Here is a 41,676-nt window from a genome sequence, read left to right as displayed (position 1 = left end):
CTGCGCCCCCCATGCCGCCGCCTGCGCCGCCCATTCCGCCGGCCGCGCCCGCGCCGCCGGTGCCGCCGGTGCCGCCGGTGCCGCCGGTGCCGCCGGTGCCGCCCTTGCCGTCGTCGCCGCAGCCGACGGCCGACAGCGTGCTGGTGGCCGCGCCGACGAAGAAGAGAAATGCCAACTTGGACCCGTTCGACTTCAAGAAATCCATGTCCACAACGTACGCGGATCGACGTGCGACGTCGATCCCCTCGCTGGAAATGGCCGACGGACGACCACGCGCGCAGCCATCCGAACGAAACATTGCGATGTGACGGTGGATGACTGCGTTTCGCCGCGGCCGTCTTCACGCGCACATCTTCATCGCTCGGCTGCGCATGCTCTCGTCGCGTTGCGAAGATTGACGCGGGGCAGGAGACGCGCGAAGCACCTCGGCGCCCGCGCCACTCCGCGGGCGACCAATCCCCGATGCGACACCGCGTTTTCACGGCCCTCTCCTTGATCGCCTGCCTTTCCCTCGTCGCTTGTAAAGAGAGCGGCAGTGAGGGAGGAGCGCCGCCCGCCCCATCCATCGCCCCCGCGCCCGTTCCGTCCGGAAAAACCGTCGAGGTCGCGCCGAGCGCCGCCGCGCCGAGCCCGAGCGCCTCCGCGGCTCTGCCCGCCGAGCCGCCGGGGCTCGTGGGGACGTGGGAAGGCCGCTACGACGCAAAGAAGGGCGAGGTGGAGATGCCGCCCAAAGTGAAGGACAAAGTCCGCACGAAGGACGATGGCAAGGCGGCGATCGGTCCGGGGACGCTCTCCCTCACCATCGGCCCGGACGGGGAGCTGAAAGGAAAAACCTCGGGCGCGCTCGGCGCCGCGGGGCTCAGCGGCAAAGTCGAGGGCGACGAGGTGCGCGCGTCGTTCTTCCCGGAGGACGCCCTTTCGAAAGAAGCGATGTTCGGCATCGTCCAGGGCAAGCGCAAAGACGACAAAATCGTCGGGCGCATCCGCGTGGCGAACGGAGATGCGTCGGTCGTGCGCGAGGCCGAAATCGAGCTGAAGAAGAAGGACTAGAGCATCGAACAGTTCGATGCTCTGGAAGATCGCGAAGCGATCTTTCCTCCGGGGGTGAAATCGGCCGGGCTTCGCCTGGCCGAGAGGGGGACGCGAGGCGTCCCCCTCGGGACGAAACGATTTCATCTCATCGCGACGACGCGGAGAGCGCCGAGTGCGGCGCGCCGGGCTGTTCGAGCACGGTCCACACCTTCGCTTCGATGAAGACGCGCACGAGGTCGGCGTCGACGTGCTGGTCTTTGACCTCGAGGCCGAGGATGTCGAGCGCGCGGTCGACGGGTACGGCCTTCTTGTACGGCCTGTCGCTCGCGGTGAGCGCGTCGAAGATGTCGCTCACGCTCATCATCTTGGATTGCAGCGGGATTTCCTCGGCGCGCAGGCGATGTGGATATCCCGTGCCGTTGAGGCGCTCGTGATGCGAGCCGGCGATGACGGCGACGCGGCGGAACTGTTTGCCCCAGGGGATCTGCGAAAGGAAGTGGTAGGTGTGCACCACGTGGCTGCGGATTTCTTCGATCTCCGCGGGCGTCAGTGATCCACGCGCCACCGACAAACACGCGACCTCTTCGGGGCGCAGGAGCGGCGCGACGTCGCCCGAGAAGTCGGTGAACGTCTCGCGGGCGATGGCTTCGATGCGCGCGAAATCGCCCCCTTTGAGAACCGAAGGTTCGTTCGCGGCGAGGATGGCCGCATACGCGGCTTCGAGCTCGGCCTTGCGCGCCGATAACTCCTGATCGAGCGCGGCGAGCTCGTCCCCGCGCGCGCCGCGCTGCACGAGCCGGAGCTTGCGTTCGAGGATCTCGACCTCGTGGGAGCGCGAGGCGATCTCGATGCGATGGCGGATGATGGCGAGCTCGTGCGGATAGAGCTTCTTCGCCTTCACGAGGACCTGCTCGCGGACGCCGATCTTGCCGAAATCGTGGAGCAGCGAGGCGTACTCGAGCTCGCGCAGATCGTCCTTCGTCCACGTGACGCCGCGATAGGGCCCGACGGGGGCGCGCTCGAGCGCACGCGCGAGCCCCACCGTGAGGAGCGCGACGCGGCGCGAGTGACCACTCGTCGTGGGATCACGCTGCTCGATGGCCTCGACGCTGGCGCGCACGAAGCCTTCGAGCATGTGGTGGATCTCGGTATAAAGGACCGCGTTTTCCAGCGCGATGCCGGCCTGCGATCCGAGCGTGCCGACGAGCTCTTCGCTGCGCGCGTCGAAGGGGACGACCTGGTCTTCGATGTCCTCGTCGGAAAGCAGCTTGCGGTCGCCCGCCCGCTTCTTGTTGATGAGCTGGATGACGCCGATGACCTCGCCTTTGCGCGAGAGCAGCGGCATGCACAGCATCGACTTCGTGCGATAGCCGATCTTCGCGTCGAACGATCGATCGAAGCCGTACGGCGATACCGCGGGCAGGTCGTAGACGTCCGCGATGTTGAGCGGGCGCTTGTGGAGCGCGACGTAGCCCGACATCGATCGGGGGCTCACGGGCAGCGTGAACTCGCGCGCGTCGAAGGGAACGGAGTCGTTTTGCGAGAGCTTGAAGCGCAGGGTGCGGCGGAGCGGATCGGGGTCGTCGCCTTCGACGACGTAGATGCTGCCGGCGTCGGCGCCCGTGATGAAGCGACTCTTCTCGAGGATGAGCGAGAGCAGCTTGTCGAGCTCGCGCTCGGTGGTGATGGCCTTGGCAATCTCGATGAGCTCGCCGAGCTCGTAACGATAGCGGTTCAGCCATTTGCCGCGCGCCTCGGCGCGGGCCTTCGACTCGAGCAGCTCGCAGACGTTGTGGATGGCGACGTAGAGCTCGTCGGCGCTCGGATCGGGGTTCACGAGCGCGCCGAGGCCGCGGTTCAAGGCGCCCGCGACGTCGCTGACGGCGGGGCTTCCGACGAGGACGAGCATGGCCTCGCCCGAGGCGAGCTTGTGCGCGAAGGGGCGCAGCACTTCGCGGCCGCGGTCCCACAAAGAGCCCGGGGCGAGCACCGCGAAAAGCCGGTCGCTGCGCACCGTGACGAGCAAAGGATGCGGCCGGACGACGGTGCGATCGGAGAGGCGCGCGTCCGAGAGGAGGCGCGCTTCGACGATGTTCATCGTGGCGAGCGCGTCACGACCGTATCGCGTCGAGCTCCGGGCGACGTCGCTCGCCCCGTCGATCAAAAGGCTCACGAGGCGGTCCCTTTTTCGCGCGGTTCGTCCGCGGGCTCGAGGTTCGTCGCGGGCGATTGCGCGGCGCTCGGGCCGTCACGGCGATCCCGATCGCGCTCGTTTTGCGCGCGCCGGGCCGCGACCTCCTGATCACGCTTCTCGTAGGCGACGATGATGCGCTGCACGAGCGGGTGGCGGACGACGTCGACCTCGGTGAAGTGACATATCGCGATGCCGTCGATCCCCGCGAGCAGCTCCCGCGCTTCGGCGAGGCCGCTGCGAGCGCCGTGCGGCAGATCGACCTGCGTGACGTCGCCCGTGACGACCGCGCGCGACGAGTAGCCGAGGCGGGTCAGGAACATGCGCATCTGATCGCTCGTCGCGTTCTGCGCTTCGTCGAGGATGACGAAGGAATCGTTCAGCGTGCGGCCACGCATGAACGCGAGCGGCGCGACTTCGATCTGCCCGCGCGAGACGAGCCCCGAGGCTTTGTCGGCGTCCATCATGTCGTGCAAAGCATCATAGAGCGGACGGAGGTACGGGTTTACTTTCTCGGCGAGGTCGCCTGGCAGAAACCCGAGCCGCTCGCCCGCTTCGACCGCCGGGCGCGTGAGGATGATGCGTTTGACCCGACGCTCGAGGAGCGCGTGCACGGCCATGGCCATGGCGAGGTACGTCTTGCCCGTGCCGGCCGGTCCGATGCCGAACGTCATGTCGTGCGTACGGATCGCCTGGATGTACCGTTTTTGCGCGATCGTCTTGGCGGTGACGGGCCTGCGGCGCGCGGTCACGAGCACGACGTCTTCGAAGAGCTCGCGCAGCGTGAGCGCGGGGTCGTCGCGGAGGGCTTGCACGGCGCGCACGTAATCTTGCGCGTCGAGGATGGCGCCGCCGCGAAGGAGCTGGGCCGCCTCGGCGAGGAATCGCTCGGCGAGCGCGACGGCGTCGGCGTCGCCGGCGAGGCGAATGATGTTGCCCCGCAGGCTCGCGTCGATGCCGAGCGTCCTCGCCACGGACTTCAGGTGTTCGCTCGCGGGACCGGCGAGCGAGACGAGCGTGGCGTTGTCGAGCACCTCGACGTCGGCCGTGATCCGAATGGGCGTGCTGCTGCTCATGGTTGGAACCGTCGCTTCCTCCGTGCGACCCCGACCGCGCGTGGCTTGACCGTCTGCGCGGCGCGTGCGAGCGTCGTGCCCGCCTGTCGGGCGCGAAGCTGGAAACATTCGCGAATGCTGCATACGAAAAGCGGGGACACAAGGCGCCTCCAAGGAGGCCTCCGCGGGAGCATAGCCAAGGCGGTGCTCTCCGGCGCGCTCGCGTGTGTTTTTTCTGTCCCGGCCGCGCTCGCACAAGTGCCGCCAGCCCCGCCTGGTCCCAACACAAAACCAGCCGCGGAAGGAAAAACCCAGGCGGAACCGCCTGCTCCCAAGCCCACGGTGATCGTGCCGCGGCCCGTCGTGCGGCCGAACGTGGTGATTTCACCGGCCGGCCCCCCGCCGCCGCCGCCCGCCGGCAAAACGCCGCCCGCGATCACGCCGCCGCCCGCGCCCGTGCAGCCGTTCCCGATCGAGGTCGATGTGCCTTCCCGCACCGAGCCGCGCATGGCGCTGGCCGGTTTTCAAGGCGGGATTTTTCTTCGGGATCCCTCGGACGACATCCGCGTGTATGTCCGGGGCCGTCTTCAGCTCGATTTCCATTCCTTCCTGGGTGGTGGCGCGTCCGCGTTGCCGGCCGAGGATGGCGGCGCGCTGCTCGCGCCCCGTTTTTTCGCCCGACGCGCCCGTATCGAGCTCGGCGCCGACCTCTTCCGTCGATGGTTTGCCCTGGTCGGCGTGGATTTCGGCGGGCAGCCCATAACGAACCCGATGGGCGAGGCGCAGCCGCCGACGTTGCCGCCCGGACAAGCGCCGCTCCAGACGTGGACGCGCTTCGCGCCGCCGCAGTCGGTGGGGCCGTCGGCGCAGCTCGCGAACGCGTACATCGACTACACGCTCCTGCGTCAGTTTCACGTGATGCTCGGGCAACACCAGGCGCCGTTTTCCCTGGAGAACCGCACGGGCAACGATGTGCACCCGTGGATGGAGCGCGTGCTGCCGATTCGAGCGTTCGTCCAGCCGAACGGCAAGGAAATCGGCATGACGATCTGGGGCGACCTCAACGAGGCGCAAACCTTGAGCTACGAGCTCGGCCTCTTCGTCGGTGACGGACCCAATCGTCCGCAGGTCGACAGCTACCCCGATTTCATCGGCCGTTTCGTGGTGCGCCCGTTCTCACGGGAACGACCCACGACCAAGGAGGAGCTCGCGGAGAGGCACAACAGCCTGGCGGGACAACTCCTCCAGCGTTTGCAGCTCGGCGTGAGCGTGCAGCGCGGCGCGCGTGACCCGGCGTTCGTCGCGTACGACTATCCCGCGATCACGACCGCGCAGGGGTTCGCATTGTGGGATCCGCGGTACGTCGACTCGCGCGGCAGGCTCGTGCGCGTCTTGCCGTCGGGCGCGCAAAATCGCATCGGCGGCGAGCTGCGCCTGCCGATCGATCGGTACGAGCTGCGCGCCGAGGCGTACTGGGTCGACAACGGGACGCGCGAGGCGATCGATGGACTCGCGCTTCAGTACACCGAGCGGCTCGGCAATGTCGAGGGCGTGGGCTGGTACGTGCATGCCTCGGCGTGGCCCGTGGGGGATCCGTTCGTGAACGGCGACCCGGGTTTTTCCCGGCCACCCAAGCTCGATCTGACGAACCCCGAGATACAAAAGAAACAGGACGAGCGGCGCGGGCTCGAGGTGATGGCGATCGCGGCGGGCGTGCAAGCGCGATACGACGGCGCCGCGCGGGGAGACGACTACGACGCGGCGACGCCGGGCGCGCCGGGGCGCACGTCGAAGATCTCGGTCGTGCAGCTCGGCCTCGGCGCGACGTACTGGCACACGCGGTTCGTCCGGGTGACGGTGAACTGGCTCGCCTACCACACGCCGGGCAGCGGCGCGGGGGAGAACCTCGCGCTCGTGCCGGGGAATTTGCTTGGAGACGCGGACAATCCCGCGCGATCCGCGGCGTGGATGCACGAGATCGGGGCGCGGGCGGCCGTGAGCTTCTGAGGCGCAAGGCGCGCACAACATTTTTGGCCCAGCCCCACGCCGCGCGTTAAGGCCCGAGGAGCCAATGCGTCAGTGGATCGCCATCGGTGCCGCCGTGGGGCTCGTGGCCGTCACGCTCCCCATGTTGCGCAAGCACGACGTGGAGCTCGCCGGTCTCCTCGCGAAAAGCAAAATCGAAACGAACGGAGGGCCCGTCGTCACGCGGGAGGTGACGCCACCCCCCCTGACCGACATCGACCTGACGCGGATCGACGATCGAGGAAACATCGCGATCGCCCCGGCCCACGGCAATCGCAGGGCCGAGCTTACGGTGGTGCCGAAGTACCAGCGCGCGGCCGTGTCGCTTTTGCGCAGCGGGCACGTGCCCGAGGGCGCCGTCGTGATGACCGACATCAAGACGGGCCGGGTGCTCGCGTGGGCGAGCTACGTGGATCAAGGCGCGATGCACGACGTCGCGTCGGAGGCGACGGCGCCTTCGGCGAGCGTGTTCAAGATCGTGACCGCGACGGCGCTCGTGGAGCACGCCGGGCTCGGGCCCAACACGAAGCAGTGTTACTCGGGCGGCGAGCACGCGATCACCGCGAAGGACATGGTCGACAACAAGAAGCGCGACAAGTGGTGCGCCACGCTCGCGCAGGCGATGGGCCGCAGCTTGAACACGGTGTTCGCGCGGCTCGCGGCCAAGAACCTCGATCGCGGCGAGCTCGAAGGGACGGCGCAGAAGCTCGGCTGGGGGCAGGACATCCCGTTCGACGTGAAGCTCGCGCAGAGCACGATCACGCTGCCCGAGGACGATCTCGGCTTCGCCCGCACGGCCGCCGGCTTCTGGAACACGACGCTCTCGCCGTTCCAGGGCGCGAACCTGGCGACGACGGTCGCGAATGGCGGCGAGATGGTGCGTTTGTCGATCGTGGCGAGCGTGAAGGACGAGGACGGCGAGATCTACAAGGGTCCCACGGCGCGCATGCCGCTGAAGCGCGTGATGAGCGAGCAGACGGCCCGCGCCATCACGTCGATGATGGAGGAGACCGTCGACTCGGGGACGAGCTACAAATCGTTCCACGACCGAGCGGGCAGGGCCTACCTGCCGGACATCCGCATCGCGGGCAAGACGGGCACGCTGACGAAGCCGACGGCCGAGGGCCCGTTCTACACGTGGTGGGTGGGCTTCGCGCCGAGCGACAAACCCGAGGTCGCGCTGTCGGTGCTCGTGGCGAACGGCGCGAAGTGGCGCGTGAAGGCGACGCACGTGGCCTCCGACATGCTGCGCGTCTACTTCGCGGACAAGAACGCGCCGGGCGTGCGGAGCCCGTTCGATTCCGGGTCGGTGGCGCGGCGGGATTAGAACTCGGTGCGGGGCACGTCGCGCGGCTCGAAGCAGCCGCGGCAGCGCGCCTCGTAGCTCTCGGCGCCGCCGACGAGGACCGTCGTGGCCTTGGGAATGAGGCGCTGCGAGCGGCTCGCGGGGCCGCCGCAGACGGCGCAGACGGCGTGCACCTTCGTGACCTCCTCGGCGATGGCCATGAGCTCGGGCATCGGCGGGAAGGGGCGGCCGAGGTAGTCTTGGTCGAGGCCGGCCGCGATGACGCGCAGGCCGCGACTGGCGAGTTTGTCGCAGACCTCGACGATGCCTCGATCGAAGAACTGCGCCTCGTCGATGGCGACGACGTCGGTCTCGTCGAGCACGCGCTCCTCGATGCTCGCGCTCGTGCCGACGGCGACGGCCTCGACGCTCACGGCCTCGTGGCTGACGATGCGGTGCGCGTCGTAGCGATCGTCGATGCGCGGCTTGAACGCCTGCACGCGCTGGCGAGCGAGGATGGCGCGCTTGATGCGCCGGATGAGTTCTTCGGTTTTTCCACTGAACATCGAGCCCGTGATGACCTCGACGGACCCGGTCGGACGAGCAGGTACCCCGCGCACGGGCGGAGACAGACCGCGGACGGCGGAAAGAGGCAAGGGGAAACGGCAGGCATGGCAAGACGCGGCCCCGGCCCGGCGCGTCACGTGGTTCGGAATGGCTAGGATCTCGGGGAATTTCGGAGGTTTGGGGAAGTCCGGTCGCTCGATGAAAACCCCGGGAAGACGAAGCATGCGTCGCGTCGCTGGCGGATCTCGTGCCGCGCGCGCGGGACGGACGCGGCGAAATCAGGCGTCGCCCTTGTGCAGCTTGTGCCCGTCTCGCGAGTGCATGCTAGGATGGCTGCTGTGCAAGTTGTGCTCCGCAAGCTCGGCCGTGGCTCCCGCGCCGTCGTCGGTCGACTGGTACGTGCTCCGCGGAAAGGCTCCGTCGTCGTGATCGAGTTTTCCGACGGGATGCACGAATACGTGACGACGCCGGTCAAGCGGGTCCTGCGGCTCGCGGGGCGGGAAGTGTTTTACATCGAGACGGTGAACTCCCGGTATCGCCTCGAGGTCCGCGGCCGTGAGGTCGCCCTCGACGGAGCGGTCGGCGGGAGCTGACGAGCCCACCTCGATCTCTTCCCAAATCCTTGCGGGCGGGCCCCTTCTTGGGCAGATTTGCCGCCCGTTTTTCAGACCGAACGACGGGGCTTCCGCAGCCGTGGCTGCGCAGAAGCCCAAAGACGCATCCCCCGAGGAGTCACACGCGATGGGTTACCGTGATCGCCGCAGCTCAATCAAGATGAGGCGCCGCAAGGCACAGGCGAAGAAGAAGGCGCGCGCCAAGGCACCGAAGGTCCAGCAGACCACGCCGGAGACCGCGGCGCCGAAGAAGTCGAAGAAGTCCGCGGCTGCGGCGCCGGCTGCGGCGAGCTGAGAGACTCCCTCACCCCCGCCCCTCTCCCTCTCGGGAGAGGGGAGGAGGGGAGAGAAGACAAAGAAGAACGAGCAGCTCTAGAAGCTGCTTTTTTCGTCCTTTGCGCTGCCGGTTTCGCCCTTCGGCGTGGCCGTGTCCGCGGGACGTTCGAGCAGCGCGGTGTCGCCCGCGGCGCACTCCTCCGTGTCGACGTGCCAGCCGCTCGCGTTGCGCCACTTCTGGACGAGCTCGGTCGTGCGGAGTTCCGCTTCGTCGATGCGTTGCCACTCGACACGCACGCGTACTTCGGCCTCGTCGCGCGTCTTCATGCGGACGTCCGCGAGCTCGAGATCCAGGACGCGCACGCGATCGCCCCAGGACGCATGACGCTTCGCCCACGCCTCGCGCGCGGAGGCCGCGACGTGCTCGCGCGCGATGTCCATGCGGCCGAAGCGCAGCGCCGTGTTGTGGTCGTACGCGGCGTCCATGAGCTTGTCCGTCGGCGTCTGCGGCATGACGCAGCCGAACGGGGCGAGCACGAGGAGGAGGAGAGCAAGGCTTCGGCGCACGTGCCGAAGAGACGCCTTGCGCGAGGATCGGGGCAAGTTCTTGGCCTTTCTCGTCAGAACGCGCTCGAGGCGACGAAGTACGCCTGGCCGCCAGGGATCGCCTTGCCGCTGAAGCCATAGGCGTAGCCGAGGCGGAGCTGCGTGTTGAGGTAGTAGCCGAGCGAGAGGCTGAGCCAGAGCTCGGCGCCGACCGAGGTGTGGAGCTTGGGCGCGTCGATGAGCGCGCCGTTCGAGAGGAACGAGACGTCGTCGCGCGTGAGCTTGTCGAACGCGCCGCCGTAGTCGACGAAGAGGTTGCCGTCGACGCGGCGGATGAAGAAGGGGAGCGTGGACAAACCCCAGTCGGGCTTCACGATCGGGAAGCGGTACTCGGCGTTCGAAAGGACGTACATGCGGCCCGCGGCGCTGCCAGGCGCGTAGCCGCGAAGGACGAAGGAGCCGTCGTAGATGCCCGTCGTGACCGTGTCGACGATGCTGACGTTGTCGAGGTCGTAGCCGCCGACGAAGAAGAAGCCGTCGCGCGGATACGTGCCCGCGGCGATGCCACCCGCGACGCGCAAGGCGAGCGTGTGCAAGCCGCGCCAAGGCATGGGGATGTAGCCGGCGATGGAGGTCTCGGCGGTCTGCAGGGTGAAGTTGCTGCCCGTCAAAGGCCCCGCGTACTCGACGGCGAGGCGCATCGAGTAGCCGCGGATCGCGCCGGCCGCGTCGAGCGAGCCTTCGACGTTGGAGAAGGAGTAGGCCGCGCGGACGGTGCCGATCGTGCCGCCGATGGGGAGGCGCGTGCGCGTGGCGTACGGGTCGGGCTGGGTTTGTCCGGGGAGCTCGCCGCGGAAGCCGGTGAACGAGTAGGAGAGGCTCAGGCTCTGATCGGTGAACTCGCCCGGCATGCGGTAGACCATGCTCGACGAGAGGCCGATGCCGCGCTCGTCGTAGGGGACGTCGCGGCCGTTGATGCGGTAGCCCTGGTAGCGCGGGGAGACGGCGTAATAGAAGCGGAGGTTGAGATCGACGGGGAGCCTGCGGTAGGCGTAGTCGAGGTTCACGCGCGGCGAGGGCGCGCCGAAGTCGGCGATCATCTCCGCCTGGAACTCGTGAAAGCCCGCGACGTCGGCGCCGAACGTGGAGAGCGTGAGCGCGTTCTGGCTGTAGTTGCCAGGGCCGTAGGAGATGCCGAAGTTGCGCGGCGCAAGCGTGGAGAGCGCCCGGTACGGGACCTTGCGCATGAGGACGCGCTCGGGCTCGGGCGGCGGATCGGGGCGATCCGCAGGCGCTGGCGGCGCGTCGAGGAAACGCGCCGGGTCGAGCGGCATCGCGTAGAGGTCGTAGCCCTTCGAGGTGTAGCCGACGTAGACGAGCGTCTTGTCATCGGGGCTGACGGCGGGCTGGAGCGCGCCGACGCGCACGTTCGTGACTTGCTTGAGCCCGCGGCTCGCGACGTCGTAGGCGTAGATGTTCGGGACGCCGCTGCGATCCGAGGAGAAGTAGAGGGTCTTGCCGTCGCTCGACCAGGTGGGGTTCGCGTCGATGGCGCGGTCGCGCGTGATGTTCTCGAAGGTGCCGGTGGCGACGTCGACGACGCGGATGTCGCGGTAGCCGCCCGCGGTCCACGCGCTGTAGGCGATGGAGCGTCCGTCGGGCGAGAAGCGCGGCGTGTAGGCCTGCTCGAAGCGCGCGCTCGGGACGAGGTCTCTGCGGTTCTGGACGTGGCCCTCGGGGTCGAGGTCGGCGATCTGGAGGAAGGTCGTGCCCTTCGTGTTGACGGTGAACGTGATGCGACGGCCGTCGGTGCTGACGTCGGGCGCGCCGGCGCGCAGGCCCGTGGTGAGGCGATGGCGCGCGGACTCGTCGCCGCGCGGCGCGGTCTTGCCGTTCTCGACGCGGTAGAGGTCGTCGCGGCGGTAGACGATCTTGAAGGGGCCGTTGCTCTGGTAGAAGTGATCGCCCGCCGGCGAGAACGACGAGGGCGAGGCGCCGCGGGTGCGCGCGACGAGGTCCGCGTCCGCCTCGAAAGCGTCGCGTCGCGCGTTGAAGCGGGCGCGGTAGACGCCCTCGCGGACGTTGTAGTCGTCGCGGTAGTAGACGAGCTCGTCGGCGTCTCCGGCGCGAGCGTTTCGCGGGACGAACCGCGGGTAGAGGACGTTGCGGCCGTGGCGGGTGAGGCGCGTGCCTTCACGCAGGCCTTTGGCCTCGATGGCGCGTACCTGTGCGGCGTACTTGAGGCGGAGGTGATCCTTGAAGCCCTCGAAGAGCTCCTCGTACGTGCGGCCGGTCGCGCGGCGCATCGAGCGGTTGATGCCCCAGGGGATGACGTTCTGGCCGTAGTCCGCGGCGACGGCCGTCATCGTGTGGCCGCCGTAGACGTCGCTGATCCAGCCGAGGAAACGCGATCCGTAGAGGTACCAGATGTTGCCCTGCGGCCAGCGCATCGAGGTCGACGACATCTGGTCGAGCCGCGCGATGTTGTCGTCGAGCACGTCGGCGCGCAGGAACATGTCGAAGAGCGCCGAGCGCATGCGGCCCGCGCTCGACTCGCGCGACTCGTACACCGTGGCGAGGCCCTCGATGATCCACCGCGGTTGCACCTGGTTCGGCGCGTAGCTCTTGCCGAGGACCGCGTTGATGATCGCCGGCAGCCCCGAGATGTTGTCGAGGTGCAGGATGTGCGTGTGCTCGTGCGTGATGAGGTCGAGCAGCCAGTCGTCGTAGTCACCGAGCGGCGAGAGGTCCTCGGGCGCGGTCGCGTAGAGGCGCACCGTATTGAACGGCAGCGCCGTGGCCGAGCCGTTCGCCGAGTCGACGTCGTCCGTGATCACGACCTCGGTGATGCCGCGCGGGCGGTTGTCGAGCGCGACGGTGAGGCGCGCGTGGACCGACTCCGCAACGCGCGCCACGCGTTCGGCGAGCGGCGTGAGCGTGGTCGGGTAATGCACGCGGAAGTGCGCCGTCTCGATGGTTTGCCAGTCGAGATCCGGATCTCCGACGGCCTCCGCAGTGCGCGGCACGGCGAGGGCCAAGGAGAGCGCGGCGCCTACGAGGGCCGCGCGTCGCGTGCGTGAAGGTTTCACAGGTCGTCGTAGAACATGGGCTCGCGGTTCCGCGCGTAGCGGTAGACGAGCTGCCGGCCCTCGTTGCCGATCTGGGTGAAGCGCGCGCCGAAGCCGGGCTCGGAGGAGCCGCTCGTTTCACGTGTCCACTGGACGATGGCGCGCGCGTAGAACTCGTAGTCACCGGGGAGCAGCACGCGGAGCTGCACCTCGGCGCCGAGCTTCGGGATGCGGTAGGTCGAGACGAAGATGCCGCCGTGCTCGATGACGTCGTTGCCGGAGAGGCCCTTGTAGAAGTTCGAGGAGCTGTGCGTGCCGAGCTCGACGTCGACGGCGCGCGTGCCGGGCAGAGGTGCGTGCTCCTTGGCTCTCGCTGTCGTGGGCGCGGGCGTGGCCTTGGCGGGCGCGGGCGTGGCCTTGGCGGGCGCGGGCGTGGGCTGCGGATCCTTGCGCGGCTCGGCCTTCGCAGGCGCGGGCGTGGGCGCGGGCTCCTTCGCCTTCACAGGCGCGGGCGCAGGCGTGGGCGCGGGCGCAGGCGCGACGGGCTGCGGCGCGGGCGTGGCCTTCACCTCGACGACGGGCTGCGGCGAGAGGATCGGCGCAGGCTTGATCTCCGCGACGGGCTGCGGCGCGGGCGCGGGTGCAGGCTCGGGGACGATCTGGAGGACGGGCGCGGGCTTGATGATCTCGACCGGTTCGGGCGCGGGAAGGGGTGCAGCCTTCGGTTGCGCCAAAGGTTCGGGCGAGGGGATGGGTGCAAGCCTCGCCTCCGACACAACCGGTTGGGGTGCGGGAAGGGGTGCAGGCTTCGCCTGCGCCAACGTTTCGGTCGCAGGAAGGGGTGCAGGCTTCGCTTCAGCGACCGGTTCGGGTGCGGGAGCGGGTGCGGGAGCGGGTGCAGCAGGCTTCGCTTCAGCGACCGGTTCGGGTGCGGGAGCGGGTGCAGCAGGCTTCGCTTCAGCGACCGGTTGAGGCGCGGTCGCACCCGTCCCCTTGTACTTCGCGAGCGCGTTCACCTTCGCGAGCGACGCCGCGACGGCTTCGAGCACCGTGTCGACGGCGGGGTGATCCACGTCGAGCGCCTGCACGTCCGCGAGGACCTTGCGCACGTTCTTGAGGGCGACATCGCGGCCGTCGAGCACGGCGCCGTTGCTGCGCTCGATCTTGTGCAGGATGCCCATCGTCTTCGCGATCGGCTCGGCAGCCTCGAGGAGCTCGTCGGGCGCGTCGTCGGCACTCTGCAGGGCACCGAGCGCCTCGGCGAGGGATGCGCGCGCGGTCTTTGCGAGCTGAGCGGGTTCCACGGTCCTCCTCCAAGAAAGCGCGCCTGTCGCGGAGCGCGGCGTCAGCCTAGCAAAGGCTCGGGCGCAAGAAAGAGCCGGGCGAGTGCTTCCGCCGCGACGGGCGCGCCGTCGATCTCACCGCGGACCAGGATCACCGCGCCGTCCCCCGTGCGAATCACGGCGTGGCCTCCCTCGGCGTACCCCTCTCCAGGCTCGAGCGCTTCGGGAAACCGCGGCGCTTTGCGGGCCTCGAGCACGGTGACGAGCACGCCGGCGATCTCGGTGAAGGCCCCGGGCGTCGGCGCGAGGGCGCGGATGTGCCGGAGGACGCGGTCGGTGGGCCAGGACCAGCGGATCGCGTGCTCGTCCTCGCCGAGGGCAGGCGCGTGCGTGACGAGAGCCTCGTCCTGCGCGATCTCGGCGATCGTCTCGCCGCGGGCGAACCTCTGGCAGGTGCGGCGCAGCGCGCGGAGCGAGGGACGATCGAGGGCGCGCGCGAGATCCCAGCCGGTCCAGCGCGGATCGATCGCGAGCTCTTCCTGTTCGAGGATCGCGCCCGTGTCGTACTCCTCGGCGATGCGATGCACGGACACGCCGGTCACGGCGTCGCCGCTCAGGATCGCCCACGTCGTCGGATCCGGGCCGCGATGGCGCGGCAGGAGCGAGGGGTGCACGCCGATGCCGCCGAGCCGGGCGACGTCGACGAGGCGCATGGGCAGGCGCGTGGTCCAGAACCAGCTCACGACGAGATCGGGCGCGAGGCGCCTCACCCGATCGACGAGCGCGGGATCGGTCACCTTCGGCCGGACGAGGACGCGCTCGCCGAAGACGCGACGCGCGCGGCGCAGGCCGAGCGCGTCCTTGCGGCAGACGGCGCAGAGCTCGATCGAGTGCCCGTCCTTCGCGAGCAGGAGCGCGGCGAGTGGCAGGCCGAAAAACGCGATGCGGAGCGGCATGTCCTCTCTCCCTTACCCCAAAAATTTTCCCGGTTCGTAGGGCCCTGGTAGCAATCGCGCCCATGGCGTCATCCCCGCGCCCTTCGTTTCACCCGGCCCTCCGGCCCGGGCATCGGTTCGACCCGGCTGCAGCGAGGCGACCGATCCTGGTGTTCGAGGACGTGCACAAGGCCTACCGGCCGGACCAGCCGGTGCTGCGGGGGATGTCGCTCACGATCGAGCGGGGAGAGTTCGTCTTCATCACGGGGCCGTCGGGCGCGGGCAAGAGCACGCTCCTGCGCCTCGTGCATCGCACCGAGCGCGTGGACGACGGGCGGATCCTCTTCCTCGGCCGCGACGTGGGCCGCCTGCGGGACGACTCGATCCCGGCCCTGCGCCGCAACATCGGGTACGTGTTCCAGGACTTCAAGCTCGTGCCGAGCTGGACCGTGTTCGACAACGTCGCCGTGGCCCTCGAAGTCGTGGGCCTTCCGCCGCGGCTCGTGCGCAGCCGCGTGGGCGAAGCGCTCGAGCGCGTGGGGCTCGCGGGGCGCGGCGACGAGGAGGCCAAGCGCCTCTCGGGCGGCGAGCAACAACGGGTCGCGATCGCGCGAGCGATCGTGGGCGAACCGGCGCTCATCCTCGCCGACGAGCCGACGGGCAACCTCGATCCGCAGCTCGCGATCGACATCCTCGGCCTCTTCGAAGACATCCACGAGACCGGAGCCACCGTGCTCTTCGCGACGCACGATCGGACGCTGCTCGACGTGCGTCCGCGGCGCGTCGTGGTGCTCGACGCCGGCAAGGCGACGGACGCGCCGAACGGGCTCGACGGGGCCGCCCCGATGAACCTCGTGGCGTAGGGAGGGAGTTTGCATGGCGAGCGAACGGTACGGCGTGCGAGTGCCCATGAAGGCCTGGAGACCCGGGCGAGGGGACATGCGCGTGCACGTGCAGTCGATCTTCTCGCTCGCGGTCGCGTTCGTGTGCCTGGCGGCCTCGCTGCTCGTGGTGACGAACCTCTCGGCGGTGCGTGATCGCTGGTCGCGGGCCGGGCGCGCGACGGTGTACCTGCGCGACGGCGTGGCCGATCCCGAGGTGAGCGAGCTCGTCCGCGCGCTCGAACGTACGCCCGGGGTCAAGCGCGTGCGGCACGTGACGAGCGTGGAGGCGCGGCGCGAGATCGTGGTCGACGAGTCCGACGCGGCGCTCGCGTCGCTGCCGCCGAGCGCGTTCCCGGCCTCGCTCGAGCTCGGCTTCACGGACGACATCGGCGAGACCGATCTCCAGTCGATCGCGCTCAAGCTGCGGGCGCTGCCGGCCGTCGAGACGGTCGAGACGTACCAGCGCTGGACCGAGCGCCTCTCGTCGCTGCTCGGCGGCGGCGTGTCGGCGAGCGCGGCGCTCGCGGTGGTCGTGATGTGCGCGGTCTTCAGCGTGATCAGCTCGACGATGCGCCTCTTGCTCAGCCGTCGGCGGACCGAGGTCGAGGTCTTGAAGCTCGTCGGCGCGACGAACGAGTTCGTGCGCCGTCCCTTCGTGATCGAGGGGGCGATGCAGGGCGCGGCGGGCGCGGCGGCGGCGATCGCGCTGCTCGGCGGGCTGTTTTTCCTGGTGCGCGGGCGCTTCGATCACGAGCTCGCGAACCTGCTCGGGCTCTCGCCCTCGTTCTTGCCCTGGACCGTCTCGCTCGGGCTCGTGCTCCTCGGCGGCGCGCTCGGCGCGACGACGGCGCTCGTGAGCCTGCGCCGAATGGCGGCGATCTGAGATGAGGCGCCGCACGTCGCTCCTGCCGGTCTTGCTGCTCGCGCTCGTCTCGGGCGCGGCGCGAGGCGGCACGCCGGTGGAGTCGCCGCCCGCCCAGGCGCCGAGCGCGCTCTCGTCCGTCGCGGATTTCGAGCGGCTTCTCAAGCGTATCGACGACGAGCAACGCGCCGCCGAGGGCGAGCTCGCGGGGATCGATCCGCGCATCGAGACGCTGCGCAAGCGGATGCTGGCGCGCGGCCGGGCCTATTATCGCCACGTGCACGCAGGCCTCTTGCCGGTGGGTGAAGGCTTCGACGCGCTCGTCGATCATGCGGCGCGGGTCGAGCGGGTTCGCCGCGCCCTCGAACGCGACATCGCCGACGAGAAGGCGCTGCTCGAGCGTCGCACCGAGCTCGAAGACCGCATCCTCCGGCTCCGCGCTGAGCGCGCGCCGCTCGAGCTGCAGCGCGAGGCCATGACGCGCGCCAAGCGCGCGCTCGAAGCCGAAGACGAGCGACGAGCGGCGTTCGCGCGCGCCTTCGAATCGTCATCGCGCCCGGACTACGTGGCGATTTACGGCGCCGACAGCGGGCCTCGGGACGCGGACGCGCGCCTCGGGTTCGAGGCGCAGAAGGGACGCCTGCTCTTCCCGGTCGCCGGTCGCGCCGAGGTGCGGCGCTCTTCGAAGCACGGCGTGAGCGGCGTCGAGCTCTTCGCGCAGCCCGGCGCGGCCGTGCGCAGCGTCGCCGCGGGTCGCGTGGTGTTCGCGGATCGGTACGACAGCTACGCGCTCACCGTGATCGTCGATCACGGCGATCGTTACTACAGCGTGTACGCGAGCCTCGGCGGCACGGAGCTACGCGCGGGCGATCCCGTGGCCGCGGGCGCGCGCGTCGGAACGGCGCCGACCGCGGGGCAGGGCGACACCGTGTATTTCGAGATCCGACGCGGCGCGAGCGCGCTCGATCCCGGCCCCTGGCTCGGCCTCTAGCGTCTCACGCGACCTCGGACGCAGGCGCGACGATGCCCCAGCGCGGCAGCGTCACGGTGAACGTCGAGCCCTCGCCGAGTCGGCTCGTTGCCTCGATCTTCCCGCCGTGCGCCTCCACGATCTGCCGCGCGATGAAGAGGCCGAGCCCGAGCCCGCCGTAGTGCCGGAGCGACACCGCGCGTTCGAACCGTTCGAAGATCCGGGCGCACGCCTCGGGCTCGATCCCCATCCCGTGATCGGTGACGGAGAGCCGCACCACGTCGCCGTCGTCGGCGATCGCGACCTCGACGGGACGGCCTCCCCCGTACTTCATCGCGTTCTCCAGCAGGTTCGACAGGACCTGCTCGAGCCGGAGCGGATCCCAGCGGCCGACGAGCGACGGGCACGCGTGGAACGAGATCTCGGAGCCCGCCTCGCCCGTCTCCTGGGTGAAGCGCTCGGTCACGTCGCGGGCGAGCTCGCAGAGGTCCACGGTTTCAGGCTCGATCGCGAGATGACCTGCCGTGATGCGTGTGACGTCGAGCAGGCTCTCCACGAGCCGCGTGAGCCGGACGATCTGCCGGGAGCAGCGCTCGACGCGCCCGGTGAGCTGCTCGTTCAGGAGCCCGGCGCGCTTCAGCGTGCGTTCGAGCGCTTCGAGCTGGAGTTGCAGCGGCGTGAGCGGGGTCCGCAGCTCGTGCGAGGCGATCATGAAGAACTCGTCGCGCACGCGGATCGCCTCCTGCGCCTCGCGGTAGAGGCGCGCGTTGTCGAGCGCGATGCCGAGCCTGCGCCCGAGCTCCTGGGCCACGGCGAGGTCCGCCGGGTTGTAACGGCCCCGCGCCGTGCGGCGCACGAGCTCGACCACGCCGAGCCTCCTGCCGCGCAGCTCGATCGGCACGCAGATGTACGAGATCGGCCCGAGCGACTCGAGCTGATCCGGGCTCACCCCGAGCACGTGCGCCATGCAGCCGAGGCTCTCGATCTCCTCGTGCAGAACCTTGGCGCCGCTGCGGAACGTGTAGTCGGCGCCGAGGCGCCGCCCCATCCCACGCGCGAGCTCCCTCGTGAGCTCGTCCTTTCCGGTCCCGTTCGCGGCGGCGCAGACGACGAGCGAGCCCTGCTCGTTCGCGAGGTCCACGAAGCAGAGATCGCCGAGCAGCGGGACCGCGCGTTCCGCGGCCTTCTGCAGCGTGCCTTCTGTCTCGAGCGAGCTCGTGAGCAGGAGCGTGGTTTCGTCGAGGAAGACCTGGATCTCTTCGGCGCGCTTCTGCTCGGTGAGGTCACGCATCACGGTGGCGAAGCCACGCAGCTCGCCGCTCTCGTCGTGCACGGGCGAGAGCCGGAGCTCCGCGCGAAACTGCGACCCGTCGCGCCGCACGAGGAACCCTTCACCCAGGAAGTGGCCGTCTCGCCCGGCCGACGCGAGCGCCTCCTCCGGCGCGCCTCGCTCGACGTCGCCTTGCGTGTAGAACGCCGACACGTGCGTGCCGAGGCTCGCCCTCTGCTCGTAGCCCATGATCCGCGTCGCGCCGGCGTTCCAGCTCGCGACGTGCCCCTCGGGGTCGAGCATGAAGATCGCGTAGTCCTTCACGGACTCGACGAGCAATCGGAAGCGCTTCTCGGCCTCCTCGGACGCGCGTCGCCGCGCTTCCTCCTCCGCGAGCATCACCTTGCGCGTCTGGAGGAGGCCATCGGTCTCGTGCTTGTAGAGCGCGATCTCGATCGCGCCGCGCAGCTCGCGCTCGTTGAAGGGTTTGACCAGGTACCCGAAGGGGCTCGTCGTCTTCGCGCGGACGATCGTCTCCTCGTCGGCGTAGGCCGTGAGGTAGACGATCGGGATGTCGAGCTCGGCGCGGATCTGCTCCGCGGCCTGGATCCCGTCCATCGATCCTTCGAGGCGGATGTCCATCAAGACGAGGTCGGGGCGGAGCGAGAGCACGCGTTCGATCGCGCGCTCACCGGAGGCCGACGCGCCGGAGACCGCGTAACCCAGGGAGCGCAGCGTGTTTTCGAGGTCCGCGGCGACGATCCGCTGGTCCTCGACGATGAAGATCTTCCGCTTCGTCTCGCTCATGATTGCGTCGGGGTCAGGGGAAAACGCACGACGAACTTCGTCCCGCCGTCGCGTTCGAGATCGATCGTCCCGTGGATCTGCTCGGCCAGGATGCACACGAGCTTGAGGCCGAGCGTGCCCGCGTCGCGGAAGTCGACGTCGGGCGGAAAGCCGATCCCATCGTCCTCGACTTCGAGGACGACCTCGCTCCCGTGCCGCTGGAGCCCGACGCGCACCGTTCCATTTCTTTCGGCTGGAAACGCGTGCTTGATCGCGTTCGACACGAGCTCGTTCACCACGAGCCCGCACGTGATGGCCTCGTCCACGCCGAGCGGCACGCCCTCGGCGTCGAGGACGAGCGCGACGTGCGCGGGGCTCACGCCGTACGTGTAGAGCAGGCCCGTCGCGAGCCCCCGCAGGTACTCGGCGATCTCGACGCGCGCGAGGTCCTTCGACTGGTAGAGCTTCTCGTGAAAGAGCGCGATCGATCGGACGCGCGTCTGGCTCTCCTTGAAGAGCTGGAGCGCGCGCGGATCGGTGATTTGCCCCATCTGCAGGTTGAGCATGCTCGAGACGATCTGGAGGTTGTTCTTCACCCGATGGTGGATCTCCTTGAGCAGCACCTCCTTCTCCTGGAGCGAGGCGCGCAGCTTCTTCTCGACCAGCTTGCGCTCGGTGATGTCGCGGATCGCGGCCGCCACGAGCAGGCCGTCCTCCGTTTCGATGGGGCTCAAACTGATCTCGACGGGGAACTCGGAGCCGTCCTTGCGACGGCCGTAGAGCTCGAGGCCGGAGCCCATGGGGCGCACGCGCGGGTCGGCGAAGAAGCTTCCGCGGTGATGGGTGTGCCGGTCGTGAAAGCGCTCGGGGACGAGGGCCTCGATCGCCTGGCCGACGAGCTCGGCGCGCGGAAAGCCGAAGACACGCTCGGTCTGCGAGTTGCAAAGGACGATCTTGCCCGCGGCGTTGACGATGATGATCGCGTCGGGCGCGGCTTCGAGGAAGCTGCGGAATTTCGCCTGCGCGCGGTTGCGCTCCGTGACGTCGCGGATCGCCGCCGTGACGAGCGTGCCGTCGCGCGTGCGGATCGGCGAGAGGCTGATCTCGACGGGGAACTCGGATCCGTCTTTGCGACGACCGTGCAGCTCGATGCCCGCGCCCATGGGCCTCGGGCGCGGCTCCTCGGCGTACTGCGTGCGGTGCTGGACGTGCTCGGTCCGCAGGCGTTCCGGCACGAGGACGTCGATCGGTTGTCCGCGGAGCTCGTCGTGCTCGTAGCCGAACATGCGCACGAGTTGGGCGTTGACGAGCATGATCCGGCCCGCGGCGTCGACGATCACCATGGCGTCGGGCGCCGCTTCGAGCAGCTCGCGAAAGCCCTCTTGCGTGGCCGTCCTCGCTTCGTTCTCCGTCAAAGCGCTGCCGTTCGCGCTCGGATGCACGACTTGCACGGTTCCTGGTCTCCCCACCATGCCACCATGAACAGAAGGCCGTCGAACTCGACCAGGACGCACCCAGCGGGTGAATACCGCGGGATCTCGGGCCCGGTCCTCGTTGATCTTACGGCGCCGTACTACTTTGGATCCATAGCGTGACGAGCGACAAACGCTACCGCGCAGATCAGGAGGAGCCTGTCGGATTGCGGCTCGGAAGAGCGGGCGGTGCGGAAATGTGGAAACCGGTCGTTTCGCGCGGCTCGGCGGCTCGTCCATGACGGACGCAGAGCGCTCCGCTAGAGAGCTCGGTCGATGGCCTTCACCCGCCGCCGCGCCCTCCTCGGCCTCGCCGCGTTCTCGCTCGGCGCCTGCCGCAAGCAGACGCCGCCGCCCCCGGCGGACGGGCTCCGCTGGAAAGACCTCGCGTTCACGCCCGAAGAGCAGCGCGCGCTCGTGCTCGCGCCGCCCTCCACGCGACCTTTGCCGGTGCTCGTCGCGCTGCATGGACGAGGTGAATCGGGCCGCGGGCTCGAGGTCGGCGCGTTCGCGTGGCGAGATGACTACGGCCTCGATCGGATCGATCGAAGGCTCTCCGCGCCGCCGCTCACGGGCGCCGATCTCGAAGGGTTTTTCCGACCCGAGCGGCTCGCGCAGATGAACGACTCGCTCACGAAACAGCCGTACGAGGGGCTCGTCGTCGCTTGTCCGTACACGCCCGTCGTCGCGGATCGATCCGAGAAAGGCGCCGTGCCCTTCGGTCGGTTCGTCACCGACGTGCTCCTGCCGCGCGTGCGCGCCGAGGCGAAGGCGTCCTCGGATCGCGCGGCGACGGGCATCGACGGCGTGAGCATGGGCGGGCGGCTCGCGCTCTTCGTCGGGTTCGCGTTTCCCGAGATCTTCGGCGCGGTCGGCGCGCTGCAGCCGGCCTTGAAGCCCGAGGAGGCCCCGCACTTCGCCAAGCTCGCCCGCGCCGCCATGGATCGGCAGCCGTTCGCGCTCCGGCTCGTGTCGAGCGACGCCGATCCGTTCCTGCCCGCCGTACGGGCGCTGTCCGCGGCGCTCACGGAGGTCAAGGTCCCGCATCAGCTCGTCGTGACGCCGGGGCCCCACGACTACGCCTGGAATCGCGGGCCAGGCGGGGCCGAGATGCTCCTCTGGCACGAGCGTGTCCTGCGCGGCTTGCCCGCCCCCTGAGCGCCGCCGCGCACAAAGCATGGTAAGGCGTCGGCGTGGGCGACCCTTCGGCGCGAGCAGCGAGAACGCCCGGCGGCACGGACACGCCGAGCGGCTACGAGAACACCCTCCGTCCGCTCGCGCTCGCCTGGAGCCGGAGGCGCGGCGATGCACGTCGTTACGGCGGCAAGGCCACGAGCCTCGGGCGCCTCGTCCGCGAAGGCCTGCCCGTCCCGCGCGGCTGGGTCCTGCCGGCCGATCACTTCGACGCGCTCGCCGAGAGCACGCTCCCGCGCGGCCACGACTTGCCCACGCTGATCAAGCTCGCCGGGAGCCGCACCGGGATCGATCGCGCCGCGCGCGCTCGTGATCGCATCCAGGAAGCGCCGCTCGCCGCGCCGCTCCAGGCCGCGATCGAGGCGCTCTGGGCGGACGTCGGCGAGAGCGCGCCGTGGGGGCTCGCCGTGCGTTCGAGCGCGACGTGCGAGGACGGCGAGGAGACGAGCTTCGCCGGGCTCGCGACCACGGTGCTCGGCGTGCGTGGACCCGAGGGGCTCGCCGCGGCGATCAAGCAGGTATGGGCGAGCGCGTTTTTGCCGCGCGCGATCGACTACCTCGCGCATCACGGCGTGCGTGACGTGGCCATGGCCGTGCTCGTGCAGGTGATGGCGCGCGCCGAGGCCGCGGGCGTCCTGTTCACGGCGCCGCCGCCCGGCCTCGCGGGCGAACACTGGGGCGAGAACGAGCGGCTCGTCAACGTCACGCTGGGGCTCGGCGCTCCGGTCGTGGAGGGCGCGATGCCGACGGACGCCGTGCGCTTCTCGAAGGCGGGCGGCGTGGTCGCGACGGTCGTCGCCGAGAAGCGGCGCGCGCTCGTCGTGGGCCCGAGTGGCGTCGAGGAGGTCGCGATCCCCGCGGATCGCGCGAGGAGCGCCGCGCTCTCGGCCGAGGCGATCGGGCAGCTCGGCGAGCTCGCGAGCCGGCTCGAACAAGGAGGCACAGGGCCCTTCGACGTGGAGTTCGCCGTCGAGAGGACGCCCGAGGGCAAGGATCAGGTGCTCCTTTTGCAGGTGCGTCCGATCGGCGGCGGAGGTTTTCCCGAGGGCGGCGACGCGCAGACGATCTGGTCGCGCGCGAACGTCGGCGAGGCCTTGCCCGGCGCGGCCACGCCGCTCACGTGGTCGATCGCGCGGAGCTTCAGCGAGAAGGGGTTCCGCGAGGCGTTCGCGGCGCTCGGCTGTCGCGTCCCGCGCGGCGCGCACCTCGTCGCCAACGTGCACGGGCGCTTCTACCTGAACCTCACGGCGTTCATGCAGATCGCCGCGCAGGTGCCGCTCCTGTCGCCCCGCGCGCTCCTGCAAGCCTCGGGCGGCGCGGGCGAGGCGGCGATCGCGCTGCTCGAACGACAGACCGAAGACGTCTCGACGCGCGGCTTCCTCGCGCGCCTGCCGCTCGTGGCCCCGCGCGTGCTCGCGAGCCAGGCGCGGCTCGAGCGTGACGTCGCGAGTTACGAGATCGAAGCCGAGCGCGCGCGCCGCTCCCTCGCCGAGATGGACCTCGGCCTCCTGCCCGACGACGCACTCGCCACCACGCTGCGCACCGCGAGCGCGCTGCTCGATCGCACTGGCACGTTGATGCTCTCGTGCGCATCGGCCTCGCTCGCGAGCCACCTCGCGCTCGCGCGCCTGCTCGATCGCTTCGCCGCGCGCCGCTCCTCCGCGCGGGACGATGACGACGACGCGCTCGCGATGGACCCGCTCATGCCCCGGTCCCTCTCGACCGGCACGTCGCTCGCGCACGCCCTCGTCGGCGGCGTTCGCGAGCTCGAAAGCGCCGGCCCCGGCGTCGCCCTCGCCCGCATCGCCGTGCGCGCGCGCGAGGAGCCCGAGGCCCGCGAACGTCTCCTCGCCGGGAAAGTTCGCGCTTTGAACGATCTTCCCGACGGCCCCACGCGCCGCGAGCTCGAAGCGTTCCTCGACACGTTCGGCGATCGCGCCGTCCGCGAGGCCGAGCTCTCGACGCCACGCTGGCGCGAAGATCCCGCGACGGTCCTCGCCATGCTCGTCGCCGCGCTTCGCGCGCCCGACAGCGACCCCGACCGCGCCCTCGCGCGCGCCCGCGCCCTCGCCGATCGCGAGATGGCCCAGCTCGAGACGCGCATCGGCCCGGCCACGCTCTACGCGGTCCGCGCCCTCGTCACGCGCACGCAGCGCTTCACCCGCCTCCGCGAGCGCATGCGCATGTGGGTCACGCGCGTGCTCGGCATGCTCCGCACCATCGCGCTCGACGTCGATCGACGCCTGCGCCGCATCGACCCCACGTTGCCCACGGGCGCCGTCTTCTTCTGCACGTACGAAGAGCTCATCCTCGCGCTCCGCAGCGGCCGCGCGGAGATCGGCCACGTCGCGCGCCTGCGCCGCGCCGAGCACCTGCGCGACGCCCAGCGCCCCGATCCGCCGCCCACCTTCATCGGCCGCCCGCCGCCCGTGCAGCTCCCGCCCGCGTTTGGCCGCCGCCTCGTCGGCTTGCCTGCTTCGAGCGGCGTCGTCGAGGGCCGCGCGCGTGTCCTCGCGCCTGGCAGCGGCGGCCTCGACGCCGTCAGCGCCGGCGAGATCCTCGTCACCCGCACGACCGACGTCGGCCTCTCGCCGCTCTTCCTCGTCGCGGCCGCGGTCGTCACCGAGCTCGGCGGCCCGCTCTCGCACGCGGCGATCGTCGCGCGCGAGTACGGCGTCCCTGCGGTCGTCAACGTCCCGGGCGCCACCGTGGCGATTCGCACCGGCGATCGCGTCCGCGTCGACGGCGACCGCGGGACGATTGAAATCTTCGGCGACGATGTCAGGTCCAAGGACACGTGAAGAACCGCCGCCTCTTCCTCGCGATCGGACTCGGCGCTGCCCTCGGCGCTGCCGGCGCGATCTCGCTCGCCGAGCCTTCCCGTGCGAAGGCGCCTGCCGCGCCCGAGCCTCCGAAGGGCGGTTTTCCGCCGGATCCGCCGGGAAATGCGTCGAAGAAGCAGTGGGTCTTCGACATCGCGGTCACGGGCGGCAGGGCCTCGCTCCCGCGCGTCTCGTCGGTCCTCGTGGAGACGCCCGCGCCCACGGTGCGGATGATGGGCCGGTTCGCGATCGAGTTCTGGGTCGGCAAGGAGCTACTCGATCGGATCCGCTTCGACGTGCCGATGCTCGATCGCGACCCGAAGGATCGGCGCCGCGGCCCGCTCCGGGGCCCGGACTTCACGAACGTCACGACGCGCCTCAAGGTGCGCATGGCCGACAGCCCGCGCACCGCGTTCCTCGCGCTCGTCGACCGCGCCACGGGCGACGTGCAGCGCTTCGCCTGGCCGCCTGACGCGGAAGGCCGGCTCGCTCCGCTCGGCGCGACGGCGGCGCCCGCGCTGGCCTTGGAGACCGCATCGGACGCGGGTTCGCCGGGGGATTCCGGCAGCGCTGGGGATGCGGGTCTGGGCGACGCGGCGGCGGACGGCGGCCGGTAGGGTTTCTTTTCGGCAGAAGTTCCATGCCGTCCGGGGCTGAGGTAGGCTGCTCGGGCCATGGCAAGCCGTCTGCTCGTCGCCTCCCTCGTGATCTCTTCGCTCGCGCTCGCTGGAACGGCGCTCGGCCAGGGTGCGGCCCCTGCGAAGCCGAGCGCGGCCAAGCCCGACGCGGCCAAGCCTGCGGCGGGCGCGGCGGGTGCTGCGGCGCCCACGGCGCCCGCGGGGCCGCTCAAGGATCCCGACAACAAGAAGGGCTTGAGCCCCTACATGGAGGCGATCAAGAAGGGCGAGGACGCGTTCGTCGCGCGTGATTTCCCGAGCGCGGTGACGGCGTTCCAGGACGCGATCAAGCTCGACTCGACGAAGATGCTCGGCTTCTACCGGCTCGGCGAGGCGCAGCTCGCCTCGGGCAAACCCGAGGAGGCCGAGGCCGTGTGGAACGTCGCGCTGAACAAGGATGGCCCTGCGGATCTCAAGTCCAAGGTGCTCTTCGTCCTGGCCGACCTGCGCGAGCGTCAGCGCAAGCTCGACGTGGCCAAGGAGGCGTGGGGGAAATACGCCCAGTTCCTCAAGGACCAGGCCGACGCGAAGGGATATGCGGGCACGCCCGAGGAGCGGCAGAAGGTCATCGACCGCCGCGCGAAGGACGAGAAGGACTACGCCGCCGTGAAGGAGCGCATCCAGAAGCGCCAGGCCGAGCGTGAAAAAGAGGCGGAAGAGAACGCCAAGAAGGACAAGCTCAACAAGTAACGTTCTGTTTGAGCCCAAACGAAAAGGCCCGCCGGCGCCAAAGCCAGCGGGCCTTCGTGTTTTGTCCGCGTCGGCTCAGCGCTTGTGCGCGACGGGCACCGGGCCCGACTCGGTCCAGCGGTAAAACCCTTCGCCGCTCTTCTTGCCGAGCCTGCCCGCGCGCACCATCTGCCGCAGGATCGCGGGCGGCCGGAACTGCTCGCCGATCTCGCGGTGCAGGTGCTCGAGGATCATGAGCCGCACGTCGAGGCCCACGAGGTCCGTGAGCTTGAGCGGGCCCATCGGGTGCCGATAGCCGAGCTCCATCGCCCGATCGATGTCCTCCGCCGAAGCCACGCCGCTCTCCAGCATGCGCATCGCCTCCGCGCCGATCACCACGCCGAGGCGGCTCGTCGCGAAGCCGGGCATGTCGTTCACGACGATCGGCGTCTTGCCGATGCGCTTGGCGATCGCGAGGCTCGTCGCCACGACGCCCTCGTCCGTGCCGAGCCCGCGCACCACCTCGAGGAGCTCCATCACGGGCGGCGGGTTGAAGAAGTGCAGGCCGATCGTGCGCGCCGCGGCCGACGTGCGCGTGCCGATCTCCGTGATCGACAAGCTCGACGTGTTCGTCCCGAGGATCGCGCGCTCCGGCGCGAGCGCCTTCACTTCGCGGAGGAGCCCGACCTTGAGCTCCATCTGCTCGGGCGCGGACTCGATCACGAGGTCCACGTCGTTGCACGCCTGGGCGAGATCGGGCGTGGGCACGAGCGCGCCGATGAGCTCGCTGCGCGCCTCGTTCAGCATCTTGCCCTTCTGCACGAGCCGATCCGTCGTCTGCTTGATCGACTCGATCGCGCGGCCGATCCGCGCCCCATCGACGTCGTAGAGGTGCGTGACGTACCCGGCCTGCGCCATCACCTGCGCGATGCCCTGGCCCATCGTGCCCGCGCCGAGGACCACGACGCGACGCACGTCCGACGCCGAGAGGACCTCGCTCATCGCGGCACCGGTTGCGCGGGCTGCGGCTGCGGCGCACCGCCCGGTTGCTGCGCGCGGAGCGACTCGATCTTCTGCTGGATCTGCTTCGCCTGCTCGGGCGTGAGCTGACGCAGGCCGCCCGAGCCGAGCGGCGCGGGCCCCGGACGCGTCACCGGCATCGCCTGCGGCGCGCGCGCGGGCAGCGCTTGCGGCTGCTGCGCTTGCGGCTGCGGCGCGGGTTGCGGCGCGGCCTGGGCGGGCGCGGTGTCGGCCTTCGGCTGGGCCTCGTCGCCGCTCGTCGAGAGCAGCCACGCCGTGCCCGCGAAGAAGAACAACAAGAGCCCCACGATCGGGATCCACGTGGGCGTGCGCGGCTCGTCGGCCGGCAGCTCCTGCACCGGATCGTTGTCGAAGTGATCGTGATCGTGGGAGGCGTGGTGGCCCGCGGCGTGATCTCCGTGGGCGTCGTGCGCTGCGCTCATGGTGGGGAGGGAATGCCCCACTTCCGGCCCGAAGTCCATGGGAAGCCCCCCGGGCGATGCGCGCTCCGGGGGGCCGGCCGTTTCACGGACCCCAGGGATTGAACGGCCTGTCGGTGACCGGGACCAGGCGCGAGGTGAAGAACACCCGCATCGTCCCGACTTCCGCGCGCGGACCGGTGAGCACGAAGGGCACCTTCCGCGTCTCGCCAGCGAGCTTGAGCAGGAGCTCGCCGCGCACCGGGATGTTCTGGTCCGCGCCCGACGCGCGGGCGAGCTCGACCACGTAGCTGCCCGAAGGCGTGTTCACGAGCCCGAGCGCCTCGGTCCGCGTGCTCGTCACGTCCCGCGCGCTGAGGAGCGCCTTGCCAGGCGAGCCGAGCCACGAGGTGCGGCGGCCCTGCGCGTCGATGAGCCCGATGTCGAGGTCGACGCCGCCCGTCCACTCGGCCGAGACCTGGATGTCGCCGCGCAGCGAGGACGAGGCCGGGGGCGCGGGCTGCACGAGCAGCTTGTCGATCGACGCGCGCACCGACTCGCTCGCGTCGAGCTTGAGCAGGCTCGCGAGTTCACTCATGCCGAGCGTATTCGCGCAGCGCACCGCGTCCGCGACGAGCTTCGCCTCGCCGGGCGCCATGTCCGCGAGCGCGATGCGGTGTTCGCAGGCGAGGGCGCGGTTGCCCGAGGCCTCGTGCATCTCCGCGAGCCGCGTCTGCGTGGCGCGGTCGCCCGGACGAACGTCCGCGAGGCCGCCGAGGATCCGGATCGCACGCTCCCGATCGCCCTGCCGCGCCGCGAGATCCGCGCGCGCCGTGAGCGCATCCGGATCGAGCGCGTCGCGACCGCTCCACTTCGCCGTGAGCTCCTGCGCCTCGCCGAGCCGACCCGCCGTCGCGTAGAGCGCGAAGAGGTCCACGGTCTTGTCGCGGCTGTCGGGCGTGCTCGCGAGCGCGCTTTCGGCGGCGAGCAGCTTCGAGGCGTTCTGCGAGGCCAGCGTGTTGAGCGCCTCGAACGATCCTTTGCGCTCAAAGATCTTCCGCATCGGGACGAGCCGTTGCCTCCCCTCGTTCCATCCCCGGCTCGTGCCGACGTCGCCGATGCCGCTCGGGCTCCATCCGCCGCCTGCGGTCTTGGACGCGGGCCTCCGCGCCGGCGACGCCGCCGTCGCGGTTGCGGCAGGCGAGGCAGGCATGGGCGGCGGCGCCGGGCTCGCGTCGTCGAATGCATCGCTCGGGGCCGCCGCAGCCGGGGCCTCTGCGACCTTTTTGCCCTTCGATTCGGTGCGGGTGTCGAGGTCGGCCGAGGCCTCGGCCTCTTCCTTCGCCTCGTCGGCGGCCTTCTCCTCGCCCTCGGCGTCCGCGTTCGAGCTCTGCGCGAGCTCCTCGCCCGTGAACGTCGGCGCGACGCGCGTTCGTTCGAGGCCGAACGCGTTCATCATCGCCTCGCTCTCCAGCACGAGCAGCGAGGTGAAGCGGCTCGCGACCGCGAAGCGTTTCGACAGCTCGATCGCCGCGAGCTTGCTCGCCGAGCCGCCGGTGTTCTCGAGCTCGGCGATCTTTGCGGCGGCGTAGAGCCGCGGCACGAACGCGTTGCCCGCGCTCGACGTCGCGAGGATTTTGATCGGATACGTCTGCTCGAACCGCTCGCTCGCGACGCGGCCGCGCAGCCGGATCGCCCCCTCGATCGCGTCGCCGCTCGACATGCGCGCCACGACGAACGTCTCGCCGCCGGCGCGAATCGGATCGAGCCGCGCGGGCGTGACCTGCGTGAGCCCGGCGGGCAGCTCGATCTCCGGATCCCGCAGCGTCACGCCGTACGCCGCGGAGAGCACGTCGAGCGCCGCGGACGAGACCTTCTGCCCGGGCACGTACGGGACCACCACGCCGCCGCCGCCGCGTGCGAGCGCCGCGAGCGACGTCAGATCCGCGTCAGCGCCCATCGCCACGGCGACGACCGATCCACCGCCGCCCGGCAGCGAGCCGCGCACCGCCGCCTCGATGTGCGAAGACCGCGTCGGGCCCACGGTCGGCGTGCCGTCGCCGAGGTAGAGGATGCGCAGCTCCTTGCCGCCGAGCGATCCCGCCGCGCTCCGCGCCGCGCTCACCGCCGCGGCCATGTCGCTGCCGCCGTCCGGCTCGACGCTCCCGAGGAAGCGCTCCACCTCGCCCGCCGCCGCCGCGCCCGGCGCGCTCGGCGTGGGCAAACCGCTGCGGCCGTCCTGCGTCATCGGCCTGCACACCGTGTCGCACGCGAGCAGCACGAACGAGTCGCGCCGATCCATCTCGCGCACGATCGTCGAGGCGAGCCGCGTCGCCCGCGAGAAACGCTCGCCCACCATCGAGCGGCTCGCGTCCACGACGATCGCGTGCACGCGCTCCTTCGCCTCCTGCCATCGCGGCAGCTTCGGCCGAAGCGCGATCGCCACGTACGGCGACGAATCGAACGCGATGGCGCGCGCCGCCTCCGCTGCGTCCTTCTCCTCGGTCGTCTTCGCCTTCGTCGACGCCGGCCCGTCCTTCGCCTCCTCCGCGAGCGGCGCGCTCGTCGGCTCCATGCGGTACGCCCACGCCGTCGCCTCGCGGTCCCGATCGGGCAGCCCGTACTCGACCGTCAGATCACCGGCCGGGACGAACCCCGTCGCGCTCAGCGTGCGCCGCTCGGCGGACGCGTCGCCGCCCGAGGGTGAGAGCTCGTAGCCGCGCGTCTGTACGCCGAACTCCTTGTCGTGACCGAGCACCTGGAGATCGAGGTCGAACGCGTCGATCTTCGTCGTCCCGCTCGGATCGTGCGCGAGCGGGTAGGTGAAGCGCCGGACGCCCGCGGCCTGGTCCACGGTCTGCGTGTACGTGAGCACCACACGCCGCGAGCCCCGCTTCGGGATCGGGAAAATTTTGAGCTCAAATCGTCCACCACGCTGCCACTCGAGCAGCGCCGGATCGCGCCACGGCCCCGGCACCCAGATGATCTCCTCGCGCGGCTTCGGCGTCTTCGGCGCCGCGTTCTGGATGACGCCGCGCCAGATCGCCGCGCCCTTGTCGCGGTCGACGAACGCGCCGTCCATCATCTTGCCGTCCACCTCCAGCGCGAGCTTCTCGATCTGCGCGCCCGGCGGCAGCGGGAAACGGAAGATGCCTTCGAGCTCCTCGTCGGTGTCGTTCGTGAACGTCTCGTCGACCTCGGTCCGCGCCACGACGTCCACGATGCGCACCTTCACCGAGTGCTTCGCGAGCCGCACCGCGTGGTCCTTCTCCTTGGTCTGTCCCGGCTTGCGCGCGCGGAGCTCCCCGAGCCCTCGCAGCACCGGCGCGTCGAGCTCCTCCGGCGATCGATCGCTCCACTCGAGCGAGTCCGCGACGCTCGACGAGCTCGCCACGAGCGGCTCGCGACCTTTTTCGATCGTCGCCTCCTCGCCCGCGCGCACGTCGACCGACTTGCCCGAGGCCGACCGCACGCGGACCACGCCGCGCGCGACCTCGACGCTCGCGCGGCCCTTGCCGGCCGTCATGACGAGCTTCGTGCCGAGCACCTCGACCTCATCGTCGCCGACGCCGATCTTCGCGGCGGGAGCGCCCTTCAAGCTCGCCACGTCGGCGACGATCGTCCCCTCGACGAGCTTCGCCTGACGCACCTTGCCGCCTTCGAGCGAGACCGACGAGCCTCGATCGATCGCGAGCTGCGAGCCGTCCGCGAGCGAGACGTACGCCCGCGTGCGCGCGTCCGTGCGCAGCGTCGTGTCGCTCTTGAACGCCCATCCGGGCTTCACCGGCTTGCACGCGCCGCTCGCGTCGCACGCCTCGAGCCCGCCTTCTTTGTCGGCGGACGCGCGCGAGATGGAGTCGATTTTGCCCGACCACGCGGCTTCGAGCTTTGGCTCCTCCGGCCCTTGCTTCTGCCCCTTCAGGTAGAACCCGACGGCGGCCGCCGCGGCCATCGCGCCGAGCAGCCCCGCGACGAACTTCGGGCGGCGAAAGAGCGAGACGACCTTGCCTCCCTCGCTCCCCTTCGTCGTCCGCGGCGGCGCCGTGCGCGCCGCTCCCGCCGTCGCGCTCTTCACCTCGGGCTCGCGCGAACGCGGCGCGTCACGCCCGGTGATCGCCTGCGCGGGCGCGGCCGCCTTCACCTCGTCGTTCACCGTCGGCGAGGGCTGCGTCGATTCGAGGCCGCGCTCCGAAACTTTGGACACCAACGTGTTCGTCCGCGCCACAGGCGGCTCGGTCGCGACCTCCGTCTTCGCCGTCGCGATGTCCGCGACCTTCGGCTCGGAGGCCCGCTCCTCGACGACCACGCTCTTCGCCGTGTGCGGCGCCGATACCGCGGCCTCGACGCTCTTCGGCGCCACGCCGGCCGGCGGCTTCAAGTTCTCCACGTCGAGCTTCGCGAGCACCTTGTCCGCGAAGCCCGCGTCCGCCCGGAAATCGCCGCCCGCGTGCCCCACGAGCTCCGCGGCGCGCTCCGCGTCGTACTTGAGGTCCCGGCACGCGTCGCAATCGGCGATGTGTTCGAACAGCTCCTTCGGCGCCGAACCGTCCAGCACCTCGGCGATTCGCTCGTCGACCTCGCGGCAGAGCCCACCCACGTTCGTCTCGCTCGTGCTCATCGCTTCACTCCTCGCCGATCTCCGCTCGCATCTTCCCGAGCGCGCGGCTCACGCGCTTGCGCGCGGCCGCCTCGTCGATCCCGCACGCCTGGGCCACCTCTCGGAAGCTGAGCCCCGCGTCGTACCGAAGCACCAGAGCCTCCCGCTCGCTCGGCTTGAGCTTCCCGAGCGCATCGCGCGCCCGCGTCGCCCGCTCCTTCTCCAGCGCGAGCTCGCCCGCGTCCGCGCGCCCCGACGACGTGTCGTGCACCAGCCGGAGCCGCGCCTTTTGCCGCGCCTGCGTCTCGGAGAACCGACCGCAGATGCGACGCGCGATCCCGAACAGGAACGCCCGCACGCTTCCTTCCGCCCGGTACGTCGGGAACGCGTCGTACGCGGCCAGCAAGGTCTCTTGCACGAGCTCCTCGCTGTCCGCTTGCGAGCCCGTGAAGGCCATGCAGAGCCGGCCGATCGGCGCTGCGTAGACCCGAGCGCACCGCGCGAGCGCCTCGCGATGGTTGCCCGCCGCGAGGAGCTCCTCGATGTCGCGCGCCTCCTCGGCGTGCGATCGGCCTTCCTTCATCTCTGCACGTGCCAGACCCGGGGCCATGGTTGCCTCTTCGCCTGCCATGTTGCTCGGAGCTCCTCTTTTGTGACCGCGACCGAAGCGATCCCCGAATTCCCCGTCCAACGACATCGCGTGGACCCGAGGCGCCCCGCCCCGCGCCGTGGTAGGATCGATCGAGATCGCCGGCCCCTCGCCGTCGACCTGGCCGCCCACGGCGCGACCTTTGCTGCGCCCCCGTCCACGCTACATCATCGCGCGAGCGCCGATCTCGCCGACGAGCTTCGAGGAGCGCCACCCATGACGAATTTCCCCGTCTCGCCCGACAAGTCCCCCGCGTTCGTTCACACCTCCGGCGTGAAGAATCGTCAACGCTGGTCGATCGCGGGCTCTCTCGCCGTCCTCGCGCTCATGGTCCCGACGGCGGTCTTCGCCCAAGCAGCGCCCGCCGTCGCCCCGGCCGATGTCGACGCTCCGCCGGTCGCCCGGCCTCAGCCGAACGCGCCGCCGCGCCGCCTCGCTCCGCCGCCGCAGTTGCCCGCGCTTCAGGCCGCTCCGCCCGCCGCCATCCCGCCCGCGCCTGCCGCGGATCCCAACGCGCCCGCCGATCCCAACGCGAAAAAAGAACCCTCCGTCGAGGAGAAGGCGCTCCGCGGCGTCGTGGCGATCGAGCGCGCCGGCCAGCCCCTCTCGCTCGGCGTCACGCTCGCGGGTGACGGCCGCATCCTCGCCGCGCTCTCGCCGCTCGGCTCGGGCAACGATCTCGAAGCGCGCTTCGCCGATGGCTCCGTCGCTCGCGTCAAGCTCGGCCACCACGACCGCACCTGGGACCTCGCGCTGCTCGTCCCGCAGTCGGGGCGCTGGACCGAAGGGCTCGTCGCCTCCACGCGGGACCCGCTCCGCACCGATGCGACCATCCGCGGCTTCGCGATGGGGCCCAAGGGCAAACCCGGCGTCTCGCAGATGGTGATCCGCGGCCGGAAAAACCTCCTCGGCGCCGATGACGCCACGCTCGCGAACGCCTTCGAGCTCGGCTCGCGCATCTCGCCGCTCGACCTCGGCGCGCCGATCATCGACGAGGACGGCCGCGTCGTCGCGCTCCTCGGCCGCGGCTGCTCTCCGAACGAGGGTCGCCCCTGCACCCCCGTCGCGTTCGGCATCCCCATCAACGCGATCCGCACCTTCCTCCGCAGCGTCCCGCCGACCGCGGTTGCGCCTGCGGCCTGGCTCGGCATCCAGGGTTCGTCCGAGGTCGGCATGTTCGCCAAGGGCGTCCGTGTGCAGAGCATCCACCCGGACAGCCCCGCGGCCGAGGCCAAGCTCAAGGGCGGCGATGCGTCGGTCAGCGACATGATCATCGCCGTCGACGGCGTGCCCGTGACGAGCCCCGAGCAGCTCGCGGAGGTCATCCGGACGCACGCGGTCGGCGAGAAGGTGCCGCTCACGGTGTTTGGCCAAGGTAAGTATCGTCAGGTGACGGTCGCGCTCCGTCAGGCGCCCGATCCGCGCGCCGCACCGAAGGCGCCGCCGGCACACCCGGCCGAGCTCCCGACGCTCGGCGATGCAGCGCCCCCCACGCAAGCCCGTCCCAAAGCGGACGCGCTCGACCGCAGGAGGTAAGGTCGATCCCATCTGATCCCCGTAGAAACGAACCCGCGACGACCCTGCTCGCGGGATCTCGTTGACACCCCGCCGAACGATCCCGACCATGACGAGCGCGGCTCTCGGATCCCCATCGGGAACGAGAAAAGGCGAGCCGCTCCGTCCCCCACATTCGGTGAACCGTGGCTCAACAGCTCCGCATCGAGGTTGCCGGCGAGACGAACGTCGGCCGCAAGCGTAATCACAACGAAGACAACTTCGCGATCATGGCGGAGTACGGCCTCTTCATCGTGGCCGACGGCATGGGTGGTCATGCATCGGGCGAGGTCGCCTCGAAGATGGCCGTCGATGCGATGCAAGAATTCTTCGCGCAGACGCAGGAGGATCCCGAGCGCACGTGGCCCTACAAGATGGACCGCACGAAGGGCTACGAGGAGAACCGCCTCATCACGGGCATCAAGCTCGCGAACCTGCGCATCTACGAGACCGCGCAGCGCGAGTCGAAGAAGCGCGGCATGGGGACGACGTTCGTCGGCATCTTCACGGCGAACGACGGCGTGTACATCGCGCACGTCGGTGACAGCCGCGTCTACCGGCATCGCGACGGCAAGCTCGAGTGCCTCACCGAGGACCACTCGCTGCTCAACGACTACATCAAGATGAAGCGCCTCACGCCCGAGGAGATCGCGAACTTCCCGCACAAGAACGTCATCGTGCGCGCGCTCGGGATGAAGGAGACCGTCAAGGTCGACACGCGCTTCGAGGTGCCCGCGGTCAACGACACGTACCTGCTCTGCTCCGACGGCCTCTCCGGCCCCGTGACCGACCCCGAGATCGCCGACATCCTCTCGCGCCACGGCGACATCAAGACCGCGACGGCGAAGCTCATCGAGCGCGCCAACGAGAACGGCGGACCGGACAACGTCACGTGCGTCCTCGTCCGCTGGACGCTCTGATCCCACGCATACGCAGACGAAGCTTCACGCGCCGCACCCACGGCGCGTGAGAGCGCTCGTGCGCGCGGCGCGCGCGGGGATCACTTCCCCGTCGAGAGCATGATCGCCGCGACGATGCCGAAGCCGATCAACGCGAACAGGACGCCGCCGAGCAGGAACGGCCACACGCGGCGCGGCGCGGGCTGCGACGCGAGGTCGGTCGCGATGGGCTGCATCCCGGTCTGCTGCGGCCACGCAGGCTGCTGCGGCGCGCTCATCGGCTGCTGCGGATAGGACCGCGACGCCTCCGGATACGGCGCGCCCGGCATCGGCGTCTGCATCGGCGAGCCGTATCCCGGCGGCATGCTCTGCGACGCGGACACGGGCGGCTGCACCGCGCCGTACGTCCCCGAGCTCGCCGCGCCCGTGTAATTGTTTGAGCTCGGACCATATTGCGAGGGGCTCGGCCGCCCCGCGCTCGAGCCCGACGGCTGCGGCAGCGGCGGCCACTGCGGGCCTCCTCCGGTCTGGTTCGGCATGAGCCGCGCGATGGGCATCGCGAGCGTCGCGGCCGCGTCGTCCGTCGTGTTCTCCGCCTCGATCGGCGGAGGCTCGGGGCGACGGATGTGCGGCTCGTGCCGCGTCACGTCGTAGGGGATCGTGCCGCGGGGCCCGCCGCTCATCGCCGGCGGCGCGTGCGAAGGCGTGCGCGACATCGGCGTCGCCGTCTGCGGCGCCGGCATCGTATGCGCGCTCCCGAGCGCGTTCGGCTGCATGTACGGTCCCGACGAACGCGGGCTCAGCTCGCGCCACGAAGCGAGCGCCTCCGTCGCGGTCTGGAACCTCTGGTCCGGGTCGCGCGCGAGCCCGCGCGCGACGAACGCTTCGAGCCGTGGATCGATGAAGCCATCCATCGCGTCGCCGATCCTGCGCGGCGGCGCCTTCGCCTTCATCTCCACCATCACGAGCACGTTCTTCGCGAGGTAGGGGAGCTGCCCCGTCAGCGACTGGTAGATCATCGTCGTGCACGCGTAGATGTCCGCGCGCTCGTCGACCATCTTCGCCTTGCCGATCTGCTCGGGCGGCATGAACGAGAACGTCCCGAGGCTCTGCCCCATCTCGGTGAGCGTCTCGCCCTCCATCTCCTTCGGCAGCTTCGAGATGCCGAAGTCGAGGATTTTGACCCGCGTGGAGCCGTCCGGACGGCGCTCCAGGAAGATGTTCGAGGGCTTGAGGTCGCGGTGGATGATCTTCACGCGGTGCGCGTCCGCGAGGCCCATCCAGACCTGCTCGAGGAGGACGTAGAGCTCGTCGAAGGGGATCGGACCGGTGCGCTTCAGCCGATCGATGAGGCTCTCACCTTCGAGCAGCTCGAAGACGAGAACGATGCCGAAGTTCGCGTCCTCCTCGACGTCGAGGACCTGCGTGACGTAGTCGCTGTTGATCGAGCCCGCCGCGCGCGCCTCGCGACGGAAGCGCTCGACGGCCGAGTGCTTCGCCTTCGCGTCGGCGTGCAGCACCTTGATCGCCACCTGGCGGCCGGTGCGCGTGTTCTCCGCGGCGAACACCTCGCCCATCCCGCCGCGCCCGAGCGGGCGGATCACGCGGTAGCGATTCGCGATGATGGTGCCGGTTTCGATCTCCAAACGCGCGCCTCGTCCCTTCGGACTAGAACGTACCGACGGCCATCACGCCGCCGCCTTGCGGTGTGGCCCATGGAGCGAAGGCGAACGACTCCTTCGGCGGCTCGGCCGGCTTCTTCTCGGGCCGCAGGACGAAGAGGACCGTCGCCGCCACCGCGCCCGCCGCGGCCAGGCCGAAGCACACGTCCGCGACCGCGTTCAGCGTGACGACCTTCGAGCGCATGTCCTCGAGCGTTTGCAGCTCGGCCTTGGTGTTCGCTTTCCCGTTCGACGCGTCGAAGTCGGCCTTCGCGCCCGTCGCGAGCACGCCCCCGACCACCGCGCCCGCGACGCCTGCGGCGATCGCCGCGCCGCCCGCGATGAACACCGTGATGGGCACGGGACGCGAGGGTTGCTCGACGGGTTTGTCCTCGCCCCCGTTCAGATCCTTCTCGGTAAAACCCTCGGCCGTCACGGGTTTGCCCTTGTCGAACTCGAACTCGCGGTCGTACTTGCCGCCGTTCGTGATCTCGACCTTCCAGACCTGATCCGGCGCGCCGTCGACGCTCGCCTTGAACTCGTGCGTGCCGGGGTGGATGCCGATGCGCGTGCCCGTGAGGCCGATCGTGTAGCGGTTCGTGATCGGAAAGCCGCGCGCCGGCGTGCGCACGTCGGTGATCGTCACGCCCGGTCGATCCGACTTCAACGTCACCCACGCGACCGCCGAGCGCAGCGCCTTGAGGTCCGTCTCCATCTGCTGCTTGTCGGCGGGGTCGAGCTGATCGCCCTTCGCTTCGAGGAACTTGTCGAGCAGGTTGATCGCCTCGCCGTCGCGCTCGAGCTCCATCGCGCAGAGGCCCATGCCCTTGACGGCGTTCATCGAGCCCGAGAGCTCGAAGGCCTTCTTGAACTCGCGATACGCCTCCTCGCACTTGTGCCCGGAGGGATCGTTGTAGAAGGCCGCGCCCGCCTCCATGTGCTTCTTCGCTTCGACGAGGTTCGGATCCTCGGGCGCAGCAGGCTCGGCCGGAGGCTTCTTGCCGCCCTTGCCCTGCGCGAGGGCCGGGCACGCAGTGGCAAGCATGGCGAGGGCCGTGATCGCGGAGAACGTACGCGTGAGCGCAGACCGCATGCCCCAAAGGCTACCGCGGGTCGCGCTGGATCGGAAAGAGAACCGCAGGGATTCGGGGCGTAGCTCCGTGAGCGGAGCAGAGCCCCGAGCGTCGGCCGGCGCGGTTTCCGGGAGGGTGTCTTACTCCTCGTTCGAGCGGAGCTTGGCGAGCACGGTGAGGTCTTCGAGGGTCGACGTGTCGCCGGTGGTCTCGCGCCCCGCGGCCACATCCTTCAAGAGGCGCCGCATGATCTTGCCGCTCCTCGTCTTCGGCAGCGCGTCGGCAAAGCGGACCTGATCGGGCCGGGCGAACTTGCCGATCTCGCTACCGACGTGGTTCGCGAGCGTGGCCGCGAGCTCCGGACCCGCTGAAAATCCGGGGCGGAGCGAGACGAAGACCACGAGCGCCTGGCCCTTGAGGTCGTCCGGCCGACCGACCGCGGCCGCCTCGGCCACGGCCGGGTGCGAGACGAGCGTGCTCTCGATCTCCGCAGTGCCGATGCGATGCCCCGCGACGTTCAGGACGTCGTCGATGCGGCCGACGACCCAGTAGTAGCCGTCCTCGTCATGTCGCGCGCCGTCGCCCGTGAAGTAGCAGCCCTCGACGTCGCTGAAGTACTGCTTGCGGAAGCGCTCGTCGTCGCCCCACACGGTGCGCAGGATCGAGGGCCACGGTTGCCGGAGGACGAGCATGCCGCCCTTGTTCGCGCCGACGCTCGTGCCTTCCTTGGTCACCACGTCCGGCACCACGCCGAACATCGGCAGGCCCGTCGATCCGGGCTTCGCCGAAGCCGCGCCGGGCAGGGTCGTCATGAGGATCGAACCCGTCTCGGTTTGCCACCACGTGTCGACGATGGGGCAACGCTCGCCGCCGATGTTCTTGTGGTACCAGATCCACGCCTCGGGGTTGATCGGCTCGCCGACGGAGCCGAGCAGGCGCAGGCTCGAGAGATCGCTCTTCTTCGGCCAGTCGTCGCCCTGGCGCATGAAGGCGCGGATCGCGGTCGGCGCGGTGTAGAGGATGGTCACGCCGTGCCGCTCGATGAGGCGCCAGAAGCGGCCCCAGTCGGGGAAGTTCGGCGCGCCTTCGTAGAGCAGGCACGTCGCGCCGTTCGAGAGCGGGCCGTAGACGATGTAGCTGTGCCCGGTCACCCAACCGACGTCGGCCGTGCACCAGTAGACGTCGTCGTCGCGCAGATCGAAGACGTACTTCGTCGTGACGTGCACGCCGACGAGGTAGCCCGCGGTCGTGTGCAAGACGCCCTTCGGTTTGCCCGTGGAGCCCGAGGTGTAGAGGATGAAGAGCGGGTGCTCGGCGTCGACGATCGTGGCCTCGCGGCGCGCATGAGCGTTCGGATCGACGATCTCGTGCCACCACACGTCGCGCCCCGGAGTCATGGTCACGGGGCACTTCTCGGCGCCGAGGTGGCGCAGGACCACGGTCTTCTGCACGCTCGCCGATTGCGGCTGTGCGAGCGCCTTGTCGACCGTCGACTTCAACTCGAGCACGTGGCCGCGCCGGTAGCCGCCGTCCTGCGTGATGACGACCTTCGCCTGGCTGTCGTGCACGCGGTCGCGGATCGCGTCGGCCGCGAAGCCGCCGAAGATCACGGTGTGCACCGCGCCGAGCCGCGCACACGCGAGCATCGCGACCACGACCTCGGGCACCATGCCCATGTAGATCGCCACGCGGTCGCCCTTCTCCACGCCGAGCTTCGCGAGCGCGTCGGCGAAGAGCACGGTCTCGCGGTAGAGCTGCGCATAGGTGAGCGTGCGCGTCTCGCCGTACTCGCCTTCCCAGATGATCGCCGCCTTGTTCCGCGTCGGCGTCGACATGTGCCGATCGAGGCAGCTCTCCGAGATGTTGAGCGTCGCGCCCTCGAACCACTTCGCGTGCGGGAGGTTCCACTCGACCGTCTTCGTCCACGGCGTGCGGAAGACGAGGTCCTTCGACTCGCGACGCCAGAACGTGTCCGGATCGTCGAGGCTCTCGCGGTAGAGCGCGTCGTAGGCCTCACGCGTCTTGATGCGCGCGCGCGCGGCAAACTCGGCCGGCGGCTCGAACCTTCGCGTCTCCTTGAGCAAGCTTGTGATGGCTTCGTTCGACATGGGCCCTCCCGAGGCGGACGCGGAGGATACCGCTCCGGGAGAACACCGTCACCAGCCGCCGAAGCCGACGCGCGCGCCGATGCCCACGGTGACGCGCGGATCGGCCAGCTCGACGTCGGCGGTGTCGGTCCCGCCGAGCAGGAGCGTCTGCTGCGCGGCGAGGCCGACCAGGACGCCGCTCCAGTCGAGCTCGAAGCCCGTGTCGAGGTTGATGAAGGCGACGCCGCCGGGGCTCTCGCCGCTGCCGAGCCAGTTGTACGCGAGGCCGCCGCCGATCGTGGCGACGAACCGCGCCTTGCGTCCGGGACTCATGAGCCGCACCCCGCCGCCGAAGCGCGCCGAGTTCAGCCGGACCGTGCTGTCGCCGCTCTTCGTGGCGATGGGGTTGTTCGCGTAGTCGAAGAGGAACTCGAGCCCGATCGGCGTGGAGATCCGGTAGCCGAGCCGCGCGCCGACCATGCCGCCCGCGCCCTCCTCGCCGAGCATCAGGAAGACGCCGCCCGTCGCGTTCGCGTACGCGCCGCGGAGGGGCGGCTCGGGCGGCTTCGCGATCTTGGTCGGAGGCGGAGGCGCGGTCGGCAGCGAGCGCGGCACGGCGATGGGCACGCCGCCGACGTCGGGACGAACCTCCTGCGCTTTGCCGGCCACGACGAGCACCTGGAACGCGTACTCGGGGCCGCCTTGCCGATACATCTGCACGAGGTGCGTCCCCGGCTCGACGAGCCCGGCCCACTGCCCGAGGGCGAGCGGCACCTGATCGATCGCGATGGCCATCTCCGGGTCGCCCGTCTTCACGACGACCCACCCCTTGTTCGGCACGAGCGCGAGCTTGACGACCTTGTCCTGCTCCTTGCTCGTGATCGTGACGATCTCCTCGGCGTCCTCGTAGCCCTCGGCGCGCGCGCCGATGCGGTGCCGGCCGGGGCCGAGCGGAATGGGTTTGTCCGCGGTGCCGGGGGCCTGCGGCTCGTCGTCGACGAGGAGCACGGCGTGCGGCGGTGAGAGCTCGACCTTCACGTACCCGATGAGCGCGCGCATCTCGGCGATCGCGCTCTCGGCGGCGGCCTTGTCCTCGGGCTCCATCGTGTCCGCGTGCTTGCGGAGCGCGAGCTCGAGGGCGGCGATCGCCTGCGGGTACTGGAAGAGGCTCTTGTGGGCGAGCGCGAGGTTCACGAGCGGGCTCGCGCGCGGCCGCTCGGCGTACGCGGCCTGG

The 41,676-nt window shown here is 70.1% G+C and carries 32 protein-coding genes (1 of these 32 only partly in view); 14 read left to right on the top strand and 18 right to left on the bottom strand.

What is annotated here, in order from left to right; genetic code table 11:
• The coding region (locus tag QHF85_RS33225) for a hypothetical protein (RefSeq protein ID WP_281331410.1) at positions 1 to 205 on the bottom strand (205 nt) is incomplete at its 3' end.
• A gap of 257 nt (positions 206 to 462) precedes the next feature.
• Between QHF85_RS33225 and QHF85_RS33220 the strand changes: the two genes are divergently transcribed.
• A complete protein-coding gene (locus QHF85_RS33220) occupies positions 463 to 1,050 on the top strand; it encodes a hypothetical protein (RefSeq protein ID WP_281331409.1) in 588 nt (195 codons plus the stop codon).
• 127 nt (positions 1,051 to 1,177) lie between these two features.
• On the opposite strand, the gene QHF85_RS33215 is transcribed toward QHF85_RS33220, so the two are convergent.
• Together QHF85_RS33215 and QHF85_RS33210 are read right to left on the bottom strand one after the other, a co-directional pair.
• Complete coding sequence (locus tag QHF85_RS33215) at positions 1,178 to 3,205, bottom strand: HD family phosphohydrolase (protein ID WP_281331408.1); 2,028 nt, start codon at positions 3,203 to 3,205, stop codon at positions 1,178 to 1,180.
• Positions 3,202 to 4,299, bottom strand: a complete 1,098-nt coding sequence (locus QHF85_RS33210) for a PhoH family protein (protein WP_281331407.1) — start codon at positions 4,297 to 4,299, stop codon at positions 3,202 to 3,204. Before QHF85_RS33210 ends, QHF85_RS33215 begins: the two co-directional genes overlap by 4 nt.
• 321 nt (positions 4,300 to 4,620) lie before the next feature.
• Here QHF85_RS33210 and QHF85_RS33205 point away from each other — a divergent pair, with 321 nt between their 5' ends.
• Complete coding sequence (locus tag QHF85_RS33205; protein WP_281331406.1) at positions 4,621 to 6,285, top strand: porin; 1,665 nt, start codon at positions 4,621 to 4,623, stop codon at positions 6,283 to 6,285.
• Positions 6,286 to 6,349: 64 nt separating this feature from the next.
• Entirely contained in the window at positions 6,350 to 7,630 is a 1,281-nt protein-coding gene (locus tag QHF85_RS33200) for a penicillin-binding transpeptidase domain-containing protein (RefSeq protein ID WP_281331405.1), read from the top strand.
• Here QHF85_RS33200 and QHF85_RS33195 read toward each other — a convergent pair.
• Positions 7,627 to 8,208 (bottom strand): thymidine kinase, encoded by a 582-nt coding sequence (locus QHF85_RS33195; protein ID WP_281331404.1) that lies wholly within the window; start codon positions 8,206 to 8,208, stop codon positions 7,627 to 7,629. The genes QHF85_RS33200 and QHF85_RS33195 overlap by 4 nt on opposite strands.
• Positions 8,209 to 8,493: 285 nt before the next feature.
• On the opposite strand from QHF85_RS33195, the gene QHF85_RS33190 reads away from it, so the two are divergent.
• Positions 8,494 to 8,748 (top strand): hypothetical protein, encoded by a 255-nt coding sequence (locus tag QHF85_RS33190; RefSeq protein ID WP_136933470.1) that lies wholly within the window; start codon positions 8,494 to 8,496, stop codon positions 8,746 to 8,748.
• 148 nt (positions 8,749 to 8,896) lie between these two features.
• Entirely contained in the window at positions 8,897 to 9,064 is a 168-nt protein-coding gene (locus QHF85_RS33185) for a hypothetical protein (RefSeq protein ID WP_281331403.1), read from the top strand.
• Between the two features lie 77 nt (positions 9,065 to 9,141).
• On the opposite strand, the gene QHF85_RS33180 is transcribed toward QHF85_RS33185, so the two are convergent.
• Genes QHF85_RS33180 through QHF85_RS33165 form a run of 4 tightly spaced genes read right to left on the bottom strand, consistent with a single transcriptional unit; the run spans position 9,142 to position 14,898 of the window.
• A complete protein-coding gene (locus tag QHF85_RS33180) occupies positions 9,142 to 9,612 on the bottom strand; it encodes a hypothetical protein (RefSeq protein ID WP_281331402.1) in 471 nt (156 codons plus the stop codon).
• A 53-nt stretch (positions 9,613 to 9,665) separates the two neighbouring features.
• Positions 9,666 to 12,680, bottom strand: coding sequence for a BamA/TamA family outer membrane protein (locus tag QHF85_RS33175; protein WP_281331401.1), 3,015 nt, complete (start codon positions 12,678 to 12,680; stop codon positions 9,666 to 9,668).
• Positions 12,677 to 13,963 carry a hypothetical protein gene (locus QHF85_RS33170; protein ID WP_281331400.1) on the bottom strand — a complete coding sequence of 429 codons (1,287 nt, stop codon included), beginning with the start codon at positions 13,961 to 13,963 and terminating at the stop codon, positions 12,677 to 12,679. The genes QHF85_RS33175 and QHF85_RS33170 overlap by 4 nt, the downstream gene beginning before the upstream one ends.
• Positions 13,964 to 14,004: 41 nt before the next feature.
• Positions 14,005 to 14,898 carry a formyltransferase family protein gene (locus tag QHF85_RS33165; protein ID WP_281331399.1) on the bottom strand — a complete coding sequence of 298 codons (894 nt, stop codon included), beginning with the start codon at positions 14,896 to 14,898 and terminating at the stop codon, positions 14,005 to 14,007.
• A 62-nt stretch (positions 14,899 to 14,960) separates the two neighbouring features.
• Between QHF85_RS33165 and ftsE the strand changes: the two genes are divergently transcribed.
• Genes ftsE through QHF85_RS33150 form a run of 3 tightly spaced genes read left to right on the top strand, consistent with a single transcriptional unit; the run spans position 14,961 to position 17,614 of the window.
• Positions 14,961 to 15,740: a cell division ATP-binding protein FtsE gene (ftsE, locus tag QHF85_RS33160; protein WP_281331398.1), complete on the top strand. Its 780-nt coding sequence runs from the start codon at positions 14,961 to 14,963 to the stop codon at positions 15,738 to 15,740.
• Between the two features lie 13 nt (positions 15,741 to 15,753).
• Positions 15,754 to 16,644, top strand: coding sequence for a permease-like cell division protein FtsX (locus QHF85_RS33155; RefSeq protein WP_281331397.1), 891 nt, complete (start codon positions 15,754 to 15,756; stop codon positions 16,642 to 16,644).
• Between the two features lies 1 nt (position 16,645).
• Complete coding sequence (locus QHF85_RS33150; RefSeq protein ID WP_281331396.1) at positions 16,646 to 17,614, top strand: peptidoglycan DD-metalloendopeptidase family protein; 969 nt, start codon at positions 16,646 to 16,648, stop codon at positions 17,612 to 17,614.
• Between the two features lie 4 nt (positions 17,615 to 17,618).
• Here the strand turns inward: QHF85_RS33150 and QHF85_RS33145 are convergent, their stop codons facing one another.
• Entirely contained in the window at positions 17,619 to 19,670 is a 2,052-nt protein-coding gene (locus QHF85_RS33145) for an ATP-binding protein (protein ID WP_281331395.1), read from the bottom strand.
• A complete protein-coding gene (locus tag QHF85_RS33140) occupies positions 19,667 to 21,100 on the bottom strand; it encodes a PAS domain S-box protein (protein WP_281331394.1) in 1,434 nt (477 codons plus the stop codon). Before QHF85_RS33140 ends, QHF85_RS33145 begins: the two co-directional genes overlap by 4 nt.
• A gap of 297 nt (positions 21,101 to 21,397) precedes the next feature.
• On the opposite strand from QHF85_RS33140, the gene QHF85_RS33135 reads away from it, so the two are divergent.
• Genes QHF85_RS33135 through QHF85_RS33120 form a run of 4 tightly spaced genes read left to right on the top strand, consistent with a single transcriptional unit; the run spans position 21,398 to position 26,504 of the window.
• Positions 21,398 to 22,279, top strand: a complete 882-nt coding sequence (locus tag QHF85_RS33135; protein ID WP_281331393.1) for an alpha/beta hydrolase-fold protein — start codon at positions 21,398 to 21,400, stop codon at positions 22,277 to 22,279.
• Positions 22,280 to 22,314: 35 nt separating this feature from the next.
• A complete protein-coding gene (locus QHF85_RS33130; protein WP_281331392.1) occupies positions 22,315 to 25,116 on the top strand; it encodes a PEP/pyruvate-binding domain-containing protein in 2,802 nt (933 codons plus the stop codon).
• On the top strand, positions 25,113 to 25,754 hold the full coding sequence (locus tag QHF85_RS33125) for a hypothetical protein (RefSeq protein ID WP_281331391.1): 642 nt from the start codon (positions 25,113 to 25,115) through the stop codon (positions 25,752 to 25,754). Before QHF85_RS33130 ends, QHF85_RS33125 begins: the two co-directional genes overlap by 4 nt.
• A 57-nt stretch (positions 25,755 to 25,811) precedes the next feature.
• Positions 25,812 to 26,504: a hypothetical protein gene (locus QHF85_RS33120; protein WP_281331390.1), complete on the top strand. Its 693-nt coding sequence runs from the start codon at positions 25,812 to 25,814 to the stop codon at positions 26,502 to 26,504.
• A gap of 75 nt (positions 26,505 to 26,579) precedes the next feature.
• On the opposite strand, the gene QHF85_RS33115 is transcribed toward QHF85_RS33120, so the two are convergent.
• From QHF85_RS33115 to QHF85_RS33100, 4 genes are all read right to left on the bottom strand, one after another.
• On the bottom strand, positions 26,580 to 27,485 hold the full coding sequence (locus tag QHF85_RS33115; RefSeq protein WP_281331389.1) for a 3-hydroxyacyl-CoA dehydrogenase family protein: 906 nt from the start codon (positions 27,483 to 27,485) through the stop codon (positions 26,580 to 26,582).
• Positions 27,482 to 27,946 (bottom strand): hypothetical protein, encoded by a 465-nt coding sequence (locus tag QHF85_RS33110; protein WP_281331388.1) that lies wholly within the window; start codon positions 27,944 to 27,946, stop codon positions 27,482 to 27,484. Before QHF85_RS33110 ends, QHF85_RS33115 begins: the two co-directional genes overlap by 4 nt.
• Before the next feature lie 82 nt (positions 27,947 to 28,028).
• Positions 28,029 to 32,540 (bottom strand): VIT domain-containing protein, encoded by a 4,512-nt coding sequence (locus tag QHF85_RS33105; RefSeq protein ID WP_281331387.1) that lies wholly within the window; start codon positions 32,538 to 32,540, stop codon positions 28,029 to 28,031.
• A gap of 4 nt (positions 32,541 to 32,544) precedes the next feature.
• On the bottom strand, positions 32,545 to 33,129 hold the full coding sequence (locus tag QHF85_RS33100) for a sigma-70 family RNA polymerase sigma factor (protein WP_281331386.1): 585 nt from the start codon (positions 33,127 to 33,129) through the stop codon (positions 32,545 to 32,547).
• A gap of 255 nt (positions 33,130 to 33,384) precedes the next feature.
• Between QHF85_RS33100 and QHF85_RS33095 the strand changes: the two genes are divergently transcribed.
• Both QHF85_RS33095 and QHF85_RS33090 read left to right on the top strand, forming a co-directional pair.
• Complete coding sequence (locus QHF85_RS33095; RefSeq protein WP_281331385.1) at positions 33,385 to 34,704, top strand: S1C family serine protease; 1,320 nt, start codon at positions 33,385 to 33,387, stop codon at positions 34,702 to 34,704.
• Positions 34,705 to 34,868: 164 nt separating this feature from the next.
• Positions 34,869 to 35,642 (top strand): Stp1/IreP family PP2C-type Ser/Thr phosphatase, encoded by a 774-nt coding sequence (locus QHF85_RS33090; RefSeq protein ID WP_281331384.1) that lies wholly within the window; start codon positions 34,869 to 34,871, stop codon positions 35,640 to 35,642.
• A gap of 80 nt (positions 35,643 to 35,722) precedes the next feature.
• On the opposite strand, the gene QHF85_RS33085 is transcribed toward QHF85_RS33090, so the two are convergent.
• From QHF85_RS33085 to QHF85_RS33070, 4 genes are all read right to left on the bottom strand, one after another.
• Positions 35,723 to 37,267 (bottom strand): serine/threonine protein kinase, encoded by a 1,545-nt coding sequence (locus QHF85_RS33085; RefSeq protein ID WP_281331383.1) that lies wholly within the window; start codon positions 37,265 to 37,267, stop codon positions 35,723 to 35,725.
• A 22-nt stretch (positions 37,268 to 37,289) separates the two neighbouring features.
• Positions 37,290 to 38,375, bottom strand: coding sequence for a hypothetical protein (locus QHF85_RS33080; protein ID WP_281331382.1), 1,086 nt, complete (start codon positions 38,373 to 38,375; stop codon positions 37,290 to 37,292).
• A gap of 120 nt (positions 38,376 to 38,495) precedes the next feature.
• The gene (gene acs / locus QHF85_RS33075; protein ID WP_281331381.1) at positions 38,496 to 40,463 is read right to left on the bottom strand and encodes an acetate--CoA ligase; all 1,968 of its coding nucleotides are present in this window, start codon (positions 40,461 to 40,463) and stop codon (positions 38,496 to 38,498) included.
• Between the two features lie 48 nt (positions 40,464 to 40,511).
• Positions 40,512 to 41,676, bottom strand: the 3' portion of a protein-coding gene (locus tag QHF85_RS33070; protein WP_281331380.1) for a hypothetical protein. Its footprint extends 200 nt past the window's final position; 1,165 of the gene's 1,365 nt are visible here — the last part of the coding sequence; its start codon lies off the right edge, out of view; it ends in the stop codon at positions 40,512 to 40,514.

This window comes from Polyangium sp. 6x1, from assembly GCF_029946515.1.
In the GTDB taxonomy this organism is placed as follows: Bacteria; Myxococcota_A; Polyangia; order Polyangiales; family Polyangiaceae; genus Polyangium.
The sequence above is the reverse complement of the archived record's forward strand: the minus strand, read 5'-3'. Positions and strand labels throughout refer to the sequence as shown.

What these genes read in the sequence shown, in the direction of transcription:
- QHF85_RS33220 (WP_281331409.1), top strand. Translation starts at nt 463, where the DNA reads ATGCGACACCGCGTTTTCACGGCCCTCTCCTTGATCGCCTGCCTTTCC.
- QHF85_RS33210 (WP_281331407.1), bottom strand. Translation starts at nt 4,299, where the DNA reads ATGAGCAGCAGCACGCCCATTCGGATCACGGCCGACGTCGAGGTGCTC.
- QHF85_RS33200 (WP_281331405.1), top strand. Translation starts at nt 6,350, where the DNA reads ATGCGTCAGTGGATCGCCATCGGTGCCGCCGTGGGGCTCGTGGCCGTC.
- QHF85_RS33185 (WP_281331403.1), top strand. Translation starts at nt 8,897, where the DNA reads ATGGGTTACCGTGATCGCCGCAGCTCAATCAAGATGAGGCGCCGCAAG.
- QHF85_RS33165 (WP_281331399.1), bottom strand. Translation starts at nt 14,898, where the DNA reads ATGCCGCTCCGCATCGCGTTTTTCGGCCTGCCACTCGCCGCGCTCCTG.
- ftsE (WP_281331398.1), top strand. Translation starts at nt 14,961, where the DNA reads ATGGCGTCATCCCCGCGCCCTTCGTTTCACCCGGCCCTCCGGCCCGGG.
- QHF85_RS33155 (WP_281331397.1), top strand. Translation starts at nt 15,754, where the DNA reads ATGGCGAGCGAACGGTACGGCGTGCGAGTGCCCATGAAGGCCTGGAGA.
- QHF85_RS33150 (WP_281331396.1), top strand. Translation starts at nt 16,646, where the DNA reads ATGAGGCGCCGCACGTCGCTCCTGCCGGTCTTGCTGCTCGCGCTCGTC.
- QHF85_RS33145 (WP_281331395.1), bottom strand. Translation starts at nt 19,670, where the DNA reads ATGAGCGAGACGAAGCGGAAGATCTTCATCGTCGAGGACCAGCGGATC.
- QHF85_RS33135 (WP_281331393.1), top strand. Translation starts at nt 21,398, where the DNA reads ATGGCCTTCACCCGCCGCCGCGCCCTCCTCGGCCTCGCCGCGTTCTCG.
- QHF85_RS33120 (WP_281331390.1), top strand. Translation starts at nt 25,812, where the DNA reads ATGGCAAGCCGTCTGCTCGTCGCCTCCCTCGTGATCTCTTCGCTCGCG.
- QHF85_RS33115 (WP_281331389.1), bottom strand. Translation starts at nt 27,485, where the DNA reads ATGAGCGAGGTCCTCTCGGCGTCGGACGTGCGTCGCGTCGTGGTCCTC.
- QHF85_RS33110 (WP_281331388.1), bottom strand. Translation starts at nt 27,946, where the DNA reads ATGAGCGCAGCGCACGACGCCCACGGAGATCACGCCGCGGGCCACCAC.
- QHF85_RS33105 (WP_281331387.1), bottom strand. Translation starts at nt 32,540, where the DNA reads ATGAGCACGAGCGAGACGAACGTGGGTGGGCTCTGCCGCGAGGTCGAC.
- QHF85_RS33100 (WP_281331386.1), bottom strand. Translation starts at nt 33,129, where the DNA reads ATGGCCCCGGGTCTGGCACGTGCAGAGATGAAGGAAGGCCGATCGCAC.
- QHF85_RS33095 (WP_281331385.1), top strand. Translation starts at nt 33,385, where the DNA reads ATGACGAATTTCCCCGTCTCGCCCGACAAGTCCCCCGCGTTCGTTCAC.
- QHF85_RS33080 (WP_281331382.1), bottom strand. Translation starts at nt 38,375, where the DNA reads ATGCGGTCTGCGCTCACGCGTACGTTCTCCGCGATCACGGCCCTCGCC.
- acs (WP_281331381.1), bottom strand. Translation starts at nt 40,463, where the DNA reads ATGTCGAACGAAGCCATCACAAGCTTGCTCAAGGAGACGCGAAGGTTC.